Annotated in this window: 55 protein-coding genes (2 of these 55 only partly in view); 36 read left to right on the forward strand and 19 right to left on the reverse strand. The window is 71.4% G+C overall.

All coding sequences use genetic code 11. The annotated features are described in order from the left end of the window. Positions 1-1102 carry the 3' portion of a GNAT family N-acetyltransferase gene (locus DCW30_RS21950; protein WP_076685489.1) on the forward strand. 161 nt of this gene lie to the left of the window's left edge, so 1102 of the gene's 1263 nt are visible here — the last part of the coding sequence; the start codon falls outside the window, past its left edge; it ends in the stop codon at positions 1100-1102. 175 nt (positions 1103-1277) lie between these two features. Here the strand turns inward: DCW30_RS21950 and DCW30_RS21955 are convergent, their stop codons facing one another. Then, positions 1278-1463: a hypothetical protein gene (locus DCW30_RS21955; protein WP_062773167.1), complete on the reverse strand. Its 186-nt coding sequence runs from the start codon at positions 1461-1463 to the stop codon at positions 1278-1280. A 234-nt stretch (positions 1464-1697) separates the two neighbouring features. Between DCW30_RS21955 and DCW30_RS21960 the strand changes: the two genes are divergently transcribed. After that, the gene (locus DCW30_RS21960) at positions 1698-2600 is read left to right on the forward strand and encodes a FadR/GntR family transcriptional regulator (RefSeq protein ID WP_076685490.1); all 903 of its coding nucleotides are present in this window, start codon (positions 1698-1700) and stop codon (positions 2598-2600) included. 75 nt (positions 2601-2675) lie between these two features. Here DCW30_RS21960 and DCW30_RS21965 read toward each other — a convergent pair whose 3' ends face one another. Next, positions 2676-2864 (reverse strand): hypothetical protein, encoded by a 189-nt coding sequence (locus DCW30_RS21965; protein ID WP_076685491.1) that lies wholly within the window; start codon positions 2862-2864, stop codon positions 2676-2678. Positions 2865-2989: 125 nt separating this feature from the next. Here DCW30_RS21965 and DCW30_RS21970 point away from each other — a divergent pair, with 125 nt between their 5' ends. From DCW30_RS21970 to DCW30_RS21980, 3 genes are all read left to right on the forward strand, one after another. Beyond that, positions 2990-3892: a GntR family transcriptional regulator gene (locus DCW30_RS21970; RefSeq protein WP_062773158.1), complete on the forward strand. Its 903-nt coding sequence runs from the start codon at positions 2990-2992 to the stop codon at positions 3890-3892. A 216-nt stretch (positions 3893-4108) separates the two neighbouring features. Next, positions 4109-4825, forward strand: coding sequence for an HAD family hydrolase (locus DCW30_RS21975; RefSeq protein ID WP_079250067.1), 717 nt, complete (start codon positions 4109-4111; stop codon positions 4823-4825). Between the two features lie 773 nt (positions 4826-5598). After that, positions 5599-6729, forward strand: coding sequence for a hypothetical protein (locus DCW30_RS21980; RefSeq protein WP_123985614.1), 1131 nt, complete (start codon positions 5599-5601; stop codon positions 6727-6729). Between the two features lie 72 nt (positions 6730-6801). Here the strand turns inward: DCW30_RS21980 and DCW30_RS37945 are convergent, their stop codons facing one another. Continuing rightward, positions 6802-7869, reverse strand: a complete 1068-nt coding sequence (locus DCW30_RS37945; RefSeq protein WP_269466691.1) for a C40 family peptidase — start codon at positions 7867-7869, stop codon at positions 6802-6804. Between the two features lie 329 nt (positions 7870-8198). On the opposite strand from DCW30_RS37945, the gene DCW30_RS21990 reads away from it, so the two are divergent. Genes DCW30_RS21990 through DCW30_RS22025 form a run of 8 tightly spaced genes read left to right on the forward strand, consistent with a single transcriptional unit; the run spans position 8199 to position 16559 of the window. Further along, positions 8199-8594 (forward strand): hypothetical protein, encoded by a 396-nt coding sequence (locus DCW30_RS21990; protein WP_076685492.1) that lies wholly within the window; start codon positions 8199-8201, stop codon positions 8592-8594. Then, positions 8595-8861 (forward strand): hypothetical protein, encoded by a 267-nt coding sequence (locus tag DCW30_RS21995; RefSeq protein WP_076685493.1) that lies wholly within the window; start codon positions 8595-8597, stop codon positions 8859-8861. It abuts the gene before it with no gap. Next, a complete protein-coding gene (locus tag DCW30_RS22000) occupies positions 8858-9655 on the forward strand; it encodes a DUF8175 domain-containg protein (RefSeq protein ID WP_237283413.1) in 798 nt (265 codons plus the stop codon). The genes DCW30_RS21995 and DCW30_RS22000 overlap by 4 nt, the downstream gene beginning before the upstream one ends. Beyond that, positions 9628-11190, forward strand: a complete 1563-nt coding sequence (locus DCW30_RS22005; RefSeq protein WP_123985615.1) for a hypothetical protein — start codon at positions 9628-9630, stop codon at positions 11188-11190. Before DCW30_RS22000 ends, DCW30_RS22005 begins: the two co-directional genes overlap by 28 nt. Next, the gene (locus DCW30_RS22010; protein WP_237283414.1) at positions 11187-12641 is read left to right on the forward strand and encodes an SCO6880 family protein; all 1455 of its coding nucleotides are present in this window, start codon (positions 11187-11189) and stop codon (positions 12639-12641) included. Before DCW30_RS22005 ends, DCW30_RS22010 begins: the two co-directional genes overlap by 4 nt. Before the next feature lie 2 nt (positions 12642-12643). Then, complete coding sequence (locus DCW30_RS22015; RefSeq protein WP_076685495.1) at positions 12644-14167, forward strand: ATP-binding protein; 1524 nt, start codon at positions 12644-12646, stop codon at positions 14165-14167. A 33-nt stretch (positions 14168-14200) separates the two neighbouring features. Further along, positions 14201-15940 carry a type IV secretory system conjugative DNA transfer family protein gene (locus DCW30_RS22020; RefSeq protein ID WP_076685496.1) on the forward strand — a complete coding sequence of 580 codons (1740 nt, stop codon included), beginning with the start codon at positions 14201-14203 and terminating at the stop codon, positions 15938-15940. After that, entirely contained in the window at positions 15930-16559 is a 630-nt protein-coding gene (locus tag DCW30_RS22025) for a DUF4913 domain-containing protein (RefSeq protein WP_076685497.1), read from the forward strand. Before DCW30_RS22020 ends, DCW30_RS22025 begins: the two co-directional genes overlap by 11 nt. 457 nt (positions 16560-17016) lie before the next feature. Here DCW30_RS22025 and DCW30_RS22030 read toward each other — a convergent pair whose 3' ends face one another. Together DCW30_RS22030 and DCW30_RS22035 are read right to left on the reverse strand one after the other, a co-directional pair. Then, complete coding sequence (locus DCW30_RS22030) at positions 17017-18057, reverse strand: zeta toxin family protein (RefSeq protein ID WP_076685498.1); 1041 nt, start codon at positions 18055-18057, stop codon at positions 17017-17019. Continuing rightward, positions 18054-18356: a hypothetical protein gene (locus tag DCW30_RS22035; RefSeq protein ID WP_076685499.1), complete on the reverse strand. Its 303-nt coding sequence runs from the start codon at positions 18354-18356 to the stop codon at positions 18054-18056. The genes DCW30_RS22030 and DCW30_RS22035 overlap by 4 nt, the downstream gene beginning before the upstream one ends. A gap of 618 nt (positions 18357-18974) precedes the next feature. On the opposite strand from DCW30_RS22035, the gene DCW30_RS22040 reads away from it, so the two are divergent. Beyond that, positions 18975-20120: a phosphotransferase gene (locus DCW30_RS22040; protein WP_076685500.1), complete on the forward strand. Its 1146-nt coding sequence runs from the start codon at positions 18975-18977 to the stop codon at positions 20118-20120. Here the strand turns inward: DCW30_RS22040 and DCW30_RS22045 are convergent. Then, positions 20111-20806 carry a TetR/AcrR family transcriptional regulator gene (locus DCW30_RS22045; RefSeq protein ID WP_079250069.1) on the reverse strand — a complete coding sequence of 232 codons (696 nt, stop codon included), beginning with the start codon at positions 20804-20806 and terminating at the stop codon, positions 20111-20113. The two genes, DCW30_RS22040 and DCW30_RS22045, sit on opposite strands and share 10 nt — an antisense overlap. Before the next feature lie 119 nt (positions 20807-20925). Between DCW30_RS22045 and DCW30_RS22050 the strand changes: the two genes are divergently transcribed. Further along, a complete protein-coding gene (locus tag DCW30_RS22050) occupies positions 20926-23016 on the forward strand; it encodes a HelD family protein (RefSeq protein WP_076685501.1) in 2091 nt (696 codons plus the stop codon). Positions 23017-23029: 13 nt separating this feature from the next. On the opposite strand, the gene DCW30_RS22055 is transcribed toward DCW30_RS22050, so the two are convergent. Together DCW30_RS22055 and DCW30_RS22060 are read right to left on the reverse strand one after the other, a co-directional pair. Next, positions 23030-24511, reverse strand: a complete 1482-nt coding sequence (locus tag DCW30_RS22055; protein WP_076685502.1) for a peptidoglycan D,D-transpeptidase FtsI family protein — start codon at positions 24509-24511, stop codon at positions 23030-23032. A gap of 96 nt (positions 24512-24607) precedes the next feature. Continuing rightward, positions 24608-25552 (reverse strand): NAD(P)-dependent oxidoreductase, encoded by a 945-nt coding sequence (locus DCW30_RS22060; RefSeq protein ID WP_079250070.1) that lies wholly within the window; start codon positions 25550-25552, stop codon positions 24608-24610. 132 nt (positions 25553-25684) lie between these two features. Between DCW30_RS22060 and DCW30_RS22065 the strand changes: the two genes are divergently transcribed. Continuing rightward, the gene (locus DCW30_RS22065) at positions 25685-26704 is read left to right on the forward strand and encodes a helix-turn-helix domain-containing protein (protein WP_418347332.1); all 1020 of its coding nucleotides are present in this window, start codon (positions 25685-25687) and stop codon (positions 26702-26704) included. Here DCW30_RS22065 and DCW30_RS22070 read toward each other — a convergent pair. After that, entirely contained in the window at positions 26620-27294 is a 675-nt protein-coding gene (locus tag DCW30_RS22070) for a peroxiredoxin-like family protein (protein ID WP_076685503.1), read from the reverse strand. The genes DCW30_RS22065 and DCW30_RS22070 overlap by 85 nt on opposite strands. Positions 27295-27460: 166 nt before the next feature. Between DCW30_RS22070 and DCW30_RS22075 the strand changes: the two genes are divergently transcribed. Then, positions 27461-28063: a TetR/AcrR family transcriptional regulator gene (locus tag DCW30_RS22075; RefSeq protein ID WP_076685504.1), complete on the forward strand. Its 603-nt coding sequence runs from the start codon at positions 27461-27463 to the stop codon at positions 28061-28063. Here the strand turns inward: DCW30_RS22075 and DCW30_RS38265 are convergent. Both DCW30_RS38265 and DCW30_RS22085 read right to left on the reverse strand, forming a co-directional pair. Continuing rightward, complete coding sequence (locus tag DCW30_RS38265) at positions 27977-28351, reverse strand: DUF6228 family protein (protein ID WP_418347135.1); 375 nt, start codon at positions 28349-28351, stop codon at positions 27977-27979. The two genes, DCW30_RS22075 and DCW30_RS38265, sit on opposite strands and share 87 nt — an antisense overlap. Before the next feature lie 22 nt (positions 28352-28373). Continuing rightward, positions 28374-29273 (reverse strand): alpha/beta fold hydrolase, encoded by a 900-nt coding sequence (locus DCW30_RS22085; protein ID WP_076685505.1) that lies wholly within the window; start codon positions 29271-29273, stop codon positions 28374-28376. Positions 29274-29358: 85 nt separating this feature from the next. Between DCW30_RS22085 and DCW30_RS22090 the strand changes: the two genes are divergently transcribed. The 4 genes from DCW30_RS22090 to DCW30_RS22105 all read left to right on the forward strand — a co-directional run bounded on the left by DCW30_RS22090 (position 29359) and on the right by DCW30_RS22105 (position 31703). Then, positions 29359-29952 (forward strand): TetR/AcrR family transcriptional regulator, encoded by a 594-nt coding sequence (locus tag DCW30_RS22090; protein ID WP_076685506.1) that lies wholly within the window; start codon positions 29359-29361, stop codon positions 29950-29952. 67 nt (positions 29953-30019) lie between these two features. Next, positions 30020-30529 carry a helix-turn-helix domain-containing protein gene (locus tag DCW30_RS22095; RefSeq protein ID WP_076685507.1) on the forward strand — a complete coding sequence of 170 codons (510 nt, stop codon included), beginning with the start codon at positions 30020-30022 and terminating at the stop codon, positions 30527-30529. Between the two features lie 53 nt (positions 30530-30582). After that, positions 30583-31236 (forward strand): hypothetical protein, encoded by a 654-nt coding sequence (locus tag DCW30_RS22100; RefSeq protein ID WP_129299906.1) that lies wholly within the window; start codon positions 30583-30585, stop codon positions 31234-31236. A gap of 134 nt (positions 31237-31370) precedes the next feature. Next, positions 31371-31703: a DUF2516 family protein gene (locus DCW30_RS22105; RefSeq protein WP_079107238.1), complete on the forward strand. Its 333-nt coding sequence runs from the start codon at positions 31371-31373 to the stop codon at positions 31701-31703. An 11-nt stretch (positions 31704-31714) separates the two neighbouring features. Here the strand turns inward: DCW30_RS22105 and DCW30_RS22110 are convergent, their stop codons facing one another. The 3 genes from DCW30_RS22110 to DCW30_RS22120 all read right to left on the reverse strand — a co-directional run bounded on the left by DCW30_RS22110 (position 31715) and on the right by DCW30_RS22120 (position 35489). Continuing rightward, the gene (locus tag DCW30_RS22110) at positions 31715-33085 is read right to left on the reverse strand and encodes a PP2C family protein-serine/threonine phosphatase (RefSeq protein ID WP_076685509.1); all 1371 of its coding nucleotides are present in this window, start codon (positions 33083-33085) and stop codon (positions 31715-31717) included. A 354-nt stretch (positions 33086-33439) separates the two neighbouring features. Beyond that, a complete protein-coding gene (locus DCW30_RS22115; protein WP_076685510.1) occupies positions 33440-34519 on the reverse strand; it encodes a C40 family peptidase in 1080 nt (359 codons plus the stop codon). 172 nt (positions 34520-34691) lie between these two features. After that, positions 34692-35489: a class I SAM-dependent methyltransferase gene (locus DCW30_RS22120; protein ID WP_205576607.1), complete on the reverse strand. Its 798-nt coding sequence runs from the start codon at positions 35487-35489 to the stop codon at positions 34692-34694. A 157-nt stretch (positions 35490-35646) separates the two neighbouring features. Between DCW30_RS22120 and mshA the strand changes: the two genes are divergently transcribed. From mshA to DCW30_RS22135, 3 genes are all read left to right on the forward strand, one after another. Beyond that, complete coding sequence (gene mshA, locus DCW30_RS22125) at positions 35647-36993, forward strand: D-inositol-3-phosphate glycosyltransferase (protein WP_076689140.1); 1347 nt, start codon at positions 35647-35649, stop codon at positions 36991-36993. Further along, positions 36986-37528, forward strand: coding sequence for a type III secretion system chaperone family protein (locus DCW30_RS22130; RefSeq protein WP_062773111.1), 543 nt, complete (start codon positions 36986-36988; stop codon positions 37526-37528). The genes mshA and DCW30_RS22130 overlap by 8 nt, the downstream gene beginning before the upstream one ends. A 108-nt stretch (positions 37529-37636) precedes the next feature. Then, a complete protein-coding gene (locus DCW30_RS22135) occupies positions 37637-39319 on the forward strand; it encodes a glycosyl hydrolase family 28-related protein (RefSeq protein ID WP_076685512.1) in 1683 nt (560 codons plus the stop codon). Here DCW30_RS22135 and DCW30_RS22140 read toward each other — a convergent pair. Then, a complete protein-coding gene (locus DCW30_RS22140; protein ID WP_079250071.1) occupies positions 39261-40631 on the reverse strand; it encodes an MDR family MFS transporter in 1371 nt (456 codons plus the stop codon). The two genes, DCW30_RS22135 and DCW30_RS22140, sit on opposite strands and share 59 nt — an antisense overlap. 276 nt (positions 40632-40907) lie before the next feature. Here DCW30_RS22140 and DCW30_RS22145 point away from each other — a divergent pair, with 276 nt between their 5' ends. Together DCW30_RS22145 and DCW30_RS22150 are read left to right on the forward strand one after the other, a co-directional pair. Continuing rightward, a complete protein-coding gene (locus DCW30_RS22145) occupies positions 40908-41669 on the forward strand; it encodes a phosphoglyceromutase (protein WP_062773105.1) in 762 nt (253 codons plus the stop codon). A 340-nt stretch (positions 41670-42009) separates the two neighbouring features. Beyond that, positions 42010-42519, forward strand: coding sequence for a hypothetical protein (locus DCW30_RS22150; RefSeq protein WP_076685513.1), 510 nt, complete (start codon positions 42010-42012; stop codon positions 42517-42519). Here the strand turns inward: DCW30_RS22150 and DCW30_RS22155 are convergent. Beyond that, positions 42497-42712, reverse strand: a complete 216-nt coding sequence (locus DCW30_RS22155) for a hypothetical protein (protein ID WP_076685514.1) — start codon at positions 42710-42712, stop codon at positions 42497-42499. The two genes, DCW30_RS22150 and DCW30_RS22155, sit on opposite strands and share 23 nt — an antisense overlap. A 425-nt stretch (positions 42713-43137) precedes the next feature. Here DCW30_RS22155 and DCW30_RS36770 point away from each other — a divergent pair, with 425 nt between their 5' ends. Continuing rightward, the gene (locus DCW30_RS36770; protein ID WP_162933577.1) at positions 43138-43296 is read left to right on the forward strand and encodes a hypothetical protein; all 159 of its coding nucleotides are present in this window, start codon (positions 43138-43140) and stop codon (positions 43294-43296) included. Between the two features lie 94 nt (positions 43297-43390). Here the strand turns inward: DCW30_RS36770 and phoU are convergent, their stop codons facing one another. Continuing rightward, positions 43391-44071, reverse strand: coding sequence for a phosphate signaling complex protein PhoU (phoU, locus tag DCW30_RS22160; protein ID WP_062773095.1), 681 nt, complete (start codon positions 44069-44071; stop codon positions 43391-43393). Positions 44072-44344: 273 nt separating this feature from the next. Here phoU and phoR point away from each other — a divergent pair, with 273 nt between their 5' ends. Continuing rightward, positions 44345-45610: a two-component system sensor histidine kinase PhoR gene (phoR, locus tag DCW30_RS22165; RefSeq protein WP_062773092.1), complete on the forward strand. Its 1266-nt coding sequence runs from the start codon at positions 44345-44347 to the stop codon at positions 45608-45610. A gap of 5 nt (positions 45611-45615) precedes the next feature. Next, entirely contained in the window at positions 45616-46287 is a 672-nt protein-coding gene (gene phoP / locus DCW30_RS22170) for a two-component system response regulator PhoP (protein WP_467539963.1), read from the forward strand. Positions 46288-46413: 126 nt separating this feature from the next. Here the strand turns inward: phoP and DCW30_RS22175 are convergent, their stop codons facing one another. Beyond that, positions 46414-47142 carry a copper chaperone PCu(A)C domain-containing protein gene (locus tag DCW30_RS22175; protein ID WP_076685515.1) on the reverse strand — a complete coding sequence of 243 codons (729 nt, stop codon included), beginning with the start codon at positions 47140-47142 and terminating at the stop codon, positions 46414-46416. 603 nt (positions 47143-47745) lie between these two features. Here DCW30_RS22175 and DCW30_RS22185 point away from each other — a divergent pair. From DCW30_RS22185 to DCW30_RS22215, 7 genes are all read left to right on the forward strand, one after another. Then, positions 47746-48228, forward strand: a complete 483-nt coding sequence (locus DCW30_RS22185; RefSeq protein ID WP_003953493.1) for a CarD family transcriptional regulator — start codon at positions 47746-47748, stop codon at positions 48226-48228. Positions 48229-48512: 284 nt separating this feature from the next. Continuing rightward, positions 48513-49244: a 2-C-methyl-D-erythritol 4-phosphate cytidylyltransferase gene (ispD, locus tag DCW30_RS22190; RefSeq protein ID WP_076685517.1), complete on the forward strand. Its 732-nt coding sequence runs from the start codon at positions 48513-48515 to the stop codon at positions 49242-49244. Further along, a complete protein-coding gene (ispF, locus tag DCW30_RS22195) occupies positions 49234-49737 on the forward strand; it encodes a 2-C-methyl-D-erythritol 2,4-cyclodiphosphate synthase (RefSeq protein ID WP_076685518.1) in 504 nt (167 codons plus the stop codon). The genes ispD and ispF overlap by 11 nt, the downstream gene beginning before the upstream one ends. 101 nt (positions 49738-49838) lie before the next feature. Then, positions 49839-50243 (forward strand): PPOX class F420-dependent oxidoreductase, encoded by a 405-nt coding sequence (locus DCW30_RS22200; protein WP_062773080.1) that lies wholly within the window; start codon positions 49839-49841, stop codon positions 50241-50243. A 293-nt stretch (positions 50244-50536) separates the two neighbouring features. Continuing rightward, positions 50537-51937 carry a cysteine--tRNA ligase gene (gene cysS, locus DCW30_RS22205; protein WP_076685519.1) on the forward strand — a complete coding sequence of 467 codons (1401 nt, stop codon included), beginning with the start codon at positions 50537-50539 and terminating at the stop codon, positions 51935-51937. 112 nt (positions 51938-52049) lie between these two features. Continuing rightward, positions 52050-52994 carry a 23S rRNA (guanosine(2251)-2'-O)-methyltransferase RlmB gene (rlmB, locus tag DCW30_RS22210; RefSeq protein ID WP_062773076.1) on the forward strand — a complete coding sequence of 315 codons (945 nt, stop codon included), beginning with the start codon at positions 52050-52052 and terminating at the stop codon, positions 52992-52994. Positions 52995-53087: 93 nt separating this feature from the next. Further along, positions 53088-54770 carry a DoxX family protein gene (locus DCW30_RS22215; protein ID WP_076685520.1) on the forward strand — a complete coding sequence of 561 codons (1683 nt, stop codon included), beginning with the start codon at positions 53088-53090 and terminating at the stop codon, positions 54768-54770. An 81-nt stretch (positions 54771-54851) separates the two neighbouring features. On the opposite strand, the gene DCW30_RS22220 is transcribed toward DCW30_RS22215, so the two are convergent. Then, on the reverse strand, positions 54852-55535 hold the 3' portion of the coding sequence (locus DCW30_RS22220) for a nucleotidyltransferase family protein (protein WP_076685521.1). It continues 36 nt past the right edge of the window; 684 of the gene's 720 nt are visible here — the last part of the coding sequence; its start codon lies beyond the right edge, outside the window; the stop codon is at positions 54852-54854.

Genomic DNA, 55535 nt, shown 5'->3' on the forward strand with positions numbered 1-55535 from the left:
CGACCGAGGGCGCTGCGTGGGCACGTACCGCTCCTATCCGCAGGAGCTGACCGCCGTGGGCGGGGCCGCCGTCGACGCCCACGCCGTCACCGCGGTCACGGTGGCGCCCACGCACCGCCGCCGCGGCATCCTCGGCCGCATGATGAGCGCGGACCTCGCGGCGGCGAAGGAGCGCGGCGCCGTGGTCGCCACGCTGATCGCCTCCGAGCACCGGATCTACGGACGGTACGGCTTCGGGCCCGCGACCTCGACCACCGAGTGGACGGTCGACGTGCCGCGTGCGGGGCTCGACCCGCGCTGGTCGGGTCCGGACGAGGCGGGCGCCCGTATCGACCTGGTCGACGGCGAGGACGTGCGCAAGCTGGGCCCCGAGCTGCACGAGCGCTTCCGTGCCCTCCAGCACGGCGCGATCGACCGCGACGAGCGGTGGTGGCTGCGGAACACCGGGCAGGAGGCCACCCCCGAGTTCCCGTGGGAGGAGCCGTTCTACGCGCTCTACCGCTCACCGTCCGGCACGGTCGACGGCCTCATCGTGTACCGCACGACCCACAACCGGTACGACGCCTCCAGGCTGCCGGAGAACTCCGCCTCCGTCCTCGGCACGACCACCGCCACGCCCGCCGCCGAGCGCGCCCTGTGGCACTACGTCTGCTCGATCGACAAGGTCGTCTCGGTCAGGTCCGGCCACCGCGCCCCCGACGACGTGCTCCCCGACCTCCTGCCGGACCCGCGCGCCGCCCGGGTCACCACGCACGCCGACTGGCTCTGGGTGCGCGTCCTCGATGTCGTACGGGCCCTCGAAGCGCGCACGTACGCCGGTACCGGCACGCTCGTCCTCGACGTCGCCGACGACGCAGGGCTCGCGGGCGGCCGGTACCGCCTGGAGGTCGCGGAGGGCGGCCGGGTGGAGTGTGCGCCGACCGGCGACGCCTGCGACATCTCCCTGGGCGTCGGCGAGTTGGGGCGGATGTGGCTAGGTGAGGGCTCCCTGGCGCGGCTGGTGGCGCTGGGCCGGGCGGCGGAGCGGCGGGCGGGCGCGGCGGCGCTGATGGACACGCTGTTCCGCACGTCGCGGCGGCCGTGGTGCCCGGACCTCTTCTGATCCCCGCCGGGACGGCGGCCCGCCGTCACGCGTGAGCGAGCCCCGGCTCCCCGTAGCCGGGAGCCGGGGCTCTTTTCATCGGCGGCCGACCGGACTCCCGGCTCCCCTCCGGATGGGAGCCCGGTCAACCGGGTCTGTGGTGGGACCGGTCGATGGGACCGGTCGGGTCACCCGGTCAGTTCGACTGGGCGAGGAGCAGGATCAGGAGCGCGGCTCCCGCTCCGCTCAGTTTGGTGTTCCTGGCCTTGACCCCCACGGTGAGGAGGACGAAGGCGATGATTCCCAGCGGCCCGTACTTCCACTGGATGAGCTGCTCGAAACCGATGGCGAGGGCGGCGACGACGAGGGCGATGAGCGGCATGGCGTTCCCTCCTTCGGGATCGGGGCGGCGGACCCCGTGCGGCCGGTGACCAACTGGACGCCGCCGACGGGACGTCGCGGCGGTGACCCCCGGGGTGGTGACCAAGCCCGGTGGGACCTGACCATGTCGCCCAAGTTGGCTACCAACTTCTCCTGAGTTATCTCCGTGAGAGTCGACTCATAACCACCTTCCTGACAACTCCCGGAAGATGGCGCGAAGTTGTACCGTTTGGTTGTGACTACGGACCACGTCCCGGTCGACGGGAACAAGAAGCGGCAGCGCTCTCACCGCGAGGTGGCGGAGGTGCTGCGCGAGCGGATCAGGTCCGGGTCCCTGCGGCCGGGTCAGCGCATGCCCACGCAGGCGGAACTGGCCGACGAGTTCGGCGTCGAACGCGGCGCCGTACGGGAGGCGCTGCGGATACTGCACCGTGAGCACCTCCTGTCCAACGTGTCCAAGGGCAGTCCCGCCACGGTCGCCGACGCGTCCGAGCGGGGGCTCGCCGACCCCGGAGCGGTGCGTCCGCAGCCGACGATGGTGGGACTCGCACCCCGTGTCGCGGCGGCGTTCGAGGCGCCGCACGTGGAGATCGACGCGCTCTGCCTGACGTCCGTCTCGCTCACCATGGCGATCGGCGAACCGCTCCGGCAGATCCACGCGGGGCAGCGGAAACCGGCCAAGGTCGACGTCCGGGTTCTGCTGCCGAGCCGCGCCATCGACCTCGCCTTCCCCACCCCGGTCGACGACCGGGACGACGAGGACGGCGAGGTCCACCGCCGGTGGCTCGACCAGCGCAACGCACAGGGCCAGGTCCTGCGCCACAACCTCCGGATGCTGCGCTCGTCGCACGGCATCGATGTGTCGGTGCAGTTCAGGGCGCTGCCGTTCACGCCGCCGGTGAAGCTGTACCTGCTCAACGGCTCGGAGGCGCTCTTCGCGTACTACACGCTGTCCGAGCGGGGCGAGGAGATCGGTGAGGAGTCCCTGCAGATGTACGACGCGCAGGGCACGCAGTCGATGCTCTTCCCCTTCCACCAGGGGGGCGGCCTGCGGGACACGACGTTCGTCGAGCAGTCCCACCTGTGGTTCAACGCGCTGTGGAGCACGATCAGCCAGGACCTGGACCTGGTGGGCTGAGACCCGGTGGGGCTGAGACCTGGTGGGGCTGAGGCCCGGTAGGGCTGAGGCCGACCTCAGCGGGCCGGCCGGTGGTCATAGGGCCGGGCCGGTCACCATCAGGGCGAGGACGCCGGCGCCGACGGAGCTGCAGGCCGGGCTCTTGGCCTTGAGGCCGACGGTCAGCAGGAGGAGACCGGCGATGCCCATGGGGCCGTACTTCCACTGCACGAGCTGTTCGGCGGCGACGGCGGCCACGGCTGCGAGGAGGGCTATGGCGGGCATGGTGGTGCCTCCTTCTGCCATCTTGAGTCAGTTGGCAACCAACTCTGCCTAGGGTGTCCCCACTTGGCGAGCCGGAATAAACAACTCACCCACAACTCCCCTGAGATGGCGGACGGTTGTATCGTTTGGTGGTGACCCAGGAGAACGCTGCAGTGAACGGCAGTAGAAAGCTCTCACCCCAGGACATTGCCGACACCCTGCGTGAGCGCATCCGGGCGGGCGAGCTCAGAGCCGGTGACCGCCTGCCGACCCAGGCCGAGCTGGCCGAGGAGTTCGGCGTGGAGCGCGGCACCGTGCGGCAGGCGATGAAGAAGCTCCAGAGCGAAGGCCTGCTGTCCAACGTCAGCAAGGGCAGCCCGCCACGGGTCGCCGAAGCGGGACCCGCGCCCGCGGCCCAGGGCCCGCAGCCGTCCATGGTCGCGCTGGCCCCACGGCTCGCGGCGGCGTTCGCGGAGCCGCAGGTGCGGATCGACGTCGTGTCGTACACCGCCGAGACCCTGATGATCGCCCTCGGGGAACCGGTCCGCCTCATCCACGAGGGCCGCATCCGCCCGGACTCCATCGCCGTACGCATCCTGCTGCCCAGCAGCGACATCACGCTGGCCTTCCCCGTGCCGGTCGAGGCCGACCCCCGGAGCGCGGACCGCCTCCACCGGCGCTGGCTGTCCCAACGCAACGCCCAGGGCCAGGTGCTCCGCCACAACCTCCGCGCCCTGCGCTCCTCCCACGGCATCGACGTGTCGGTGCAGTTCAGGGCGCTGCCGTTCACGACGCCGGTGAAGCTGTACCTGGTGAACGGCAAGGAGGCGCTGCTGGCGTACTACACGCTCGGGCGCGAACAGGTGCTCCTGGACGACGCGAGCGGCGCCGAGGCCATGGACATGTACGACGTCGGCGGCATCACGGCCCCCCTGTTCTCCTTCGAGAAGACGGGGCCGACCTCACGTGACGCCACGTTCGTCGACGAGTCCCAGAAGTGGTTCGACGCCCTCTGGGCAACCATCACCTCGGACCTGACACTCTCTTAGATGAACTCAGACGCGACGCGATCGGACGCGGCACAAGCGGGACGAGTGAAGCGAGTGACGGCGCAGGCGCGGGCCTCGGTGGGGACGGAGGCGCGAGCCGAGGCGGGGGCCGGGGTGGGGGCGGAGCCGGTGGGGGCGCGGGCCGCAGCGGAGGCCGAGGCGGGGACGCAGCCCGCGGGGACTCGGGGCGGGGTGGCGGCGGAGGCAGGGGCCGTGATGGCGGCGGAGGCGCGGGCCGCGGTGGAGATGATCACCCGGGCGCACTTCGCCCTCCTCGACTTCGACGGCCCCATCTGCGGGCTCTTCGCCGGACACTCCGCGCGCGGCATAGCCCGGGAGCAGATCGGCTGGCTGGCCGAGCGGGGACTGCACGGCCTCCTGACGGACGACGTACGCGGGGAACGGGACCCCTTCCAGGTGCTGCGCGCGGTCGACGCGAGACAGCGCGGCAGTGATCTCGTGACCGAGCTGGAGGAGAGGCTGACCCAGCAGGAGCTGCGGGCGGTGCCGAGCGCCTTTCCGACCCCGTACGCCGACCCGCTCATACGGACCTGGTCGGCCGTCGGCACGCGGCTCGCCATCGCGACGAACAACTCCCCGCGGGCGGTGACCCGCTACCTCGACCTCCGCGGCCTGACGCCCTGCTTCACCCCCCACATCTACGGCCGCACGTCCCGCCTCGACCTCCTCAAGCCGGACCCGCACTGCCTGCGCCGGGCGATGAGCGCGCTGGGCGCGGCGCCCGCCGAGACGGTGATGATCGGCGACGCCCCCTCGGACTGCCGCGCCGCCCGCGAAGCAGGCGTCGGCTTCGTGGGTTTCGCCCGGAACGAGACCAAGGCCGGCCTGCTCCGCGAGGCGGGCGCGAACGCCCTGGTCCCCGACTGGCAGCCGGTGCTCGCCCGGTTGCGGAGCAGGGGCTCAGTGAGGTGAACCGGACGCCGGAGGCGTTTGAGGCGGCTCCCAGACGGGGTTCCGGATCACCGGCGTGGCGGGCTTCACCCGGTCGAGCACGTCCCAGAGGTTTTGGAACCACTCCAAGTGGGACCGCGCGACCTGCCGTGTCGTCTTTGTACCGCTCCGCACGGTCCAGCCGAAATATCGGGCGTCCCCATGCTTGATGCTGAGCCCGGCGGCGTCGAGGAAGTCGTGCACCCTGCCGTCCCTCTCGAAGGTGCTCTCCTCGATCCCGTACCAACCGTGGAAGACACGCGCCTCATTCAGGATGTACAGCTTCGCCTGGGGGCCGTGCGGTGACTCCCGTACCTCGCAGTCGATGACGATGCGGGGGTCGTGCCGCCGAACGCGGTCGAGCAGTGCGCGCAGTTCGCGCCTGGACTTAGCTCTACCGAGCTGACCAGCCTCCCCCGATGCTCCGGCGAGACATATGCATCAGCCGGGCACGGGTGACTTTGGATGCACAAGTCTGCACTCAGCTGCCGTTCCCCCATGCCAGGCGTGACGTGGTCGACCCAGCCGTCCGAAAGTGGTGGCGTAGGCGCGTCGAACGGCTCTTCGGAACCCTCCGCCGTGTCGCGGATGACGACGACGGAACATACAGGTGCGGTGCTCGCCGAACCGGCGTGGCCCGCGCTGCGCACATGGCTGGTGGGGTCAAAGTTCTGGCCGTGTTCGACACCTGCCGTGAGTTCGGTTCAGCGCAGGGCAAGGGCCCGCGACGGGGCCGTTAACGAGGGGAGCGGAGCATGGCAACACCGATGCCAGAGGGTGCCGGAGAGGCGTTCGCAGAGTCTGCCGGCGAGGCGGTCCAGACGGCTGTCATGGCGTTCCGGTTGATGTCGGCCATCGCGGATGCGGTGCGTCGCCAGCAGCAGAGGAAGGCCGGGAGGGGGGAGGAACTTCCCGAGGCCGGGACGGCGGCGGCGGAGGCTTCGGACGTGGTGGAGAAGGCCCTGCCGCCGGATATTGGTGCGGCACTGCTGGGAGCTGCGGACTGGCCCCAGCTCGCGCAGCAGCTCATGGGTTTTCAGCAGGCGGGCGTCGACCTGGAGATGATGCTGCCGCGCGTCGGTGAAGTCGCCGTGGCGGTGCGGGATCAGGTGGCGGCGAATGCGGCGGGGGTGGCCCGTGAGGGTACGGACGAGTGGGTGAAGGCGCTGCGTGAGACGTTGCCGGCGGGGCCGGTGCGTGAGGCGATCCTGGTCTCTTCCGCGTGGCCGGAGATGGCCGCGACGATGGCGAGGCTGGATGCCCGTGGCGTCAACGTGCGGGCGGTCCTCGCGGCCGCGTACGAGGAGGGTGTCGGCGTCGACCGGTCGGTGGCGAAGACGCTTGCGGTGAAGGCACCGGCCATGAGCCGGGATGCGAGGCTGTCGTACGGGCCGCTGACGGTTGGACTGGACGTCCCTGTGGACCTCGACCTGGGGGACCGGGAGAGAGCGCTGCGGCAGTTGGCCATCAGCTCCTCGGAGAACCAGCGCTTCGTGCGTATGGTGCGCGAGGCGATGCCCGGGATGGAGCGGGAGGCGGATGCGCTGGTGGCGGCGCGTCAGTGGCCGCTGGTGGCGGCGCGGATGGCGGATGCGGAGAGGCTGGGCGTGCCGGTGGCGGAGCATCTGGCCGGGCTGGCGAAGGACACGTCCTGGCAGAAGGGCCCGGCGTCGAGGCTGGTGCAGGCCGCCAATGACGTCTTGCGTAATCCGGTGGGTGTGGCGGCGGGGCGGAGGGCTGTGGTGGACACCGTGGCGGCTCGGTCGACGTCGCCGAGCGTGGGCCCTACTAAGGCGGCCGCCAAGGGCGGCGCGACACCAGAGGTGCCGGGAGTGGCCGCGCACAGGGAGGCCGGGCCCGCCGCGAAGGGCGGCAAGACCCGCTAGCTCGCTGATACGTCTCTGAGACGTGCAGGTGCCGCGGGCCGGATTCCGGTCTGCGGCATCTGTCTCGTCGCTTCAGGGGCGGGTGGCGCCGCGGTAGTCGCGGGCGGGCATGGCAGTCTTCAGCGGGACCAGCTCCACGGACTTGCCGGTGCGGGGGGCGTGCAGGACCTTGCCGTCGCCCGCGTACATGGCCACGTGGTAGATGAATCCGGTGCCGTGGCTCCAGAACAGCAGGTCGCCCTGGCGCAGGTTGTCGCGGGCCACGGGGTGGTCGGAGGTGGCGTCGTACTGTGCGTGTGCGGTGCGCGGGAGTTTGATCTTGGGCCAGTAGGCGTACTGCATGAGGCTGGAGCAGTCGAAGCCCTTGGTGCGTGAGGCGGCGCAGACGCCGTTGGCGTATCCGTTGTTGCCGTCGCAGAAGCCGCGCTCGGGGCCGTTGGGGGTGCCGCCGCCGTAGGCGTAGGGCGTGCCGATCTTGCGGGCGGCCTTGCGCAGTGCTTTGGCGGCGGTGGAGTGCCCGGCGACCTTCAGGTCGCCGCCCCCGTCGGGTGCGGAGAAGTCCTTCACGGTGCGCAGGATGATGCTGACGTAGTGCTGGGTTTCCGGGTAGGGGGGAATGCCCTTGTACTTCTGCACGGCGCCCCAGCCCGCGTTGTATCCGGCGAGGGCGAGGGCACGCGGGTCGCCCTTGATGCCGGACTTCTTGGCCTGGCCCAACAGGGAGCACATCAGGCGGCCCTGGGCGATGACGGCGTCGGGCACGTCGTAGGGGTCCGCGCCGTTCTTGCCGTCGATGTCGCGGCCCCAGGTCGCCCAGGTGCCGTCGACGAATTGTGCCGGGCCCTTGGCGAACGCCTTGCTTTTCAGCTTGCGCGAGGTGTTGAAGCCGCTCTCCTGATGGAGCTGGGCAGCGAGCAGGCCCGCCGTTACCTCGCGGTGCTTGCACTCGCGGTCGGCGCGCCGGAGCCAGTGCCGGAACTCCTTGGGGACCTTGGCGGTCATGCCGCCGGCGAGGCCGTCCCCGCTGTCGTCGGGGAGGTCTGCATCGATCTCTGTGGCGATCACCAGCACGAGGCCGAGCACGAGAAAGGAGATCAATCCGACGACGGTGGATATGGTGCCGATCAGGAGTTTCCGCACGCGTCAACTCCCCGATTGCTGGGCCCGGTTGTGCGGGCTGCCCGGAAGGGCGAGGAAAGGGCCGTTGGCGGTTGAACGTTCCATTTCGTGCGGTGAAATCCACAGGCTCGCCGCAATTGCAGCCGCAGTGGCCGCGCCTGCCTCATCGACACCTCTAACCCCCCGGATATACCGCTGACACGTGCGGCTCAGCAGATGCTACGGTCTGTGATCGTAGTCGGCCAAGAAGTAATGACGTGAACGACGGGGTGGCCGGGGGGAGTTCGACCATGACCGTGTATGTATCAGTCCTGAAATACGCCATTGTGCCCGTTCAGGGTGACGGTCTCGTGCCGTCGACCATCGCCGCGATGCTGGACGCGGACGAGCAGTGGGGCCAGGTGGCCCGCTCGCTCCGGCCCGGTGAGGCGATTCCGCTCGGGGCGCTGCCGGTGCTGGTGGCGGACACCACGGTGTACGGCACGCTGCGCGTCGAGCAGATGCTCCAGGCCTGGGATGCCCGGCTGCCGAAACCGTGGCTGGTGTGGACGGCCGATGCCCCGATGCGCCCGGCTCCTGACGCCCGACTGCGCATCCGCGCCCTGCAAGGACGGCTGGCCGGCGTGAGCCCGGTGCCCTACCTGCCCGTGCTGCGGACCGTGGAACGGCCCGACCAAGCTCTGGAGCACCGCTCGGTGCAGGCCGCCGCGGCCAAGCTCCGCGCCTCTCTCGAACGAAAAGGATGAATGATCGTGGAAATCGCTGGCATCATCCCCGACGCCAAGCCGGTTCAGATCCCGGGCATGGGCGGCATCGTCGGTGACATGCTCGGCTGGGGCCTGTGGATCGTGCTGCTCTCCGGAGTGGTCGGTGCCGCCATCGGCGTGGCCAAGCTGGCCCTGTCCGACAAGAATCGGGGTGGCGGCAGTGAGCCCTTCAAGTGGATGGCAGGCGGGGTGGCGGCCGTGATGCTGTCCGGCTCGCTGATCACCATCCTGAACGGCATCGCATGAGCCCCGCCGCCCGCAACCGCCGCGGTGGGAAGGCCATGGTCTGGGGCGCTGCCGTGGCAGGCGCCGCGGTGCTCGCGCTCACCGGTTATGCCGTTCTCACCGGAGACGATGACGACACCCGCAACACCGGCGGCTCCGGCAAGCCGGGGACGAGCGCCAGCGAGCCGGTAAAGACCTATGCGCCGCCGGATGAGTGGACCGAGCCGGGCAAGTGGGCGAGCCTGCCGCGCGGCAAACGCACGGACGATCAGGGCAACCCGGTGGGCTTCCCCCACACCCCGCAGGGTGCGGTCGCGCAGATGTTCGCGGCCCATTTCACCGAGGTCAACAGCGAGCGGTCCCTGTACGAGGAGCAGGTAGGCGCGTACGAGTCGTACATGTCCGAGGCGGACCAGACCCCGTCTACGCGCCGCCAGGTCGAGAAGGACGCGAAGAAGGCCGACGTTTCCGTCCGCCGGGACTTCGGCATGCCGACCAGCGGAGACATTCCGGCGGGCGGCTATATGCGCAGCCGCCCCATCGGCTTCAAGATCATCCAGCAGTCCAAGAACGAGGTCAGCATTTACGCCCTGTCACGCGTCACGAGCAAGGCCTCGGAAACCGCGAAGGAGAAGGGCTCCTATACCCGCATCGTGACGGCGGCCCGCTGGGAGAACGGCGACTGGAAGCTGTCGGGCGAGGCGATCTCGCAGGCGCTGGAAGCCGAAGAGGGCAACGAGGGCCCGGAGATCGCGGCTCCCGGGGACGCGAAGTTCGAAGAGGCCGGGTGGACCGCGATCCGAGAGGCCTCGTAATGAGGCGGGTAATAGCCCTGCTGATTGCCCTTGTTGCGGCGGCCGGACTGCTGACCGCGCCGCCCGCGGCCGCCAACCCCATCGGCGACACCATCGGTGACGGGCTCAACGCGTACGGGCGGGCCTCGTGCAATATGAGTTTCGGCCTGGCGGGCCCTGTTATGCGCTCCATGGGCAAGAAGGTCCCGGACTCCAAGGTGCAGAAGGATCTCTGCAACGCCGTCGGCGACAAGGTCGAGAAGAAGGTGAAGGAGAAGGTCAAGAAGGCCTGGGACGCGGTCTGGGACTCCGTCATCGGTGATGTGCTGCGTTCGGCGCGGGACACGGCCAAGACGGTCCTGAAGGCGACCATCACCTTCGGTCTGGCAGGACCTTCGGTGGATCTGAAGAAGACCGGGCTGTTCGGCGAGGGTGCCGACATGCAAGGGATGATGATCTGGCTCGGCTGGGTGATCGCCGCCTTCGCGCTCATGTGGCAGCTCGGGAAAATGGCCGTGACCGGTCAGGGCAAGCATCTGGGCCGGGCGGTAGCCGGATTCGCCGAGAACGCCTTCATCACCGGTATCGGTGTGAGTGTCATCGGCACGCTGCTTGAGGCGGGCGACGCCATGACCACGGGCGTGATCAACATGACGTTCGGCGACGACGGCGTGGCACTCGACCGGATCGTCACGGTCATGCTGCCTGCCATCGGCAACCCCATGACGATGGCAGGCATCCTGTTCGTGATGCTGGCGGTCGGCCTCATCCAGATGGTGCTGATCTTCCTTCGGCAGTCCGCCATCCCCATCCAGGCCCTGCTGCTGCCGATCGCCGGGGCCGGACGGATGGGCGGGGAGGCCACCCGGCAGTGGGCGCCGAAGCTGATCACCTCCATCTTGGTGGTCATCGCCTACAAGCCGATCCTGGCCATCATCATGTGCGTCGGCTTCGCCGAGGTGGAGAAGTCCAGCAGCCTGGTGGAGTTCCTGCGCGGGCTGGCCACGCTGGTGCTCGCAATCCTGGCACCCGGACCGCTGACGAAGATCTTCGAACCGGTGGGGGCCCGCGTCGGCGGGGCGATGGGCGCCGGGGGCGCGGTCGCGGCCGCCGGAGCCGTCGCCGACCGGTTCCGCGGCCGGGACAAGTCCGGCGGCGACGCAGCGGCCCCGGCGCTGCACTCGGCGGTCGAGCAGCAGAAGTACGTGGAGCAGAGCATGCCGAAGACCTATCGCGGCACCAGCGGCGCGGACGGCGACAGCGGCGAGAACGGCCAGTCCTCGGACGCGGTCGCCCAGGCCGCCCGCAACGCCCGCAAGCAGCCCGGCACGTCCGGGGCCGAGGGCGGCCAGGGCGCATCAGGCACCCCAGGTGCCTCGGGTGGTCTGGACGCTCCCGGAGGGCCGGGCGGCGCCGGCGGGGGTGCCGCGGCACGCGGCGGCGGCCGCGCTGCGGCGGGCGCCGGAGCGGGATTGCAACTCGAAGTCCTTGACGGCGTCCACCAGACCACGCAGCAGGCATCCACCACGATCGGAGACGGGGGCAGCAGCACGTGAGCACGACCGCACATGAGGTGCCGCAGGCCCTGACCGTGGACGGTTTCCGCACCCGCAGGTCCTTCGGGTTCGGCAATCTCTCCAAATCCGCGACGATCATCATCGTGGCGATGCTGGCCGCCGAGGGCATCATCGGCGTCCGGATGCCGCTGTCCCTGCTGGTGACGGTGCCGCTGACGCTGGCCTTCGGCGTACTGGCGGCCTCCCGCCGCCACGGCATGTCCGCGCTGTCCTACTACGTGGCGCTGATCTCCTGGCGGCGTGCCCGCCGGCACGGGGTGACCACCTATCGGCGGCTGCTGCTGCCCCAGCCCTACGCGCTGGATCTGCCCGGGGTCGGCGCCGCCTCCACTCTGATCAAGGTGGCGGACCCGACCAGCGGCACCGCGGTCGGCGTGGTGCACGGCCGGGACACCGACCTGATGTCGGTCACCACCCTGCTCGCGCCCGGCGGCTCCCTGATGGCACCCACCAGCACGGTGCGCGGAGCGGTGCGCACCTGGGGCGACGTGCTGGCCGGCATGTCGACCGACGAGCAGATCAAGGGTGCCAGCGTGACGGTGCAGATCACGCCGGGTGCGGGGGAGGCCCTGGCCGATGACGTGAAGAAGCGCGTCGACCCCTCGGCGCCCCAGCTCGCGAAGTCGACGATCACGGAGCTGGTGGGCACCACGCCGCGCGCCACGGCCAGTGTCGCAGCGTGGATGACGGTCACCGTGGACCCCAACGCCACCGTGAATCCCCCCACCGATCTGGCGGACAAGGTCGGCGAGGCGCTGCGGGTGGTCGACAGCCTGGACCTCTCGGGCACCGGAACGGATGTGCACCGCCGGTGCACGGACGTGGACGTGCGGCGCCTGGTGCGCTCCGCCTACGACCCGTCTGTGTTCCATGAGCACCCCGACCGGTTCGTCGACCTGTCCTGGGGGGAATGCGGGCCGGTGGCCGCCGACGACGGCTGGACGGCGTTCGCCCACGACGGGGCGGTCAGCGTGAGCTACGTGCTGCAGGAGATGCCGCGCCGGGTGATCCCGTACTCGGTGCTGCTGCCGCTGCTGTCCCCGGGCCGCTTCCAGCGCCGCATCACCCTGTCCTACAAGGTGCTGGACCCCGAGCAGGGTGAGGCCGTCCTGGAACGCGAGATCTCCAACGCCGAGAACCGGGCGGATGCGACCGCGCAGGTCAAGGGACGGGCCAAGTACAGCCAGAAGGCCGACTTCGAGCGGGCGAACAAGGCGGCGGCGGCCGCCGCCCAGGGGGCGCAGGTGGTGGACTGGACGCTCACCGCGACCGCGACCGCCACCCGCCCCGAGGATTTGGACGCGGCCCGCCAGGACCTGGAGCGCGCGGTCAAGGCGACCCGGGGCATCCGGCTGCGGCCCGCCTACGGCGCGCAGGGCCCTGCCTTCGCCACCGGGCTCCCTGTCGGCTACAACCCGCTGGTGAGCTGATCATGGGCAAGAAGAAGCAGATCCACACCCCGCAGCGGCTGCTGGAGCCGACCAGGGCCCGCACCACGGCCGCCGAGCGCAAGGCCGAGCGGCAGGCGAAGAAGCAGCGCCGCCGTCTGATCGCGGGACGGCTGGGGTGGGGCGGGGAGTTCGGCGGCCGCGCCGCGGTGGAGGACACCGGCACCGTTTACACCGGGCCGTCCACCCAGGTCGGTGCCGTGTACCCCTTCCTGCTCGGGGCCGGACTGCCGCCGCGCGGTGTGCCGGTGGGCCGCGACGTGCTCACCGGCGAACTCGTCTGTGTGGACCCCAGCGGCTGGACCGGCAGGCTGACCACCAACCCGGGCGTATGGGTCATGAGCCAGCCGGGCGCGGGCAAGTCCGCGTTGGTCAAGCGGATCTGTCTGGTCTATTCCGCCTACGGGCACATGGTCGTGGTGCCCGGCGACGTCAAGGGCGAGTACACCCCGCTCGTCGAGGCCCTGGGCGGCAGCGTGGTGCGGATCGGCGCCGCCGGGCAGCGCCTGAATCCGCTGGACTCCGGCCCGCTCAAGACCCATATCGCCAGCCTGCCCGCCAAGGAGCGGGTCGTGCTGGAAGAGGCGGTGCAGGGCCGCCGCCTGGACGCGCTGGGGGCACTGCTGGCCACCCGGGCCGGGCTGGGCCGACAGCCCTCGGAGGTCGACTGGTCGGCGCTGAACACGGCGGTGTCCCTGGCTGACGGCGCGACCGCGGACGATCCGGTCATCCGCGATGTCATCAACGTGCTGCGCCAGGGCCCGCAGCACCTGCGCGACAAGCTCGCCGCCTCCCACGAGGAGCGCTACACCGACCTAACCCGCAGCCTGATCGCGGGCCTGGAGAACCTCTGCGACGGCCCGCTGAAGGGCCTGTTCGACGGGCCCACCACGGCCGCCATCGACCTGAACGCACCGGCGGTGAGCGTGGACATCTCCGCGCTGCGCAGCCGCGGCAACGACGTCATCTCCGCAGGGATGATCGCCACCTGGGCGTACACGTACGCCGCGGTGGACACCGCCCGCACCATCGGCGTGATGAACCGCCGCCTGGTCCTGCCGATGGACGAGATGTGGCGGGCCCTGCGCTCGGGGCCGGGCCTGGTGGACGCCATGGACAGCATCAGCCGCCTCAACCGCCTCTACGACGACGTGACGATCTTCGTGACGCACTCACTGCTGGACGCCGAGAGCTTGCCGACCGAGGAGGACCGGGTCAAGGCGCGCGGCCTGATGGACCGCTGCGACACCTGGGTGATCGGCGCCTCCACCGGCGAGGAACTTCAGCGGGTGACCGGCAAGCGGGCGCTGACCGAACAGGAACGCCTGATCATCCAGTCGTGGGCGAGCGCCACCTCCACCGGCCTGGACGGCACCGACCAAATCCACCCGGGCCGCGGCAAATACCTCATCAAGATCGGGACCAGGCCGGGCATCGCCGCGGCCACCGAACTCACCGCCGCCGAGAAGCGGCTGTACCAGACGGACGCCAACACCCCCGCCGCGTAGGGCGCGGGGCATGCCGGGGGAGGAGCAGCACCGATGCTGACCGAGAGCGACAAGCTGTGGATCGCGGGCGGCACCGCCGCCGGGGCGGGAGCGCTGCTGGCCGCCGGGGCGTGGGGCGGCGCGGCCGCCGGCGCGGCACTGACCGGCGACCCGGTCGCCCCGCTCTCACCGCTGACCGTGTTCGACATGGCCCGGGACTGGTCGAGCGTCTGGCCCGCCTCGCAGACCGCCTCCGCGATCGGCGCCACCGTCGGCGACCTTGCGCTGCTGGTCTTCGTGGTGTGGGGCGTGCGGTGGGCGCTGAAATGGTTCCGCAACCCCTCCCACCTGGCCACGCTCGCCGATGTGCGGGAGATGACGCCCAAGGCGGCCGCGCGCACCGCGGTCCGGCTGCGGCCCGCCCTGAAGGGCACCAAGCCCACCGACCTCAAGGCCGCCGACAGGGGCGTCCTGCTCGGCGACCACATGCCCAGCGGTGTGGAGCTGCGCGGCAGCGACGAGGACACCTACGTCGCGATCATGGCTCCGCGCGCGGGCAAGTCCACCGCGCTGGCCATCCCCGTCGCCGAGGAGGCTCCCGCCGCGCTGCTGATGACCTCCAACAAGGCCGACGTATACGCCGCCACCTACGCCTCGCGCGGCCGCGCGGGCACCTGCTGGGTGCTGGACACCCAGGGAGTGGCGCAGACCGAGCGCGCCATGTGGTGGGACATGATCGCCCAGGCCGAGACCATCGACGGCGCCGAACGCCTCGCCTCCCACTTCGTCGGCCAGATCAGCAGCGAGTCGGCCGACCCCTTCTGGTCGCAGTCCGCCGCCGACGTCCTGGTGGGCTACTTCCGCGCCGCCTGGCACGACGGCGGCACCGTGCGCGATGTGCTGCGCTGGCTCGCCGACCCCAACGAGAAAGCGCCGCTGTCCATCCTCTACCAGCACGAAGCGGTGCTCGCCGAACAGGTCGACTCCTCCATCAACATCGCCGAGGAGACCCAGTCGGGGATCTTCCAGAACGCCCGCTCGGCGGTCTCGGCGCTGCGCGACGAACGGGTGTTGGCCTGGGTGACGCCCGATCCGCACCGCCCCAAGTTCGACCCGGAGGCGTTCGCGCTCTCCCACGACACGCTCTATCTGCTCAGCAAGAAAGGCGGGCCCGCCTCCGCGGTCGTCGCCGCGCTCGCCGACTCGGTGTTCACCGCAGCATCCGAGGCCGGCGAGCGGCACGGCGGGCGCCTGCCCGACCCGATGCGCGCCGTCCTGGACGAGGCCGCCAACATCTGCAAGATCGCCGACCTGCCGGACCTGTACTCCCACCTCGGCTCGCGCGGCATCACCCCCTACACGATCCTTCAGTCCTACCGCCAGGGCGTAAAAGCCTGGGGCGAGGTGGGCATGGACGCCCTGTGGTCGGCCGCCACGAAGAAGCTGATCGGCGTGGGCGTGGACGACGCCAAGTTCGCCCAGGACGTCGCCAGCATGGTCGGCCCGCACACCGTGCTGCGCGGCTCGCACTCCAAGTCCAAGGACGGGGGCTCCCACTCCGTCAGCGAACAGCGCGAGCAGATCATGGAGGTCGCCGACATCCGCGCCATGCGCAAGGGCACCGCACTGCTGCTGGCCACCGGCGCCCCGGTGGCACAGATCTCCTTGCGCCCCTGGTACGAGGAGAAGGCCATGGCGCACCTGGGCCCGCAGATGGCCGCAGAGGAGGCCGCCATCACCAAGCGAGCGGTCGGCGCCTACGAGCTGCGCAAGAAGGCCCGCGATGTCCGATAGCCGCCCCTTCGGCGAGGACAGCGGGGACGACCTGCCCGTCGAGCGCCTGATGTATGAGGAGATCGAGGACCTCAAGGCGACAGTGCGCCGCCTGGAGGCGCAGATACAACGCCTGGCAGGCGGCACTGGCGACCCGCTCGACCCCTATCCGGTAGGCCACGAAGCCAACGACGTGTCCCCCGGGACCAGCGAGCCCGAGGCGGAGCCTGCCGAGGAGGAAGAGGAGGAGCCGCAGTACCCGCCGTTCATCCTGCTGCTCGACTCGCCCGTCTACGACGAGGAGCTGCGCGCCCTGATCGAGTGGGTCGAGGGCGTCCTCGTCCCCGGCTACCTCGGTGAGGCGTCCGCGGACGCCCGCTGGTGCCCGCAGTGGATGGACCACGACACCGGCGTCATCCCGCACCTGCACGCCCTGTGGCTGGCATGGCAGGAACTCACCGACCCCGCCGTATGCGGCTACACCGGTCCCAGCGTCTGGCACCGCGACCACTACCGGCCGACCATGACCGAGCTGCGCGCCCCCAACGGCCCCTTCCAGGGCTGCACCAAGGGCGAACACCAGGTCAACCACCGTCTCCCGGGCCGCGTGCCGAGCGCCTGGAACCACGAGCCGGGGTGAGTGGAGCAGTCGCATTGATGCCTTCAGCTGCCGCCTCCATCGGTTTTGGCGTCTGCCTCGAACTCCTCGACCAGACAGAGCGGGGCAGGGGCCGAGCGCTGCGGGTCGGCATCGGAAGCAGTGGGCGAGTCAGCGCCTCGCCAGCCTGACGGATGCCCCGCGCCCGCCGAGCACCCGGGCTCATCGCCTGCGGAACAGCGTGTACAGCAGCAAACGCGCATGTGGGCCGTCTGGACGGCGGCACTCCTGGATGGGAGGGAGCAACACGCGGACGGCGAGGGTCTCCGCAGCAACACCAACGGAGGAGACCGCCTGGGATGTGCTCGATCTGGTCACATGGGCCGGCCCCGACCACCCCTCGCAGACGGGCAGTCAGGGCCCGCGCGGTCATGCGACCCCGCTGCTGTGGAGCATTTGATGACGGTGCACGTATGGCAGCGGTCCGAGGCGAGATCGCCTATTTCCGTGGCCCTCGGCGCTGCTCGGGCCCGGACTGATATGCCTCCGGGCGGGACTGGTTCGCTGGCTTTGCTCCGGAAGCGGAGGGCCGCCCGCCCGTAGTGGTACTGCGGGCGCGTGCAGCCGCCGAGGAAGGCCGGGCTGGTCCCAGACCTGCGCGGGCTGCGGGGGGCAATAGCGGCAATGCCTGCGTTTCGATTGCTGCGAGGCGGGCCGGCCAGTCACCACCGAGGCTGCGGCTGGCTTCCCGCAGCCGCAACTGTGTGGTGACGAATCCGCTGCTCTCGGCCTCTGTCCAGGATCGGGTGCGTTCGCTGTCCAGGCTCTGCCGCAGGCTCGTAGGGTTGGCCCATGTCCCTGAGCTGTCCAGAGCGTTGCTGTAGCGAGGTTTGGTCTCGCCGCGTCGGTAGACGCTGGCCAGGTCGACCAGCTTGCCGGCGTCGACACGATCGGCCAGGTCCAGGATGCCACGGTAGGACTCGTCTGCGTTGGCCTGCACAGTGAGCCGTCCCTGGCCCTGGTCGGCTAGTTGCTCGAAGTACCGCGCAATAATCCCTTGGTTGCTCATCGCCCGCGGTACCCCCATGAATAGAGCCTCGATGCGTGCACCGGATTCCCGGTAGGACCGCATCTTGTGCTCGACGGCCTCAGCGTTCTGGGAGGTCTCTTGAATGATCGCGTGCAGGCCGTGGTCGCGGACGTACTGCTCGGCTTGCGCCATCCATGCCCGCCCGTCGGCGCGCGTGTAAGCGGCCATGAGAGTGTCGTCCTGAGCCATCAGCTCCGCATACGCCGGATGGTACGGCTTGTAGAGGTCGCTATCGACATCCACGAATCCGCCGTGCCGGTTGAGTTGCGCGGCCATCATTTCGGTGACCCGGCTCTTACCGGCGCCGGGTTGGCCGATGAGGAAGACGATCGTCGGCGTTTCGTGTGGCGTCCGTCCCTGGAGCAAGTCCGGCACGATGCGCTCACGGAAGATGCGCTCATTCTCTGCCGAGGACAGCTGGTACCGCTCGGCTTCACTCGGGTCTGTCACGCGATGCCTGCCACGACGTCACGGGCGAGCTGCGCGTAGTGAGCGCGGGCTGCTGCGATCTGTTCGTGATCAGACGAGCGCAGGCTTTCGCGTGCGCGGGCCAGCCGGGATTGGGCGGCGCGGGCGTTGTCGATGACGTCCTGCTCTGGAGCGTCCTTGGTCTCTTCGGCAGAGATGACCGCGCTGTAGGCGCCCACCACCCTGTTGATCGCCTCGATCGCCGCCTCATACGCTGCCGTTTCCTCATTGGACCACTCGTACGGGCCCAACTGGTCGCTGACGGAGATGCCGTTCGACATGATCACTCCCTTTGTGTTCGCGTATCCACATTCTCGTCGGACACGGGTGGATGCGGGGCTGCATTCAAGATTCACTTGCCCCGTCGGCTCCGGCGCCGTCCTCAGATACATCCCTGGGTCGGACAGGCCGGGCTCTTGCGTCACGTCGACGGTCTCGATAAGGGCGCCCAAACATCACGGCGTCCAGCGCGTCGGCCAGCTCCGGGTGTATGGCGCGAAGGCGGTCCCGTTCGGCCCACGGGTTCGCGGCGCTGTCGCGCACACCGGTCATCGGTGACGAGAGACAGGCAGCCACTACAACACCCCTCCAGGCAGCCACCGTACGCCGAGCCCCGGGCGGGATGAGGCCGTAGTCGGTCACTCCTCTCTGGCCGAACAGTGGCCGTCCCACTGTCGGCTGGAGAGTCATCCCCGTCAGTGTGGACCACGTCGGATCGCCGGGCCAACGGATCCCTCGTGCGTTCGTCGACGGGCATGCGTCCGGACGTGTGAACGCATTGGTCACCTCTGGGGGTTGTGTGGCCGGACAGTTGGGGGCAACGGCAGTTGAACTGTGGATCACAGTAGTAACCTGCTCCCCTTCCGCACCCTCGGGTCAGTCCTGGCTGAGAGCACGTCATGCCACCATCCGCAGCGCCTACCGCGGCCCGCGAACTCGCCGCTCGGGTCAGTGGCGACGAGAAGTTCCTCATCGGGCCCCTGAAGGGCTACCACCACGAGACCTACGTGTTCCCGCTGCCGCATGAGCCCGGGACGGTCGGAAGCGGCCGCTGGAAGTGCCGTGAGCCCCGCAAGGACCTGCTCTACTTCGACCGGCGCTGCTTCAGGTCGGAGGAGGAACTGCTGCGGGCGCTTGACGGCCGCATCAGCAGGATTCCCGAGGTCATCGATGTCGGTGAGTGCGGCCTTCAGCGGTTCATCGAGGGCGGCACGCTCGGTTCACGCCACACGTTCGACGACGTCATCCCGCGGCACCTGCTCGCCCAGATCGCGGAACTCTTCGGCGAACTGGGCCGGGTCGACCACCAAGAGCTGAAAGCCGAACGCGACTGCGCCGCGGAGGACCGGCCGGCCGACGGGGACACAGCCGGGTTCCTGGAGCGGCTGATCTGCTTCACAGAGGAAAGGGTCTACCTCGGCAACGCGCGGAGATTCGGCGGACTGTTCCACTCGCTCGGCATCAGGCCCGACTGTTTCGGGAAGCTGCGAGAACGCGTCGCGGGCATGAGCAGCCGCCCCTTCTCACTGCTCCACGGAGATCTGCACCGAGAGAACTTCATCGTCGACCCCGAGGGCCGGCTCTGGACCATCGACTGGGAGCTGGCAATGATCGGCGACCCTCTGTACGACCTGGCCACCCACCTGTATCTCATGCGGTACCGGCCGGACCAGGAAGCCGATGTCATCCGTTCCTGGCGCCATGCCGTCGACGACGCGAGGCCGGGGAGCTCCGACAACTGGCGGGACGATCTGCCTCGCCTCCTCGACTACAAAAGAGCGCAGTCTGTTTTCACGGACGCCATCCGCGCCTCACTCACCCTGGATCTACGCCAGGGCTTCGCCGACCGTTCGCTCTTCAGGGCCGCCGAGAAGATCCGTACCGTCCTGGTCGCCGCCGGGCCCGCGCTCGGCATGACGAGTGTGCCCGCCCGGGCCCGCATCGTGGAGGCGCTGAGGAAGTGGGCGCACGCCGATGAGAGCAGGCCCACGCCGACGCGACGCGACGCGGGCGGGGCGGCAGGTTCAGGGTGGCGTCACGCGTAGCGCGCCAGGCCCGACCTGAGTTGGGTGAACGCCCTGTTCGCTGAGGTCACCGCGTCCGGCCAAACCGCCGCCGCGCTCTCGCCCGCCTTGATCCTGCGCATGTTCTCCTCCGCGAGGACGCGCCGCACGGTCACGATCTGGCCGGCGGCGAGGCGGGCTTCGAGGGTGTTGCCGCCGTGTGCGGTGAGCAGTGCCTCGGCCAGGGCGCGCTCGGAGCGGTCCTGGTAGGCGTACAGGCGGGCCACCAGGGCCGGGGTGCCGTAGAGGAGCCGCAGGTAGGCGAGGACTCCGGGGGCGTCGTTGAGGCCGGTCACCGGGTCGTGGCGTTCCAGGCCGTCCAGGAAGTGGCGTTGCAGCGCGTCGAGCGCGGGCCGCTTGGCGGGGCGGTCGGCGACCACGCGGGCGGCCTCGTCCTCGTGGTCGGCGAAGCGGTGGAGGACCAGGTCCTCCTTGGACGCGAAGTAGCGGAACAGGGTCGGCTTCGAGATCTCGGCCGCCGCTGCCACCTCCGCCACGGACACCTTGTCGTAGCCCTTCTCCAGGAAGAGGGCGATCGCCGCCTCGGAGATCGCCTGGTAGCGCTGGGCCTTCTTGCGTTCCCGCAGGCCGGGCAGGCCGGGGGAGGGGGAGGCGAGGGTGCCGGCGCCCGTGCCCGTCTCGGCGCCGTTGTCGTCTTCCGTGGTCATGAGGGGAGTGTAGGCGGCGGGTGAGACCCGGTTACGGATATAGACGTTATCCGGTAACGGCACTGCGTAGAAGCGTTACCTAGTTACAAATATTACCGGGTTGCGTTAGTCTCGCTCCCATGACCCACCCCCGCCCCGCGACGACGACGCCCCCTCACCCTCCGGCCTCCGCGACCGCCCTCACCGAGGAGCGCCGCTACCACGACATCTGCCGCGCCGCCCTCCGCGGCATGGTCGACGGTGCCCAGGAGCGCGTCGTCACCGGCGCCGACGTGTCCGCGTCGGGCGCCGACGCCGAAGTGCTGGGGTACCGGTTCCGCAGTCACGCCAAAGCCCTGCGGGAGCTTCCCGAGGCGCCGCTGTTCTTCGGGCGGCTCGACTTCGGGGACGAGGGGGCCGGGGAGCACCGGCGGCAGCGGTACTACATCGGTCGGCTGCGCATCACCGAGGACCCCGCCGCGCCCCCGCTGGTGGTCGACTGGCGGGCGCCCGTCTCGCGGGCGTTCTACCAGGCAGGCGCCCGCGACCCGCAGGGCGTCGCCGTCCGGCGGCGGTTCGGCTGGGCCCCCGGCAGCAAGGGCGACTCCGCCGACCTCACCGGCATGGAGGACGAACCCCTCGGCGCAGGCCGAGGCGAACGCGTCGCGGCCCACGCCCGCCCGCAGGGCAGCCGCATCGTCGCCCGTGAGATCGAGCGGCCCCGCGTCGGCCCCATGCGGGACATCGCCGCCACCATCCAGCCCGAGCAGGACGACCTCGTACGCGGGGAACTCGCCGCCTCCCTCTGCGTCCAGGGCGCCCCCGGCACCGGCAAGACCGCCGTCGGGCTGCACAGGGCGGCGTATCTGCTCTATACGCACCCCCAGCGCGTACGGCGTTCCGGGATGCTCATCCTCGGGCCCAACCGCACCTTCCTGCGCTACATCGCCGAGGTGCTGCCCTCGCTCGGCGAGAGCGGCGTGCGGCAGTCCACCGTGGCGGACGAGGTCGGGCGGCACCCCGTGCGCGCCCGTGACGACGAGGCCGCCGCGGTAGTCAAGCACGACGCCCGCATGGCCGAGGTGCTGCGCCGCGCGCTCTACGCCCGCGTCGCGCCGCCCACCGGCGACCTCGCGGTGCCCGACGGCTCGTACCGCTGGCGGGTGCCGCTCGCTGACCTCGCGGGCATCGTCGCGGCCGTGCGGGACGAGGAGCCGCCGTACGCCACGGGGCGTGAGCGGGTGCGCAGCAGGGCCGTGCGGCTCGTGCGGGAGCAGGCCGAGCGGCGTTCGGGGCCGCGCGACGGCACCTGGCTGCGGAAGATCTCCGGGGCCCGCGCCGTCAGCGCGTTCGTCGACGGGAGCTGGCCCAGGGTCAGGGCAGACGAGGTCCTCGCGGTGCTGCTCGCCGACCCGGCGGCGCTGGCCGAGGCGGCTGACGGAGTCCTCGACGCGGACGAGCAGCGGGCGATCCGCTGGGCCCACCCGCCGCGCTCGCACAAGTCGGCGAAGTGGACCGCCGCCGACCTCGTGCTGATGGACGAGATCGAGGGGCTGCTCGAACGGCCCGCGGGGTACGCGCACATCGTCGTGGACGAGGCGCAGGACCTCTCGCCGATGGAGTGCAGGGCCATCGCGCGCAGGGCGGACTTCGGCTCGCTGACGGTGCTCGGCGACCTGGCGCAGGCCACGACGCCCTGGGCGGCCCGCGGCTGGCCCGAGCTGCTCGGCCACCTCGGGAAGCCGGAGGCCGAGGTCACCCCGCTGACCACCGGCTTCCGCGTGCCGAGGGCGATCATCGGGCTCGCCAACCGGCTGCTCGGGCAACTGGACGTCGACGTGCCGCCCGCGCGTTCGATGCGCGACGACGGGGAGCTGACCGTCCGCGAGGTGCGGGACGTGGTGCCCGCCGCGGTCGAGGCGGTGCGCGCGGCGCTGGGGCGGGAGGGCTCCATCGGGGTCATCGCCGCCGACCGCTCGGCCGAGCGGCTGCGCGCGGCCCTCACCACCGCCGGCATCGCGACGTCGACCCCCGACGAACCGGAGGCGCGCGTGAGCGTCCTGCCCGCCTCGCTCGCCAAGGGCCTGGAGTACGACCACGTCGTCGCCGTCGAACCCGCCGAGATCGCGGAGGCCGAGCGGCGCGGGCCGCACCGGCTGTACGTCGTGCTGACGCGCGCCGTCTCCCGCCTCGACGTCCTGCACAGCAGGCCGCTCCCCTGGCAGGAGTGAGGCCGCCCCCGGCTCAGCGCTCCAGGACCGCCTCCATGACCGCCTTGGCGATCGGCGCGCCCAGCTTGCCGCCCGCGATCTCCGAGCGGGGGATGTCCATCTGGGACGGGTCGACGAAGACCGCGACGGCGACCGGTGACCCGCCGTCGCCACCGGGGGACTTGGCGTAGGAGACGAACCAGGCGTACGGCCGCTCGTCGTTGACGTCCGCGCCGTGCTGCGCGGTGCCGGTCTTGCCGCCGACCGTGACGCCGTCGATCCTCGCCTTGTTCGCGGTGCCGTTCTCGACGGTGTTCTCCATCATCTCCTGCACCTTCTCCGCGGTGTCCTCGGAGACGGCCTGGTTGAGCTGGTCGGGCTCGGCCTTCTCGATCGTGGAGAGGTCGGGGCCGCGCAGCTCCTCGACCAGGTAGGGCTTCATGACCTTGCCGTCGTTGGCGAGGCCCGCCGTGACCATCGCCATCTGGAGCGGAGTGCTGGTCAGGCTGCCCTGGCCCATGCCGGTCAGCGCGGTCTGCGGCTTGTCGAGGTCCTTCGGGTAACTGCTCGCGACGGCGCGTACGGGGACGTACTGCTGTTCGTTGAAGCCGAACTGCTCCGCCGTCTCGCGCATCTTGTCCTTGCCGACCTTGTCCGCGAGGTCGAGGAAGACGTTGTTGCAGGACCACTGCATGCCGGTCTTCACCGAGACCTTGTCGCAGTTGGAGTCGGGCACGTCGTTGCCGATGCGGGTGGAGCTGAGGGGCAGTTTGTACGGGGTCTCGGCGTCGGTCGGCTCGTCGATGTCCGTCACGACGCCGTGCTCCAGGGCCGCGGCGGCGGTGAGGATCTTGAACGTGGAGCCGGGCGGGTAGATCTCGCGCAGCGCGCGGTTGCTCAGCGGCTTGTCCTTGCGCCGGTCGAGCCGCTTGAACTCGCGCCCCTCGTCCGCCGAGATGCCCGCGAAGACCGAGGGGTCGTACGAAGGGGTGCTGGCCAGGGCGAGCACCTTGCCGCTGCGGGGGTCGAGCGCGACGACGGCGCCCTTGGCGTTCAGCTTCACCAACCCGTCGTACGCGGCCTTCTGGGCCTTGGGGTCGATGGTGGTGACGACGTCGCCGCCCTGCTGCTTCTCGCCGGTCAGCATGTCCAGGGTGCGCTTGATGAAGAGCCGGTCGTCGTTGCCGCTGAGGATGCCGTTGTGGACGCCCTCCAGGAGGGTGGCGCCCTGGGCCTGCGAGAAGTAGCCCGTCACCGGCGCGTACATCGGGCCCTCCTTGAAGGTCCGCTTGTACGCGAAGTCGGTGCCGGACGTCTTCTTCGAACCGGTGATGGACTTGCCGCCGACGATGATGTCGCCGCGCGGGTGGGAGAACGCCTCGATCTGCACGCGGCGGTTCTTCTCGTGGTTCGCCAGATCGTCGTTCCGCGCGAACTGCACCCAGGTCGCCCGCAGCAGCAGGGCCAGCGTGAGGATTCCGCAGAAGACGGCTATGTGCCGCAGCGGACGGTTCATGGTGGCTTCCCCCCGGGTGCCGGCGACGGTCGGACAGTCCTCATTATCCTGGACGTCTCCGCCCCGGCCCGGGGTGGAATTCCCCGATCCGGCGTGTCAGCGGGCGGACGGGCCGCGCAGCACCTCGATCACCCCGGCATAGCTGTCGGACCCGTGGCCCGCGTCGGCGGCGCGCCGCATCGTCGACCTGATCAGCTCCGGCAGGGCGTTGTCGACGCCGCGCGCCTCTGCGGCGTGGATGAGGTGGCCGATCGCCGCGATCTGCACGTCGACGGTGGCGTCGTCCCCCGGATAGCGCCCGGCGTCCACCTGCGGCGCGTACGTCGTGAGGAACAGGGAGACGGCGCCGTTCAGCCAGCGCAGCGCGACCCGCGTGAAGTCCGTGGCGGACGTCCCGTCGGCGGTCACCAGGGCGGTGCCGTGCAGCCAGCCGGTGAAGGCGGCCCACATCAGGCCGAGCAGGGCGGAGTCGTAGAGCGAGGCGAGGCCGGGCGCGGACCCCAGGTGGAGCGGGTCGCCGAGGGCCGCGAGGACCGGGCGGTGGGCCGTGAAGACGTCCTCGGAGCCGCTGTAGAGGAACATCATCTCGGGGTTCCCGACGCCCGGCGGGGTCGTCATGATGCCGCCGTCGAGGTAGCCGGCGCCGTGCTCCTCGGCCCAGGCCGCCATCGCCTCGGCCTGCTCGGGCGCGCCGGACGTGAGGTTGACCAGGGCCTTTCCGGTGAGCGCGCCCGCTTCGGCGAGCGGGTCGAGGACGGTGTGCAGGGCGTCGTAGTCGAGTACGCAGGCGAGGACGAGCCCGCTCGCGGCGACCGCGTCCGCCGGGGTCCCCGCCACCCGTGCGCCCCGGTCGGCCAGCGGCTTCGCCTTCTCCGGCGAGCGGTTCCAGACGGTGACGGGGTGCCCGCGGTCGAGCAGGGCCGAGGCGAGGGCGGAACCCATGAGGCCCAGGCCGATGACGGTGACGGGGGTGCGGGCGGGGGTGGCCGCAGGGCTGTTGTTGTCGGCGTTCACGGGACGGCTGTTGCTGTCGGCGTTCATGGGGATCACGCTCGCAGGGCGTGGCGACGCCGAACAGTGACAGTGATGACGGTGCTCACCAAATTCCTGCCACCGGGGCGCCGGGTGACCACGGCCTCGTACGCTCACGGCATGAGCGCTGGTTCCGTGGCGGTGGTGGTGGCCGACGAGATCGGGTTCCCGTCCTGGGACCTGTACGAACTGAGCATCCCGATCACGGTGTTCGGCAAGCCGCAGCCCGACCTCTGCGACCCCTGGTACGACCTGCGGCTCTGCTCGACCGGCCGACCCGACCCTGCCGACGCCGACTTCGGCCTGGCGCTGCGCACCCCATACGGCCTCGAAGGGCTGGCCGGCGTCGGCACCGTCGTGGTGGCCTCGGTGCCGGACGCCTGCGTCGACGAGGGCGCGCCGCTGCCGGCCGGGCTGGCCGAGGCCCTGCGCGCGGCCCACGCGCGGGGCGCCCGCATGGTCTCCCTCTGCACCGGCGCCTTCGCGCTCGCCGAGGCGGGCCTCCTGGACGGCCGCAGGGCCACCGCGCACTGGATGCACACCGCCCAACTGGCCGCCAGATACCCGAAGGTGGAGGTCGACGACTCCGTCCTCTACGTGGACGACGGCTCCGTCCTGACCAGCGCGGGCATGACGGCGGGCCTGGACCTCTGCCTGCATCTGGTCCGCCGCGACCTCGGCGCGCACGTGGCGAACCAGCTGGCCCGGCGCATGGTGGTCCCCGCCCACCGCACCGGCGGCCAGGCCCAGTTCATCGACCTGGCGGTGCCGGAGACGGACGACGCGGGGCTCGGCCCCGTACTGGAGTGGGCCCGCGGCCGTCTGGACCGCCCGCTGACGGTCGACGACCTGGCGCGCAGGGCGGCGATGAGCCCGCGCACCTTCTACCGCAGGCTTCAGGCGGCCACGGGCACCACCCCGCTGCAATGGCTGCTCAACCAGCGTGTCGCCCGCGCGCAGAGCCTCCTGGAGTCGACGGACCTGCCGGTCGAGAAGGTGGGCGAGCTGAGTGGCCTCGGCACCGCCAACAACCTCCGCCACCACTTCCTCAAGCAGGTCGGGGTGGCGCCGGGCGACTACCGGCGGTCCTTCTTCGGCTCGGGCCCCGTGAGGGAGTCGAGTGCGGCCAGGATGTCGGAGGGCTCGGCCCGTACGGAGTAGTCGGCGTCGACGAACGCCCAGCGGATGACGCCCGCACGGTCGATGACGTAGGTGGCGGGCAGCGGCAGGGTGCGGGCGTGGCCGGCGTTCACGCGGTGCAGTTCGAAGCCGAGGCGGTCGTAGAGGGCGCCGAGTTCATCGGAGAGGTCGAACGCGATCCCGTACTGCTTGGCGACGTCGGAGCCGAGGTCGCTGAGGACGTCGAAGCCGAGCCGCTCCTTCTCGGTGAGGGTCAGGCTCTCGTCGGGGATCTGCGGGGAGACGGCCACGAGGCGGGCGCCGCGGGCGGTGAGGGCGTCGTGGTGCTGCTGGAGGGCGCGCAGGGCGAGGTTGCAGTAGGGGCACCAGGCGCCGCGGTAGAAGGTCAGGACGACGGGCCCTTCGGCCAGGAGGGCGTCGAGGGAGACCTCGTCGCCGGTGGCCGAGGGGAGGGTGAAGCGGGGCGCCCGGTCGCCGGTGGTGAGGGCGTTCTCGGCGATGCGGGTGGCGAGCAGTTCGGCGGCGCCGCGGTCCATGACCTCCAGGACGTCGGCGGGCAGCTTGCGGTGGCCGTTCTCGTACAGGTCTCGGAGTTCGTCCCTGAGCGTCATGGCGGTGGGCCTTCCGTGTGTGGGCGCCCGCTGGGAAAGGGGCGCGCACCGGGTGCACGCCGAACTTGGAACGCCCGTTTCAGGATCTTCAGCATGGTGAGGTCCCGGGAGGCCGTCAAGGGGTATCTTGAAATCAACGTTCCAAGAACGCGGGAGCCCCGAACTCATGCCCGACATCAAGCACTTCGACCCGGACGAGGCGCTGGACCGCGTCGTCCGGCTCTTCTGGGAGCACGGCGCCGCCACGACGTCCATCCAGGCCGTGGCGACGGCGACGGGCCTCAACCGCTCCAGCCTGTACGCCACCTTCGGCGGCAAGCGGGAGCTGTACCTCGCCGCCCTGCGCCGCTACCTGCGGGACCACTCCCACCGGGCGTTCGCCTTCGTGGCCGAGGACGGCCGGGGGCTCCCCGCGATCCGCGAGTTCTTCGCCGGGCTCATCGAACTGCGCTGCACGGGCCCTTACGCGGGCTGGGGCTGCATGGCCGTCAACGCCCACGCGGGCGGCGAACGGGACGACCCCGAGGTGCGGGGCCTGCTCGACGACCACCACGAGCGGCTGCGGGGGGCGATGTGCACGGCACTGCTGACGGCGCGTTCGCAGGGGGACCTGTCCCCGGGGGCGGACGTCGACGCCGCCGCCGAGACCCTCGCGCTCCTCGCCTACGGGGTGAACCTGCGCTCACGCGCGGGGGCGGAGGCGGCGGGGCTGCGCAGGACGGTGGACGTGGCGCTGGGGGCGGTCGGGGCCATGGGGGCGTCGGGATGAGGGCGTCACCGGTGCCCTTCGGCGAGGAGGGCCCGGACGCCGACCGCGAGGGCGGTCATCTGCTCGCCGGCCTCCAGCCAGGTCGTCACCGAGGCTCCCCGGCCGCCCGCGTCCCGCGTCCCGCGGCCACGGCCGCACGGCCCAGGTCGGCCCGACCTGGCCACCGGGCCGGAAGGCCGCTGACACGGCCGGATCGCGGTCGTGGTTCCACCAGCTCCGTCCGCCGTCCCACCCCCCGGTGGTCGGCGGCGGGTTCGCCGCCCTCTCGACCTGGCCCCCCACGGCCACGGGGCTCGCCCCGGCCGGAGCGCTAACGGCCGCCGAAGAAGTCGGTGAGGGCGGTGGCGACGGCCTCGGGCTGCTCCTCGGGGATGTAGTGGCCGGCGTCGGGCACGATGACGCCGGTCACGTTCTCGGCCCACGGGCCGATGGAGGCCGCCATGTCCGGGATCGAGCCGTGGCTGCTGGAGATTCCGAGGACGGGCACGGCCAGGCGCCGTCGTTCGAGTGCCGCGCGGTTCCGGCGCGTGGACTCGGCGGCGTCGCGGTAGTAGGCGAGGCCGGCGCGCAGGCCGCCCTCGGCGGCGAGGGCCGCGCCGTAGTGCGTGAGCTCCGCGTCCTCGAACGCGTCGGGCGCCAGGGACTTGGTCTTCAGGAACCAGCTGACGTACTCCCGTTCCCGGCCGCCTATCAGCGTCTCGGGAAGGCCGGGCACCACGTGGAACGCGAAGTGCCAGGTCTTGAACGCCAGAGCCGGGTCGAGGGGGATCGCATCCGGCAGGGTGACACCGGGAATGCCGGCGTCGAGCAGCGCGACCCCGTGCAACCGGCTCTCGTGGTTCAGGGCGAGGGAGAAGGCGACCCAGGCGCCGATGTCGTGCCCGGCGAGCCAGTAGTCCCGCACGCCGAGGGCGTTCACGGCGGCCTGGACGTGCGCGGCGACCGTGTGCGTGTCGTAGCCGCGCTCCGGACGCTCGGAACTGCCCTGGCCCGGCATGTCGATCGCCATGACCCGGAACCGTTCGGCGAGAGCGGGCATGACCTTCCGCCAGGCCCACCACGTCTGCGGGAACCCGGTGAGCAGCACGACGGCCGGCCCGTCCGCCCGGCCGCCTTCGACGACGTGCAGGCGGACGCCGTCGGCGTCGACCCAGCGGTGCCTGAACCCGGCCAGGTCGTGCAGGGGCAGGGCGGGGACGGGGTTGGTCATGTCAATCCTCCATCGAGGCGGGTGGACCGTGGTGCGACGCTAACACGTCTTGAACTGATCAGTTCAAGATGGGAGGATGGGCCGCATGGCAGGCAAGAAGCAGTTCGACATGGACACGGTGCTCGACGTCGCGATGATCCAGTTCTGGCGCTCCGGCTACGCCGGCACCTCGCTCGACGACCTGTCCCGCGCGACCGGCCTGAACCGCAGCTCGATCTACTCCTCGCTCGGCGGCAAGGACGGGCTCTTCCTTCGCTGCCTGGATCGCTATGCCGCGCGCTACGGCGACAAGTTCGACGCCGCCCTCTCGCGCGCGGCCGATGACCCCGTCGCCGCCGTCCGTGCCTTCTTCGACGTCACTTTGGGGCGCATCGCCGACCCCGCCGTGCCCGACGGGTGCCTGATGGCCCAGTCGGTCATGGCGGGCCCGACGCTGAGCCCGAGCGTCGCGGAGCACGTCAAAGAGCTGTTCGGCCTCCAACGCCCGCGCCTGCGCGCCGCGCTGAAGGCCGGCGGAATGTCCGACGAGGACGCCGAGGACTTCGCCGTGCACGTAGCGGCCGTGAACCAGTCCCTCGCGGTGATGGGCAGGGGAGGGGCGAGCCCGGAGGAACTCCGGGCGATCGTCGACGTGACGGTCGACGCGGTCGCGCGTCGTGCTCGGCCGCACGGGAGTTGACGTGGTGTAGCGCACTTTTGCAAGCAGGTGCTTGCAAGAGTTAGCAGGGATGGTGCACCATCGAGGCATGGCATCACTCAACGTCGGCAATCTCGGCGAGTACCTGCGCGAGCAGCGGCGCACCGCGCAGCTGTCGTTGCGGCAGCTCGCCGACGCCGCCGGGGTGTCCAATCCGTATCTGAGCCAGATCGAGCGCGGCCTCCGCAAGCCGAGCGCCGAGGTGTTGCAGCAGGTCGCCAAGGCCCTGCGGATCTCCGCCGAGACGCTGTACGTGCGTGCGGGGATCCTCGACGAGAAGGAGCGGGACGAGCTGGAGACGCGCGCCGTCATCCTCGCCGACCCCTCCATCAACGAGCGCCAGAAGCAGGTGCTGCTGCAGATCTACGAGTCGTTCCGCAAGGAGAACGGCTTCGAGACGGCCGCGTACACGGACGCGCCCGTGGACGCGGACGCGGATTCAGACGCGTACGCGGATGCGCACGCGGACACGGACACGGATGTGGACACCGAGACCGTCGAAGGCGCCCGTACGGCCGACGGCAGTGCTGCCCGACCGAAGCAGAAACCCACAGGCTGAGGCGAGCCGAACCAGGCTGGACCAGCTGACGCGAATCCGGGAGGACCATCGTCATGGCCATCACCGATGACCTGCGCAAGACCCTCACCACGACCACCCCCGCCTACTTCGTCGCCGGGTCCGCGGACCTCGCCTTCCAGCAGGCGAAGAAGGTGCCCGCCATCGTCGAGCAGCTCATCGCCGAGGCCCCGTCCCGCTTCGAGGCGGTCCGCAACGCCGACACCAAGGCCGTGCAGGACAAGGCCGCCGCCCGCGCCAAGGAGGCGCAGGAGACCATCCAGGCCAAGGTCACCGAGGTGCTCGGCAGCATCGACACCGACCTGAAGAAGCTCGGCGAGACCGCGCAGGACCTCGCGCTGCGCGGCGTCGGCGTGGCCGCCGAGCTCGCGGTCAGGGCGCGCGAGAAGTACGACGAGGTGGCCGAGCACGGCGAGCAGACCGTGAAGACCTGGCGCGGCGAGGCGGCCGAGGAGATCCTCGACCTGGCCGAGACGGTCGAGCCCGACCCCGAGCCGGCGCCCGCGGCCACCGCCGCGACCACGGGCGCGACGCCCGCCGCCGGACCCAGGAACACGGTCACCGCGACGGCGAAGAAGCCCGCCGCGAAGAAGACCGCCACGGCCAAGCCCCCGGCGGCCAAGTCGACGACCGCCAAGTCCGCGGCCGACAAGGCGGCCGACAAGAAGAGCACCCCGCCCGCCGAGTAGCGCGAGCCGACGGGAGCGGAAACGGAAACGGGCGGCTGGGCCGGGCACTCGTGGAGTGCCCGGCCCGTTGACCGGGTAGCGGGTACCGTGGCCGCGTAATCGATGCGCCGAGACTGGTGGTGGACGTTGTGCTGATGCAGGGGTTCGCGAACTTCATGTGGCTGCTTTCGCTGGCCCTGATCGTGTTCAGCGGATTCGCGCTCGTCGACGCCGCCGTCCGGCGCGAGGACGCCTATCGGGCCGCCGACAAGAAGACCAAGCCGTTCTGGCTGATCATCCTCGGGCTCGCCTTCGTGGTGAACCTGATCTTCGACATCCTGTCGTTCCTGCCCATCATCGGCCTGATCGCCACGATCGTGTACATGGTGGACGTGCGGCCCGCGCTCCGGCAGATCACCGGCCGTGGTGGCCGGCGCGGCGGCTCCAGCAGCGACGGACCGTACGGCCCGTACAACGGCGGTCGCTGACCCCGGCCGCCTCAGCGACCGTGGCCGCCGGTCGCCCGGTCGAGGAGCAGCACGGCGACGTCGTCCGTCAGGTCGCCCCCGTTGAGGTCGCGGACCTCGTTCACGGCGGCCTCCAGGAGCGCCTCGCCGCGCAGCCCGGCGGCGATCTGGCGGCGGACCATCTCCACCATGCCGTCCTGGCCCAGGCGCTGGTTGCCCTGGCCGATACGGCCCTCTATCAGCCCGTCCGTGTAGAGCATCAGGCTCCACGTCCCGCCCAGCTCCACCTGCCGCCGAGGCCAGCGGGCGCGCGGCAGGAGACCGAGGGCGGGGCCCCCGTCCTCGTACGGAAGGAGCTCGGCGAGGCGGCCGTCGCGGGCGATCAGCGGCGCCGGGTGTCCGGCGAGGCAGAGCCCGGCGCGGCGGCCGTCGGGGGCGATGTCGACGGTGCAGAGCGTCGCGAAGATCTCGTCGTCGGCGCGCTCGTGCTCCAGGACCTTCTGCAGCGTGGACAGCAGCTCGTCGCCGCAGAGCCCGGCGAAGGTCAGGGCGCGCCACGCTATCCGCAGCTCCACGCCGAGCGCCGCCTCGTCGGGGCCGTGGCCGCAGACGTCACCGATCATCACGTGCACCGAGCCGTCGGGGGTGCGCACGGTGTCGTAGAAGTCGCCGCCGAGCAGCGCGCGGGAGCGGCCGGGGCGGTAGTGGGCGGCGAAGCGCAGCGGTGAGCCGTCGAGGAGCGGCGTCGGCAGGAGGCCCCGCTCCAGGCGGGCGTTCTCCTGGGCGCGCAGCCGGGACTCGGTGAGCTGGCGCTGGGCGGCGTCGGCGCGCTTGCGCTCCACCGCGTACCGGACGGTGCGGCTGAGCAGCCGGCCGTCCAGCTCGTCGCGGAAGAGGTAGTCCTGGGCGCCGACCCGCACGGCCTCGGCGCCGCGCTCGGCGTCGCCGTTGGCGGTGAGGGCGAGGACCGCGTGCCGGGGCGCGAGCCGCAGCACGTGCTGGAGCGCGACGAGCTCGTCGTCCGCCTCGGGGTCGTCGGGGCCTCCGGAGCCGCCGGGGCCACCGGGGCCGCCAGGAGCGACGGCGGGCGCGGGCAGGGCGAGGTCGAGCAGGATGCAGTGCACGTCGTCGGTGAGCAGCCGCTCGGCCTCGGTGAGGTTGCGGGCGGTGCGTACGCGGATGGGGTTGCCCGCCGAGTCGAGGAGCGCGGGCACGCTCAGGGAGCCGCCGGGATCGTCCTCGATCACCAGCAGGGTGAGCGGTGAGCCGTGGGGGCCGCCGTCGGTCTGACCGGCCGTGCCGGACGGGTTCAGGGCGAGCGCCCCGGCGTCCTGGCGGGGTGCGTGCGCCTGACCGCCTTCCGCGGCCGGGATCGCTCTCTGCCGCGGTATGGGTGCGGGCATCGCTTGGTTTCCTTCCCTCCCCCCGAGGGCATGGTGCGACGCAGGTCGACGCAGCACCGACGACGGACCATAGCGGTAGCGGGGCCCCGAGTGGAATGGCGCGGGGCAATCGGCCACCGTCATATGCCGCATCCTGGAACGCAATTGGGCATGACGCGGTCCGCTTCCAATGACGAACATCACGCCCTTGGAGCCGAGCGGGACCCCGGCCCGTGCACTGGGTCACACCCGGCGGACGGCCACGTCACACCCCCCGCGCGCGGGCCACGACCCACCCCCACGCGCGGGCCACGCCACACCCCCACGCGGGCCACGTCACACCCCCGTGCCGCGCGGCCCCGGCGCGCCGCCCGGCTACTTGTCGGGCCGGACCACGCCCAGGATCCGCATGGAGCCCGCCCCCGCGGTCGTGACGTCGCGGCCCGGCCGCGGGGCGTGCACGATCGTGCCGTCGCCCACGTACATCCCGACGTGGCTGGCGTCCGCGTGGTAGATGATCAGGTCGCCGGGGCGCATGTTCTTGATGTCGACGCGCGGCAGCCGCTTCCACTGCTCCTGCGAGGTCCGCGGAATGCCCTGCCCGGCCGCCGCCCACGCCTTCGAGGTGAGCCCGGAGCAGTCGTACGAACCCGGGCCCTCGGCGCCCCACACATAGGGCTTGCCGATCTGGGCCGTGGCGAACGCGATGGCCTTCTTGCCCTGCGGGGTGGCCTTGGCGCCGATGTCCTTCAGGACGCCCGAGTCCACCCACGCGGACTGCTTCTCGCGGGCCGCCGCCTTCTCCAGCTCGCGCAGCCGCTCCCGCTCCTTCTTCTCCAGCCGCGACTCAAGCTTTTCCGCGTCCGCGATCTTCTTCTTGATCTTCCTCTTCGACGCGGCCTTCGCCTTGCGGTTGGCTTCCAGCTTCTTCCAGCGGGCCGTGGCGTCCTCGGCGTAGATCCGCAGGTCCTCCTGCGTGCGGGACAGCTCGGTCAGCATGCTCTTGGTGGCCTTGTGGCCCTGCCGCACGCGTCCGGCGCCGTCGAGGAACTCGCCGGGGTCGTCGCTCAGCATCAGCTGGGCCTCGTCCGGCATGCCACCGCCGCGGTACTGCGAGCGGGCCGCGGCGCCGGCGCGCGCCTTGAGCTTCTTCAGCTTCGCCCGGCCGTCGGCGATGTCCTCGGACAGCTTCACGATCTGCTCGGACTGCTTGTCGGCCTTCTCCTCGGCCGCGTTGTACGCGTCCGTCGCCACGCCCGCGTCGTGATAGAGCCTCTCGATCTCCTTGCGGACCTCTTCGAGGGACTCGTCCGACCGGGGCGTCGGAGCCGTCGGTCTCGTCGGGGACGAAGGGCTCGCGTGTGCCGCTCCCGGTGCGGTCACCACCACAGCCGTCGCGCAGATCAGCGCCACGGTCGCCGCCGTCGAGCATCGCTTGCCGGTCACGCCCTGCACCCCCAAAAGAACCTGATTTACCGTCAGTAACTTGCGGTCGCTTCCGGGATGGTGCCATGTCGGCGCCCTTTTGCGACAGAGTGCTACGGCAACTCTGATCTCCCACCCGCCTCATGTGACGAACGGCACGCCGAGTTCGTTCCCCGCAGGTCACGGCCTTGGCCGGACGGATTCACCCGGTCAGCGGCGCCAGCGCCTCCCACCGCACCGTCAGTTCCCCCTGCCGCCACCGCGAAGCCCCGTCGAGGACCGGCCAGTCGCCGCGGAGGTCGCGCGCCGCCCTGATCCAGCGCTGCCGCGCGCCGTAGGAGGCGTACGGGGCCGCCGCCGCCCAGGCCCGGTCGAAGTCCCGCAGGAACGCGTGGACCGGCTCGCCCGGCACGTTCCGGTGGATCAGCGCCTTCGGCAGCCGCTCGGCGAGATCGGAGGGGCGCTCCAGCGAGCCGAGCCGGGCCGCGAACGTCACCGAACGCGGCCCCTCGGGACCCAGCGCCACCCAGACGTGCCGCCGACCGATCTCGTCGCAGGTGCCCTCGACGAGCAGCCCGCCGGGTGCGAGGCGCGCGCGGAGCCGCTCCCAGACGGCGGCGACCTGGTCCTCGTCGTACTGGCGCAGGACGTTCGCGGCCCTGATCAGGGCGGGGCTGCCGGACAGGGGCACCTCGAAGCCGCCGTGGCGGAACGTGAGGCCTTCCCGCTCGTACGGCTTCGCGGCCGCGACCCGGGCCGGTTCGATCTCGACGCCCACGACACGCGTGCGTGGAGCGGCGGCCCGCAACCGCAGGAGGAGTTCGACGGCGGTCCAGGGGGCGGCGCCGTAGCCGAGGTCGACGGCCACGGGGTCGGGGGAGCGGCGCAGCGCCGCGCCGTGCGTGGCGGCGATCCAGCGGTCCATGCGGCGCAGGCGGTTCGGGTTCGTGGTCCCGCGCGTCACCGTTCCCACGGGGCGGGAAGGGGTACGCGGGGCCATGGGGAAAGGGTATGCGGCAGCGACGGTTGAGACGGCCGGGTAATGCTTTGGCAAAAAGGCCCCCGGAGGAAATGGAGCAGAAACCTCCGGTGTTCAGTCCTCTGGAGGTACGTACGCCCTCCCCGTCGTCATGCCCGTACGCAAGGAGGACCGCCACGTGAGCCAATACGTGTCCAGGCTCGGGCGTCGCTCCCCATCGGCCCCCTCACGGCTCCGCATGCCAGGCACCCCGCGGCGGCCCCGGCGCGTGGCCGTGCTGAGCGTGCACACGTCGCCCCTGCACCAGCCCGGCACGGGCGACGCGGGCGGCATGAACGTCTACATCGTCGAGCTGGCCAAGCGCCTCGCGGCGATCAACATCGAGGTGGAGATCTTCACCCGCGCCACCACCGGCGCGCTCCCGCCCGCCGTGGAACTCGCGCCCGGAGTCCTGGTCAGACACGTCGACGCGGGCCCCTACGAAGGCCTCGCCAAGGAGGAGCTGCCGGCCCAGCTCTGCGCCTTCACGCACGGCGTCATGCAGGCCTGGGCGGGCCACCGGCCCGGCTACTACGACCTCGTCCACTCCCACTACTGGCTCTCCGGCCACGTCGGCTGGCTCGCCGCCGAGCGCTGGGGCGTGCCCCTGGTGCACGCCATGCACACCATGGCCAAGGTCAAGAACGCCGCGCTCGCCGAGGGCGACACCCCCGAGCCCGCGGCCCGCGTCATCGGCGAGACGCAGATCGTGCGCGCCGCCGACCGGCTCATCGCCAACACCTCCGAAGAGGCCGGCGAACTCGTCCGCCACTACGAGGCCGATCCCGGCAAGGTCGCCGTCGTCCACCCCGGCGTCAACCTCGACCGCTTCCGCCCCGCCGACGGCCGCGCCGCCGCACGCCACCGCCTCAGCCTGCCGCAGAACGCGCTCGTCCCGCTCTTCGCGGGCCGCATCCAGCCCCTGAAGGCCCCCGACGTGCTGCTGCGCGCGGTCGCCGTCCTCCTGGACGAGCGGCCCGCCCTGCGCTCCAACATCGTCGTGCCCATCGTCGGCGGGCCCAGCGGCAGCGGCCTCGCCAAGCCGGAGGGCCTGCAGAAGCTGGCCGCGAAGCTGGGCATCGCCGATGTGGTCCGCTTCCAGCCGCCGGTGGGCCAGGACCAGCTCGCGGACTGGTTCCGCGCGGCCTCGGTCCTCGTGATGCCGTCCTACAGCGAGTCCTTCGGCCTCGTCGCCATAGAGGCGCAGGCGGCGGGCACGCCGGTCCTCGCGGCCTCGGTGGGCGGCCTCCCGGTGGCCGTGCGGGACGGCGTGACGGGCTTCCTGGTGTCCGGCCATGAACCCGCCCGCTACGCGCGCGTGCTCCGCGACTTCGCCGACCAGCCGCACCTCGCCGACAGCATGGGCCAGGCCGCGGCCCGCCACGCGCAGTCCTTCGGCTGGGACACCGCGGCGTCCGTCACGGCGGACGTCTACACCGCGGCCATGCATGACTTCCGCCGTCACGTACGCTCGCACCATGGCTGAGCGGACGGGTGTTTCGGCAGGCGGGAACGGTTCTTCGGGCGCGGGTCGCGCCGCCGCGGGTGAGGTCGTCGAGCGGACCCTCGACGACGCCGGCCTTGAGTGGGAGAGCCCCGAACCGGGCTCCTACGTGGTGAAGCTTCCGGGCACCAGGAAGCTCTCGACCACCCTGTCGATGATCGTCGGCAACCACTCGCTCTCCCTGAACGCCTTCGTCATCCGCCATCCGGACGAGAACCACGCGGCGGTGCACCGGTGGCTCCTGGAGCGGAACCTGCGCCTGTACGGCGTGAGTTACGCGATCGACTCCCTCGGCGACATCTACCTGGCCGGCAAACTCCCGCTGGCCGCGGTCACCCCGGAGGAGCTGGACCGGCTCCTCGGATCGGTGCTCTCCGCCGCGGACGACTCCTTCAACACGCTCCTTGAGCTGGGTTTCGCCTCGGCGATCCGCAAGGAGTACGAGTGGCGGGTCTCGCGCGGTGAATCCACGCGGAACCTGGACGCGTTCACGCATCTGACCCGCCGCGAGGACTGAGCGCCCCACCCCTTCCCCGCTCCACCCCGGCCGTGGCATGCTCCCGCCATCGCACATCTGAACCCCGTTCATGGACGTGGACGAGGTGGAGCGGAAGGCGGCGGCAGCATGGCGGACCACCCCAGCAGACGACGCGTGCTCGGCGGCGCGATGGCCGTGGCGGCGGCCACGACCGGCGCCGGCGCGGTCCGCGCCGCCGCCGCCGGGCCCGGCGAGGGCCCTGCCCAAACCCTGCCCATCTGGCGGGAGTTCGCCCGCGCCCCCTACACGCACCCCCAGATCCCCTACATCGGCCACGCCGGCTACCGCACCGGCCGCCACCCCTTCCCCCGCCCCCGGCGCGTCTTCGACACCCGCCACTACGGCCTGCGGCCCGGCGGCGCGGCGGACGCGGCCCCCGCGATCAACCGGGCCCTCGCCGACGCCGGGCGGCACGGCGGCGGCACGGTGCTCGTGCCGCCGGGCACGCACCGCGTCGACGACGTCATCCGCGTGGCCCACGACCACGTCACCCTGCGCGGCGCGGGCAGCGACCGCACCACCCTCCTCGCCACCAAGAGCCTCACCGAGCTGATCGGCCCCTACGGCTCCCGCTACGGCGGCGACAAGTCGAGCTGGTCCTGGGCCGGCGGCCTCATCTGGCTCTGCCCGCAGGCCCGTTACGACGAACTCACCACCGCCATCAAGGCCACGGCGTGGCCCTTCGAGGGCTGGACCGGCAACACGCGCGACGCATGGCGCACACTGACGCCGCTGGGCGCGGTGCGGCGCGGCTCCTGGGGCGCACGGGTGGCGGACGCGTCCCGACTCCGTGCGGGAGACCTCGTACTCCTGCGTCTGTCGGACGACCCCGGGCACACCCTTCTGGAGCACATGGCGGGCGGCGGACCCGGCCCCGAGGCGTACACCTGGGACGACAAGACGAAGCTCACCTCGTACGTCCCGTACGAGTGGCCCGTGAGGATCGCCTCCGTCGACCGCCGCAGGCGCACAGTCACCTTCGAGCGCCCCCTGCCCCTCGACGTGCGCCCGGAGTGGGACCCGCGACTCACCACCCATGCGCGGGCCCTGACGGGCTCCGGCGTGGCAGGGCTCACCCTGGAGGCCGTCGAGACCCCGCAGGCCCCGCACCTCCTCGACAAGGGGTTCAACGGCGTCACGTTCCAGTGCGCGTACGACTGCTGGGCCGAGGACGTCGTCGTGCGCCACGTCGACAACGGCTTCGGCCTGGTCGCCGCCTCCGCCTGCACGCTGCGCCACACGCGCGTGACCGGCCGCGGCTCACACCACCCGTACTTCTGCCGCGAGGGCTCGCACGACAACCTGATCGAGGACTTCCGGATCGACGCCCGTACGGCCCCGGCCCCACCCGGCACACAACTGCACGGCATCAACGTCGAGGGCCTCTCGTCACACAACGTCTGGTCGCGCGGCCTCATGGAGATGGGCACCTTCGACAGCCACCGCGGGATGCCCTTCGCGAACGTACGCACCGACATCACCGTCGAGAACGACGGCCGGCACGGCGGCGACGCGAGCGCGGGCCCCCTCTTCGGCGCGCGCTTCACGCACTGGAACATCCGCGTCACCAACGGCCGCGCGGGCCTCATGAAGATCGACGGCCTGGCGCCCTACAGCGCCACGGTCGGCCTCAACACCGTCCGCGAGTTCGACCAGATCGACCTACCGGACTTCACCGGCGACCTCCACGCGCGGCTGGAGCTGTACGGCACTACGGGTGTGGTGCGGCCACGGAATCTGCACGAGGGGCAGCGGGGGGTGCGGGGATGACCTCGGCGGCTCCGGCGATGACCCCGGTCGCTCCGGCGGCGGCTTCGGCGGTGGTTTCTGTGGGGCCGGTGGGGCCGGCGGGGCCGGGGGCTTCGGTGAGGGGCGGCGTCTCCTCGGGGAGCTTGCGCATCAGCCCCCAGTAGCCGAGCGCGGCCGCGGTGCCGAGCAGCGCGCACGTCCCCCACAGCCACTCCGCCCCGAACCGATCGATCATGAAGCCGGACATCAGCGGGGCGACGAGCGCGGCCACGGACCACGACGTCGTGTACATGCCCTGGTAGCGGCCGCGCCCGTGGACGGGGGAGAGCCGCACGACCAGGCTCGTCTGCGTCGGCGCGTTGACGATCTCGGCGAGCGTCCACACGCACACCGTCAGCGCGAAGACGCCGAGGGAGCCCGCGAAGGCGGTGAGCCCGAAGCCGTACCCGGCGACGACCGAGGAGATCACCAGCAGCCGCCGCGGGTCCCGGTGCTCGATGAAACGGGTGACCGGGATCTGCAGGACGACGATCAGCACGCCGTTCACGGCGATGGCCAAGCCGTAGTCGGCGGGCGTGAACCCGGCCTCGCCCATGGCGACCGGCAGCCCCAGCGACCCCTGCTGGAAGATGAGGGCCACGAGGAACGACAGCCCGACGACCCCCATGAACCGCCCGTCCCGCAGCACGGTCCCGAGCCCGACCTCCGGCTCCGCGGCCTTCTCGAGCGCGGTGCGCACGGGCCGCGACTCCGGCAGTTTGATGAAGACGAGGATCGCGCACGCCATCGTCATGGCGGCCTCGATGAGGAACCCGGCCCGGTAGCTGTACGCGGCGATGAACCCGGCTCCCGCGGAGGAGATGGCGAAGCCGAGGTTGATGGCCCAGTAGTTGAGCGAGAAGGCCCTCACGCGGTCCTCGGGCCGCACGATGTCCGCCATCATCGCCTGCACGGCGGGCCGCGAGGCGTTGCTCGCCATCCCGACGAGGAAGGCGACCCCGGCGATGGCCGCCGGGTGCTCGACGAAGGCGAGCACGGCCACGGTCACGGCCGTCGAGGCCTGCGCGACCAGCAGCGTGGGCCGCCGCCCGAGCCGGTCGGTCATCACCCCGGCCCCCAGGGAGGAGACGACCCCACCGAGCCCGTGCAACGCGACGACGAGCCCCGCGTACGAGGCGGAGTACCCGCGTTCCAGCGTCAGGTACAGCGCCATGAACGTGGCGACGAACGCCCCGAGCCGGTTGACCAGCGTGCTCGTCCACAGCCACCAGAAGGCGCGCGGCAACCCCGACACGCTCTCCGTGACGGCACGTCTCATGGCGGTGACAGGCATGGTGGTCCCCCGGGGCGGTGTGAACGTCTCGCACGTGTGAACGACGCCTCGCATGCGCGAAGGTTCTCGCACGTGCGAATGGCTCTGGCGTGCGTGTGAGTGTCTCTAGCTGTGAGTGCCTCTGCTGTGAGTGCCTCTAGCTGTAAGTGTCTCTAGCGGCATGGAAACATTACGAGCAGCCGCTTTCGCCCCGCCAGTCAATTGACGGAACCCGTCAACCGATGAGCCCGCGCCCGCGCGCGCGAGGCCCACGGGGGTTCGATTACGCTCAGGGGCATGGCCGACGCACCGTACAAGCTGATCCTCCTCCGCCACGGCGAGAGCGAATGGAACGCGAAGAACCTGTTCACCGGCTGGGTGGACGTCAACCTCAACGAGAAGGGCGAGAAGGAGGCGGTCCGCGGCGGTGAGCTGCTCAAGGACGCCGGCCTGCTCCCCGACGTGGTCCACACGTCGCTCCAGAAGCGCGCGATCCGCACGGCGCAGCTCGCGCTGGAGTCGGCCGACCGCCACTGGATCCCGGTCCACCGCTCCTGGCGTCTGAACGAGCGCCACTACGGCGCCCTCCAGGGCAAGGACAAGGCCCAGACGCTCGCCGAGTTCGGCGAGGAGCAGTTCATGCTGTGGCGCCGCTCGTACGACACCCCGCCGCCGGCGCTGGACCGCGACGCCGAGTACTCCCAGTTCTCCGACCCGCGCTACGCCACGCTCCCCCCGGAGCTGCGCCCGCAGACGGAGTGCCTGAAGGACGTCGTCGTCCGCATGCTCCCGTACTGGTTCGACGGCATCGTCCCCGACCTCCTGACCGGCCGCACGGTCCTGGTGGCGGCGCACGGCAACTCGCTGCGCGCCCTGGTCAAGCACCTGGACGGCATCTCCGACGCCGACATCGCGGGCCTGAACATCCCCACCGGCATCCCGCTCTCCTACGAACTGGACGCCGACTTCAAGCCCCTCAACCCGGGCGGCACCTACCTCGACCCGGAAGCCGCGAAGGCGGCGATCGAGGCGGTCAAGAACCAGGGCAAGAAGAAGTAGCCCTGCCTCAGCCTCACGCCCCCTGCCCGCGGATTTCCGCGAGCAGGGGGCTTGTCGTCGTACCGGGGTCGTCGGGCAGCGACGCCATGACGAAGCTCTGCGGAAACGAGGTCCGCGTCGTCCCTCTCTGACCTGTCGGCCCGTCGGCTCCAGCCCGTCGTAACGCCGCTCCTGCTCACCGTCCGCCGCGCCTCCGCCGACGCACCGACCGGCCCGCCGCCGGCCCCCCGGCAGCGTGGGGGAACCGACCGGCACGACATGACGTCTGGCACAGGACGGCCAGGACGGCCAGGACGGCCAAGACGGCGACGGCGACGAGGAACGCCCGGAAGGCGGCGGCATGTTCATCCTGCTGATGTACGGCGCCCTGCTCGCCGTGCCGCTCTGGGCCATCGCGGTCGTGGTGAAGCTGATATCGGTCGTCGCCCCCGGGCGCCGGCCGGACTGGGCCCGTGACCTGCTGCGGTGGAGCGTGGGCGCGGCGGCTGCCGCAGCCGTCATCGTGTACGTGATCGGGCTCGGCCTGGTCCAGTGGGACGCGAGCGAAGCCGAGTCCGGCGCGGGGTCCTCGCCCGCGGTTCCCTGCCGGTCCCTGCCGCCCGGCACGCTCGACCGACTCGCCGGGCATGAACCGTCGTACGTCCCCCTGGGCTTCGACTGCCTGCTGGACGGCGGTCGCACCGTGGCGGCGAGCGGCCCCTACGGCACGCTGAACGCCCTGACCGCCGCCTTCGGCCTGACGGCGGTGCTGTCGCTGATCGCCGTGGGGTTCCTGGACGAGTACCGGGCGCGGGCACAGAGGAAGCCCGGGCGGACGGGCGAGGGCCTCAAGGCGTCCCCGACCGAGTGATCCCCTCCGCCATGCTGCCCACGACGTCCCGGATCCACTGGCCGAACGCCGTCGGGGCGATCAGGACGCCGAAGACCAGGACGATCACCACCGTCAGTTGCTCGTCGCTCCGCTTGCGGGCCTCGGTGCGCCTGCGCAGACGCAGGACGATGATGACCGCCAGCAGGACCGCCACGTTGATCGTCAGAACCATCGGTCAGGCCCCCCTCGGACGACGGGTGTCCCGGACCTTCCTGTCTAGCTCGAACGTCCGTACGTGGCTGCCCCGTCACGCCCGGTTGGCGACAAAGCGCCCCATCACGACCGGATCGACACGTGCGGGACGGGTATGACAGGGGAGGGTGACCCGGCTCCGCCGGCCGCCGCGTGAGGTGTGGGGACTCCACGCCTCCGTACGTCATCGGGGCGACGGTGGTACGCCTATCCCTTGCTGTGACAGTCGGGGAGGGTGTTTCACCTGGGGCGTTGCGCCGGGTGCGACGCGGGTGCGCGGCGGGTGCGGCGCCGGTGCGCGGAGGCCCGGCCACGCGCGTGTGCGCCGTTGATGCGCCCGCCCTGCCGGGCATGCAATGGGGGTGCGCGCTTGCCGTACTCCCCATGCTTTCGAGGAGGACCCCCATGGCCGAGTCCCTCAAGAACCGAGCAGCCCCCGAGCCGTCGGCCGACACCCCGGACCTGCCGAGGCTCGTGCTGCTCGGCGCCTGCGGCTGCGGCTCGGGCTGCAGCTGCGGCTGCCAGTCCGGCGGCAGCTGCCAGTGCGGCGGCAGCTGCGGCTGACCGCGCGAGACGGTGCCCCGCACGGACCTGACCCCGTGCGGGGCACCGCTGTGCCGGTGAGCCGCCGACCTGCCGCGAGGAGCCGCCGACCGGGTTACGCCCCCTCCACCGGCGTCCCCGTGGGCTGGATCTCGTCCGCGTGCTCCCCCGTGACCAGGTACACGACGCGCTTCGCCACCGACACCGCGTGATCCGCGAACCGCTCGTAGTAGCGGCCGAGGAGGGTCACGTCGACGGCCGTCTCGATGCCGTGCTTCCAGCGGTCGTCCATCAGGTGCTGGAAGAGCGTGCGGTGGAGCTGGTCCATCTCGTCGTCGTCCTGCTCCAGCTGGAGCGCGAGGTCGACGTCCTTGGTGATGATGACCTCCGCCGCCTTCGCCATCAGGCGCTGCGCGAGCTGGCCCATCTCCAGGATGGTGGCGTGCAGGTCGTGCGGCACCGCCGAGTCGGGGAAGCGCAGCCGGGCGAGCTTCGCCACGTGCTGGGCCAGGTCCCCCGAACGCTCCAGGTCGGCGCTCATCCGCAGCGAGGTGACGACGATGCGCAGATCGGTGGCGACCGGCTGCTGCCGCGCCAGCAGGGCTATCGCGCGCGCCTCCAGGTCGTGCTGGAGATCGTCGACCTTCTGGTCGGCGGCGATGACGCTCTCGGCCATCTTCAGGTCGGCGTCGAGCATGGCCGTCGTGGCGCGCCCGATCGCGGACCCGACCAGGCGGGCCATCTCCACCAGGCCTTCGCCGATCGAGTCAAGTTCCTCGTGGTACGCGTCCCGCATGTGACTGTCCCTCTCTCGTACGTCCCAGGGGGCTGGCCCCCACGCTCCCACGGTGCGGCCCGCACGCGTCCCTTTCCCGGACCCCGCGTGAACCGCCTCCATCATCAAGGTGAACTGTGGGAGACGCGTGGCGGCACTTCCGATCGGCCCCCGGCCGGGACGTCCGGGGGAAGTGAACCGGTGCGGTCCCCACGGTGAACTCTGGGCGACGAGTGTTCGAGGCGGCCCCGGTATGGCTGTGGCCGACACGCAACCGGCGCATAACCTGGTCACATGGACGTGAACGCGGCGGTCGCCGCAGTGGCAGCGATCGCCGGAGTGTGTACCGGTGTCATCGCCATGCTGGCGTTCCGCTGGAGCGAGCGCGACCAGAAACGCCCCACCCGGACCTCCCTGCACACCGATCCCGTGCTGCCCCCGGGGGTCGACACGGTCCTGTCCGTGCTGCGCTCCTCCGCCGTCGTCCTCGACGAGGGCGACAGCGTGGTCAAGGCCAGCTCGGCGGCGTACGCACTGGGGCTCGTGCGCGGCGGCAAGCTCGCCGTCGACCCGATGCTCCAGATGGCCCGCGACACCCGCCGCGACGGGGAGATACGCCAGGTCGAACTGGACCTGCCCCGGCGCGGCACCGGCCGCGGCGAGGCCCTGGCGGTCTCCGCCCGGGTGGCGCCGCTCGGCTCCCGGCTCGTGCTGCTGCTGGTCGAGGACCTCACGGAGGCCCGCCGCATCGAGGCGGTGCGCCGCGACTTCGTCGCCAACGTGAGCCATGAGCTGAAGACCCCGGTGGGCGCGCTCTCCCTGCTCTCCGAAGCGGTCATGGACGCCTCCGACGACCCCGAGGCCGTCGAGCGCTTCGCGGGCCGCATGCAGATCGAGGCGACCCGCCTGACCAACCTCGTGCAGGAGCTGATCGACCTCTCCCGGGTGCAGAACGACGACCCCCTGGAGGACGCGGAGCCCGTCCGCGTCGACGAACTGGTGGCGGAGGCGATGGACCGCAGCCGGCACCAGGCCTCGCACAAGCAGATCACCATGGCGGCGGGCGGCACCGCCGAGCTGCAGATCTGGGGCAACCGCGGCCAGCTCGCCGCGGCCCTCGGCAACCTCGTCGAGAACGCGGTGAACTACAGCCCCGCCCGCACCCGCGTGGGCATAGCCGCCCGCCGGGTCACCGCACCCGGCGGCGACTTCATCGAGGTGGCCGTCACCGACCAGGGCATCGGCATCTCCGACAAGGACAAGGAGCGCATCTTCGAGCGCTTCTACCGCGTCGACCCGGCCCGCTCGCGGGCCACCGGCGGTACGGGCCTCGGCCTCGCCATCGTCAAGCACGTGGCCGCCTCGCACGGCGGGGAGGTCACGGTGTGGAGCTCGGAGGGACAGGGCTCCACGTTCACCCTGCGGCTGCCGGAGGCGGCCGCGCACCGCGACCGCGGAACCGGTCACGGCGGCGGACTCGACGACGAGACCACCCCACCCGACGCGACCACTGCGACCACTACGTACGAACCCATTCCTGCCCCGGAGGTCCTTCCGTGACCCGAGTGCTCGTCGTCGAGGACGAGGAATCCTTCAGCGACGCTCTGTCCTACATGCTCCGCAAGGAGGGCTTCGAAGTCGCCATCGCGGCGACAGGCCCGGACGGACTCGACGAATTCGAGCGCAACGGCGCCGACCTCGTCCTGCTCGACCTCATGCTGCCCGGCCTGCCCGGCACCGAGGTGTGCCGACAGCTGCGCGGCCGATCCAACGTCCCGGTGATCATGGTCACCGCCAAGGACAGCGAGATCGACAAGGTGGTCGGCCTGGAGATAGGGGCCGACGACTACGTCACCAAGCCGTTCTCCTCGCGGGAGCTGGTCGCCCGCATCCGCGCGGTCCTGCGCCGCCGCGGTGAGCCCGAGGAGGTCGCCCCGCAGGCCCTGGAGGCGGGCCCGGTCCGCATGGACGTGGACCGCCATGTGGTGACGGTCTCCGGCTCCAAGGTCGACCTGCCGCTCAAGGAGTTCGACCTCCTGGAGATGCTGCTGCGCAACGCGGGCCGCGTCCTGACCCGTATGCAGCTCATCGACCGCGTCTGGGGTGCGGACTACGTGGGGGACACCAAGACCCTCGACGTCCACGTCAAGCGCCTGCGCGCCAAGATCGAGCCGGACCCGGGCGCCCCGCGCTACCTGGTGACGGTGCGCGGTCTCGGCTACAAGTTCGAGCCGTAGGCCGAAGGACCGATAGGCCGGTAGGCCACCGAGGACGGCGGCCGGGAACGGCGAGAAGGGCGGGACCCGACCGGGTCCCGCCCTTCCGTGTGTCCGAGCCTCCGTACGCGGGTGCGCGTACGGGAATCAGTGCTGGGTGCCGGTGCCGGCTTCCGCCGAGGCCTGGCCGCCGTCGGCCGGAGCGGACGGGTCGGCGCCGGCCTCGCCCTCGTGGCCCTCGGCCTGGCCGCCGTTCTCGCCCGCGGGCTTGTCGCTCGCGCCGGCGTCCGGCTCGCCGGAGGCGTCGGCGGGGGCGGACGGCTGGGTCTCCGGCGCCTTCGGGACCTCGGTCGGGCCCCACTCGGTGAAGTAGCTCTCGGCGGGCACGACGAACGCCTGGAGCCGCACGTCGCCCGTCTTGCTGAACGAGAACGTGATCCGCTGCGCGTTGCCGTCCTTGACGGAGTCGCGGCTGCTGGGCAGCACGGCGGAGGCGTTGCCCTTGCCGCCGATCACGACGGACTCGCCGGCGGGGATGGTCAGCGGGCCCTTCGCCTTGGTCTTCGCGTCGCCCTTGGCGGGGGTGATCTCGGCCTTCTTGCCGGTGCCGTTGACCGTGATCGAGTCGAGGGTCTGGTCCGAGGAGCCGGAGTTGAAGACCGTCGCGGAGATCACGGCGGGACCCTTGGACTTCAGGTCGGGCTGCGTGATGACCAGGGCGTTCTGGATCTTGATGTCACCGACGGAGATCGCCGCGTTGTCCGGCTTGACCTCCAGCGTCTCGGCGTTGTTGCCCGCGCCGCACGCGGCGAGCGAGGCAAGCGAGAACGCGATGGCGGTGGCGGCGATGGCGCCGCGTCGAAGGCTGCGGCTCACGGCGGCGGCAACTCCTTGGGCGAGAGAGGTACGGGCGGTTCGGGCGGCCGTAAAGCCGCCCTAAGAGTGTGTCAGCGCGCTCAGGTTACCGAGCCGCCGGCGCACCGCCGCACCCGACCCGCCCCTACGGGTCACCAGCCTCGACGGGGCTCGTCCGAACCGCCCGCCCCAATGGCCGCGCGTCTCCCATTCGTATAAGCGCCGTCACGTGCTCCGGGCGTCGGTCCCGCGGATTTCCGGCGACGAATGCGTGGACGTACGGAGAATTGATCTTCCGCGGCTTGATCAATTCCGGCAAACGCGCGGCGCGGAGTGTGACACAGTCCTTCGCTCGCCGAACGGAGTAGCGAAAGTTCACCGCTTGGAACCGCGCAAATCGGGACGTTCGGCCTCTTCGGGCGCCCTCCGGGGGCGCGTAACGCCCACGTTTCTCCCGTCCCGGAGAGCCGCTCCGACCTGCGAATACCCCCTTCCGGGAGGCCTCCGCAGCACGTTCCTGTTGCTGTTGTCAAGCCCCGAGATATGCCCTGACCTGCGAAAACGCCATTCAGAAGAGGCAGTTCTCGTGTTAGGATGGATAGCCACGGAAGGGGTACCTGTCACATGACGTTCAAGGTTGGCGACACCGTGGTCTATCCCCATCACGGGGCCGCGCTGATCGAGGCTATCGAAACTCGCCAGATCAAAGGCGTGGACAAGACCTACTTGGTGCTGAAGGTCGCCCAGGGCGATCTGACGGTACGTGTGCCAGCGGACAATGCGGAGTTCGTCGGCGTGCGTGATGTGGTCGGTCAGGACGGGCTGGACCGGGTCTTCGAAGTACTGCGCGCGCCGTACGCCGAAGAGCCCACGAACTGGTCGCGTCGTTACAAGGCAAATCTCGAGAAGCTCGCCTCGGGCGACGTCATCAAGGTCGCGGAAGTCGTGCGTGACCTGTGGCGCCGGGAGCGCGAGCGTGGACTGTCCGCAGGTGAGAAGCGCATGCTCGCCAAGGCGCGCCAGATCCTGGTGAGCGAGCTCGCCCTCGCGGAGAACACGAACGAGGACAAGGCCGAGGCCCTGCTCGACGAGGTCCTCGCGTCCTGACGCGCACGGCCTGACGGCAGTGCCCAGGCCGTCCACGCGCATCCATGCCGCGGTGCCCGCTGACCCTTCGAGGAGTCGCCGGGCACTGCGGCATGTCCGTACCCGAAGTGGGCGGCATGTCGCGGTGTGGCGTGCCGGGCTCCGGCAGTCGGCTCGACCAGATGTCACGGAAGGGTCCGGTCAAGGGCGTCGGCCCGGCACTCCCCCGGCTCTCGACCTGTTCGAGCGGGGGCACGCCCAGGCCATACCCACGTCGGCCGAGCACACAAACCTGAACGGAACCGATGTCTAGCGAATCCCGCACCGCGGTGGTCATTCCCGCGGCCGGCCGGGGCGTGCGCCTCGGCCCTGGCGCCCCCAAAGCGCTCCGCGCGCTGAACGGCACCCCGATGCTCATCCACGCGGTCCGCGCCATGGCGGAGTCCCGCGCCGTCTCCCTCGTCGTCGTGGTGGCACCGCCCGACGGCGCCCAGGAGGTCAAGACCCTCCTCGACGACCACGCGCTGCCCGACCGCACCGACTTCGTCGTCGTGCCCGGCGGCGACTCCCGCCAGGAGTCCGTCAGGGCCGGCCTCGACGCCCTGCCGCCCGGCATCGACATCGTGCTCGTGCACGACGCGGCCCGCCCCCTGGTGCCCGTCGACACGGTCGACGGCGTCATCGAGGCCGTACGCGACGGGGCCCCCGCCGTGGTGCCCGCGCTGCCGCTCGCCGACACCGTCAAGCAGGTCGGCCCCGCGGAGGCGCCCGACGCCCCCGAGCCCGTCGTCGCCACGCCCGAGCGGGCCACCCTGCGCGCGGTGCAGACCCCGCAGGGCTTCGACCACGCCACGCTCCGGCGCGCCCACGACACCGTCACGGAGGCCGTCACGGACGACGCCGGCATGGTGGAGCGGCTCGGCCTGCCCGTCGTCGTCGTGCCGGGCCACGAGGAGGCCTTCAAGGTGACGCGCCCCCTCGACCTCGTCCTCGCCGAGGCCGTGCTCGCCCGCAGGAGGGCCAACGATGGCTTCTGAGACACCGCGGGTCGTGCTGCCGCAGGTCGGCGTCGGCACCGACATCCACGCCTTCGAGGAGGGCCGCGACCTCTGGTGCGCGGGCCTGAAGTGGGACGACGAGGGCCCCGGCCTCGCCGGGCACTCCGACGCCGACGTCGTCGCCCACGCGGCGTGCAACGCGCTGTTCTCGGCCGCGGGCCTCGGGGACCTCGGCGCCCACTTCGGCACCGGCCGCCCCGAGTGGTCCGGCGCCTCGGGGCTCACCCTGCTCGCCGAGGCCGCCCGCGTCGTCCGCGACGCCGGCTTCACCATCGGCAACGTGGCGGTGCAGGTCATCGGTCCCAGGCCCAAGATCGGCAAGCGGCGCGACGAGGCGCAGAAGGTCCTCTCCGAGGCCGCCGGCGCGCCGGTGTCGGTCTCCGGCGCCACCACCGACGGCCTCGGCTTCCCCGGCCGGGGCGACGGACTGGCGGCGGTCGCCACGGCACTGGTCGTCCGTACGACGGCATGAGGCCGATATCGGGTAGACGTATGGCTCGTACAGGCGATGACGGCAGCGGCGCGTCCTGACGACGATGGACGTCGCCGGCCGTCCACGAAGGAGTGAAGCCCATGTCCGCGGAACTGTCCGACGACCTCAAGGCCCTGCTCGACACCCCCGTCTTCATCATGGTGGCCACGATCCAGCCGGACGGCAGTCCGCAGGTGTCACCGGTGTGGGTGAAGCGGGACGGTGACGACGTGCTGTTCTCGACGACGGTCGGGCGCCGCAAGGAGAGGAACCTCCGCCGGGACCCGCGGGTGACGGTGGTGGTCCAGCCGGCCGACGCCCCGTACACGTACGCGGAGATCCGCGGCACCGCGGAGATGACGACGGAGGGCGGCCAGGAGCTGATCGACGAGCTGTCGGTGAAGTACACGGGGAAGAAGTACGCGGAGTTCAACCCGTCCGCGGGCGAGGACGGCGAACGCGTGGTCGTGCGCGTCTCCGCGCGGAAGGTCGTCGGCCGGGTCTGAAGGCCGCTGGACGCTGCTCCGTCTGCCCTGACGGGCGGAGTGCCCCCGCCGCCCGCGGGACCCTGCTGAGGGACGCGGGGTCACGATGGCCACGATCCAGCCGGGCGGCAGTCCCGTACCCGTACGCGGAGATCCTGCGGCACCGCGGAGATGACGGCCGAGGGCAGCGCGGCGGGCGCGTCTCGGCGCGGAAGGTCGTCGGACGGGTCCGAGGGGGCGGTCGTGCGGGGCGGTTCGTGTTCTGTGGGGGAAGGGGGCGTGGGGCACTGCCTCGCGCCCACTACCCTGGAGTGGTGACGATTCGCCTGTACGACACCAGCGCCCGGCAGATCCGTGACTTCAGCCCGCTCCAGGACGGCTGTGTCTCGATCTACCTCTGTGGTGCCACGGTGCAGGCGGCCCCGCACATCGGCCACATCAGGTCGGGCCTGAACTTCGACATCATGCGCCGCTGGTTCACCTACCGCGGCTATGACGTGACGTTCGTGCGCAACGTGACGGACATCGACGACAAGATCATCAAGAAGTCGGCCGAGCAGGGCCGCCCCTGGTGGTCGATCGGGTACGAGAACGAGCGCGCGTTCAACAGCGGTTACGACGCCCTCGGCTGCCTGCCGCCCACCTACGAGCCGCGCGCCACCGGGCACGTGACCGAGATGGTCGAGATGATGCGCGGGCTCATCGAGCGCGGCCACGCCTACGAGGCGGACGGCAGCGTCTACTTCGACGTGCGCTCCTGGCCGCAGTACCTGGAGCTCTCCAACCAGGACATCGACGACCTGCGCCAGCCCGACGAGGGCGTCCCCGGCAAGCGCGACCCGCGCGACTTCGCCATGTGGAAGGCCGTCAAGCCGGGCGAGCCCGCCTGGGAGACGCCCTTCGGCCGCGGCCGGCCCGGCTGGCACCTGGAGTGCTCGGCGATGGCCCACAAGTACCTGGGCGCCGAGTTCGACATCCACGGCGGCGGGATCGACCTGATCTTCCCCCACCACGAGAACGAGATCGCCCAGGCCAAGGCCTTCGGCGACGCCTTCGCGCGGTACTGGGTGCACAACGGCTGGGTCACCATGAGCGGCGAGAAGATGTCCAAGTCGCTGGGCAATTCGGTGCTCGTCTCCGAGATGGTCAAGCAGTGGCGCCCCATCGTGCTGCGCTACTACCTCGGCACCCCGCACTACCGCTCGATGATCGAGTACAGCGAAGAGGCCCTGCGCGAGGCGGAGTCAGCCTTCGCCCGCGTCGAGGGCTTCGTGCAGCGCGTCGTGGAGATGGCGGGCGGCGTCGTCGAGCCCGCCGCCCAGGTGCCGCCGGCCTTCGCCGACGCCATGGACGACGACATGGGCGTCCCGCAGGCGCTCGCCATCGTCCACACCACGGTCCGGCAGGGCAACAGCGCCCTGGCCGCCGACGACAAGGAAGCCGCCGTGGCGCGGCTCGCCGAGGTGCGGGCCATGCTCGGCGTCCTCGGCCTCGACCCGCTCGACCCCCAGTGGGCCGACGGCGAGAGCGAGCGGGGCGAGGACCTGCGCGGCGTGGTCGACAGCCTCGTGCGCATGGTCCTCGACCAGCGTGAGGCCGCCCGCGGCCGCAAGGACTGGGCCACCGCCGACGCCATCCGCGACCAGCTCGGCCGGTCGGGCCTCGTCATCGAGGACAGCCCGACGGGACCCCGCTGGACGCTCGGTCCGCGCTGAATCGAACACCGCTGATGTGCCGCCCGGCCCCCCGGGCGGCACACTGCATAGACGTACACCTCCGGGCGCGTACGCACGTACGAGCCCACGCAACACGACAGACAGGTAGGTCATGGCCGCTAACAACCGCCGCATGTCCGGCAAGAAGGGCGCGCAGGTCGGCAGCGGCGGCAATCGGCGCCGCGGCCTTGAGGGCAAGGGTCCGACGCCGCCCGCCGAGGCGCGCAAGGGGCATGTGAAGAACCGGATCGCCACCGCCAAGGCCAAGAAGGCGGCGGGACGCCGTCCCGCGGCCAAGAACCGCGGCGGCAAGGGCACCTCCGAGATGGTCGTCGGCCGCAACCCGGTCTTCGAGGCGCTCCGCGACGGCGTGCCCGCCACCACGCTCTACGTCCAGCAGTTCATCGACAACGACGAGCGGGTGCGCGAGGCGCTCCAGCTCGCGGCCGAGCGCGGCGGCATCCACCTCATGGAGGCCCCCCGCCCCGAGCTCGACCGCATGACGAACGGCCTGAACCACCAGGGCCTCGTCCTCCAGGTCCCGCCGTACGAGTACGCGCACCCCGAGGACCTCGCCGCCGCCGCGTACGACGCCGGTGAGGACCCGCTGATCGTCGCGCTCGACGGGGTGACGGACCCGCGCAACCTCGGTGCGGTCGTCCGCTCCGTCTCCGCCTTCGGCGGGCACGGCGTCCTCGTGCCGGAGCGGCGTGCCGCGGGCATGACGGCCGGCGCCTGGAAGACGTCGGCGGGCGCGGCGGCGCGCACGCCGGTCGCGCGCGCCACGAACCTGACGCGCGCCCTGGAGCAGTACAAGAAGGCGGGCGTCGCCGTCGTCGGCCTCGCGGCGGACGGCGAGCACGAGGTCGGCGACCTCCAGGCGCTCGGCGGCCCCGTCGTCATCGTCGTCGGCAGCGAGGGCAAGGGCCTGTCCCGCCTGGTCGGCGAGACGTGCGACTACCGCGTCCGCATCCCGATGCCCGGCGGCACCGAGTCGCTGAACGCGGGTGTCGCGGCGGGTGTCGTGCTCTACGAGGCCTCGCGTCGCCGCAGCTGAGACCCGCCTGTCCGGGCCGCGTTGATCACTTGACGCGGTCCGGACATTTCTCCGTGGTCAAGGCAGTGTCCTAAACACACATCACTCGGTTAGATGAGTGTGGACACCAGAACATCCCGCACTCCCACGGGGGGAAGCTCGTCAGGCTTCGACGAGGCTCCCGCGCTGAGCATGGTGAAGGTGCCGAGCGACCCGGCGCAGGTCATCGTCAATCACGCGAGCTTCCGCGTGCAGCTCCCTGCCGCTGGGCAGACTCAATCCCCGCGTATCTCCCGGCACTTGGACGCCGTCGGCCCGACGGTGCGCATCCCCGCCGCGGGCGCCGCCGCCAAGCGGCGCACGCCCGTCGTCTGGAGCGGCAGGTCCGAGCCGGACGACACGGGCGCCATCAGACTCCTGCAGGCCGTGCGCGGCAACAGCGTGCGCCGCTCGGCCGAGGACACGGGCCCCTTCGAGGACGCGGGCGCCACCCAGGTCATCCCCCGCGTCGGCTACGACGAGGGCCCCGACACCGTCGCGACGCCCGGCATCCCCGGCGGCCGCACCCCCGAGACCCAGCTGCTGCCGCAGATGCGGATGCCCAGCAGCGACTACGACGAGCGGATCGCCGAGCGCGAGCGCCTCGACGCCCACGAGGACTCGTACGAGGACGACGACGCGTACGAGACCGGGTACGACGACGGGGACGAGGGCGAGGACGACAGGCGGCGGCACGGCGCCGACCCGGTCCGCCACGCCTACTACCCCGGGCGCCGGATGAACCTCGGCGTCGTCCTCCTGCCGCTCCGCGTCTTCCTCGGCCTCATCTCGGTCTACGCGGGCATGGGCAAGCTCTGCGACCCCGTCTACTTCGACGGCGGCGAGCGCGGCTCCATGGTCAAGTGGCTCACGTCCCTGCACCCCTGGGCCCTCGCCGAGCCGCTGCGCGACTTCGCGCTCCAGCACCCGGTGGGCGCCGGCCTCACCGTCGCCTTCCTCCAGGTCATCGTCGGCGTCCTGACGATCCTGGGACTCTGGCAGCGGGTCGCGGCCACGGTCGGTGTGCTGCTCTCCGCCGCGCTCCTGGTCACCGTGAGCTGGAGGACCGTCCCCGCCTACGACGCGCCGGACATCATCTACCTCGCCGCCTGGTCCCCGCTGATCATCGCGGGCGCCCCCTTCTACTCCGTGGACGGCCGCCTCGCGGGCGAGGCCTGGCGCACGCTCGGGCCGCGCGTCGACATCTGGGACCTGCGGCGGCGCGTGCTGCGGCGCGGCGGTCTCATCGGCGGTGTGGCGATCGGCCTGACGCTGCTCATCGGCTCACTCCTGGGCAGCGCGGTGCGCGACGCGGACCGGGTCACCGTGCCGGGTCCCGGCGAGGCCCCGCGCAACGAACAGCCGGGCTCCCCGCTGCCGGGCGACCCGGCGAAGAAGCAGCGGCGCCAGGCGCAGAGCCCCTCCGCCACCACCGGCTCGCCCACGCAGGGCGGCAGCTCCGCGGGGCCGACGCAGGGCGCCACGGCCCCCGGCGCCGCCCGCGAGACGGGCACGGCGGGCACCGCCGGGCAGCCCAGCCAGACGCAGGGCAGCACCGGCGCCGCGGGCCAGGCTCCGCCGCAGCAGACGACGCCGCAGGAACAGCAGCAGCAGGCCCCGGCCACGACCGCGGGGCCGACGTCCGGCGGCACGAGCGGCGGCTCCACCACTACCGGTGGCGGCACGGGCGGCAGCGGCGGCACCGGCGGCTCCGAGGGCCGGCGGCCCGGTCTCCTCGGCGGTGTCCTCGGCAACTGACCGGGTGGTACGACGACGGTGGGGCCCCGCACGGATGGCGTGCGGGGCCCCACTGGCGTGGCGTATGCGCCGGGATGCGGGTCAGCTCCTCTGGGCGGCCAGTTCCTTGGCGGCTTCGGTGAGGTCCTTGGCCGTGTCGATGGCGCGCCAGTAGGCGCCCTGGGGGAGCGGGAAGCCGGCGAGGCGCTTCTCCCTGGCCAGGCGGGGGAACGTGGTGCGCTCGTGATCGCCGAGGTCGGGCAGGAGCGCGGTGAAGGCGGCGGAGAAGACGTAGACGCCCGCGTTGATGAGGTAGGGCGACGGCGGCGCCTCGATGAAGTCCGTGATGTGGCCGAACGCGTCCGTCTCGACGGCGCCCCACGGGATGCGGGGGCGGGCCAGGGCGAGCGTCGCGGTGGCGTCCCGCTCGGCGTGGAAGGCCGCCATGTCGCGCAGCGAGAAACGGGTCCAGATGTCACCGTTCGTCGCGTACCAGGGGCGGTCCGCGTGCGGGAGGTGGCGGGCGGCGTACTTGAGGCCGCCGCCGCGGCCGAGCGGCTCCTTCTCGACGACCGTGGTGACGTTCAGCGGGAGGTCGGCGGAGTCGAGCCACTCCTGGAGGACCTCGGCGAGGTGACCGCAGGAGATGACGGCGTCCGTCACGCCCTCGGCGGCCAGCCAGGCGAGCTGATGGCCGATGATCGGAGTCCCGGTGCCGGGGATCTCGACCATCGGCTTGGGCCGGTCGTCGGTGTACGGCCGGAGGCGGGAGCCTTGGCCTCCGGC

This window comes from Streptomyces alfalfae (assembly GCF_004127445.1).
GTDB classification, from domain to species: Bacteria; Actinomycetota; Actinomycetes; order Streptomycetales; family Streptomycetaceae; genus Streptomyces; species Streptomyces alfalfae.

Excerpts from the sequence above, each read along its gene's own strand:
- DCW30_RS22130 (WP_062773111.1), top strand. The coding sequence starts at position 36,986 with ATGGCTGAGCGGACGGGTGTTTCGGCAGGCGGGAACGGTTCTTCGGGC.
- DCW30_RS22025 (WP_076685497.1), top strand. The coding sequence starts at position 15,930 with ATGTCCGATAGCCGCCCCTTCGGCGAGGACAGCGGGGACGACCTGCCC.
- DCW30_RS22060 (WP_079250070.1), bottom strand. The coding sequence starts at position 25,552 with ATGAACGCCGACAGCAACAGCCGTCCCGTGAACGCCGACAACAACAGC.
- DCW30_RS22035 (WP_076685499.1), bottom strand. The coding sequence starts at position 18,356 with ATGTCGAACGGCATCTCCGTCAGCGACCAGTTGGGCCCGTACGAGTGG.
- DCW30_RS21965 (WP_076685491.1), bottom strand. The coding sequence starts at position 2,864 with ATGCCCGCCATAGCCCTCCTCGCAGCCGTGGCCGCCGTCGCCGCCGAA.
- DCW30_RS22050 (WP_076685501.1), top strand. The coding sequence starts at position 20,926 with ATGACCCACCCCCGCCCCGCGACGACGACGCCCCCTCACCCTCCGGCC.
- phoU (WP_062773095.1), bottom strand. The coding sequence starts at position 44,071 with ATGCGGGACGCGTACCACGAGGAACTTGACTCGATCGGCGAAGGCCTG.
- DCW30_RS21980 (WP_123985614.1), top strand. The coding sequence starts at position 5,599 with ATGGCAACACCGATGCCAGAGGGTGCCGGAGAGGCGTTCGCAGAGTCT.
- DCW30_RS22095 (WP_076685507.1), top strand. The coding sequence starts at position 30,020 with ATGGCATCACTCAACGTCGGCAATCTCGGCGAGTACCTGCGCGAGCAG.
- phoR (WP_062773092.1), top strand. The coding sequence starts at position 44,345 with ATGGACGTGAACGCGGCGGTCGCCGCAGTGGCAGCGATCGCCGGAGTG.
- DCW30_RS22120 (WP_205576607.1), bottom strand. The coding sequence starts at position 35,489 with ATGGCCCCGCGTACCCCTTCCCGCCCCGTGGGAACGGTGACGCGCGGG.
- DCW30_RS22200 (WP_062773080.1), top strand. The coding sequence starts at position 49,839 with ATGTCCGCGGAACTGTCCGACGACCTCAAGGCCCTGCTCGACACCCCC.
- rlmB (WP_062773076.1), top strand. The coding sequence starts at position 52,050 with ATGGCCGCTAACAACCGCCGCATGTCCGGCAAGAAGGGCGCGCAGGTC.
- DCW30_RS21955 (WP_062773167.1), bottom strand. The coding sequence starts at position 1,463 with ATGCCGCTCATCGCCCTCGTCGTCGCCGCCCTCGCCATCGGTTTCGAG.
- DCW30_RS22110 (WP_076685509.1), bottom strand. The coding sequence starts at position 33,085 with ATGCCCGCACCCATACCGCGGCAGAGAGCGATCCCGGCCGCGGAAGGC.
- DCW30_RS22040 (WP_076685500.1), top strand. The coding sequence starts at position 18,975 with ATGCCACCATCCGCAGCGCCTACCGCGGCCCGCGAACTCGCCGCTCGG.
- DCW30_RS22070 (WP_076685503.1), bottom strand. The coding sequence starts at position 27,294 with ATGACGCTCAGGGACGAACTCCGAGACCTGTACGAGAACGGCCACCGC.
- DCW30_RS21975 (WP_079250067.1), top strand. The coding sequence starts at position 4,109 with ATGGCGGCGGAGGCGCGGGCCGCGGTGGAGATGATCACCCGGGCGCAC.
- DCW30_RS22075 (WP_076685504.1), top strand. The coding sequence starts at position 27,461 with ATGCCCGACATCAAGCACTTCGACCCGGACGAGGCGCTGGACCGCGTC.
- DCW30_RS22145 (WP_062773105.1), top strand. The coding sequence starts at position 40,908 with ATGGCCGACGCACCGTACAAGCTGATCCTCCTCCGCCACGGCGAGAGC.
- DCW30_RS22015 (WP_076685495.1), top strand. The coding sequence starts at position 12,644 with ATGGGCAAGAAGAAGCAGATCCACACCCCGCAGCGGCTGCTGGAGCCG.
- DCW30_RS22150 (WP_076685513.1), top strand. The coding sequence starts at position 42,010 with ATGTTCATCCTGCTGATGTACGGCGCCCTGCTCGCCGTGCCGCTCTGG.
- DCW30_RS22090 (WP_076685506.1), top strand. The coding sequence starts at position 29,359 with ATGGCAGGCAAGAAGCAGTTCGACATGGACACGGTGCTCGACGTCGCG.
- DCW30_RS22000 (WP_237283413.1), top strand. The coding sequence starts at position 8,858 with ATGAGCCCCGCCGCCCGCAACCGCCGCGGTGGGAAGGCCATGGTCTGG.
- DCW30_RS22085 (WP_076685505.1), bottom strand. The coding sequence starts at position 29,273 with ATGACCAACCCCGTCCCCGCCCTGCCCCTGCACGACCTGGCCGGGTTC.
- DCW30_RS22155 (WP_076685514.1), bottom strand. The coding sequence starts at position 42,712 with ATGGTTCTGACGATCAACGTGGCGGTCCTGCTGGCGGTCATCATCGTC.
- DCW30_RS36770 (WP_162933577.1), top strand. The coding sequence starts at position 43,138 with ATGGCCGAGTCCCTCAAGAACCGAGCAGCCCCCGAGCCGTCGGCCGAC.
- DCW30_RS22140 (WP_079250071.1), bottom strand. The coding sequence starts at position 40,631 with ATGCCTGTCACCGCCATGAGACGTGCCGTCACGGAGAGCGTGTCGGGG.
- DCW30_RS22020 (WP_076685496.1), top strand. The coding sequence starts at position 14,201 with ATGCTGACCGAGAGCGACAAGCTGTGGATCGCGGGCGGCACCGCCGCC.
- DCW30_RS22135 (WP_076685512.1), top strand. The coding sequence starts at position 37,637 with ATGGCGGACCACCCCAGCAGACGACGCGTGCTCGGCGGCGCGATGGCC.
- DCW30_RS22215 (WP_076685520.1), top strand. The coding sequence starts at position 53,088 with ATGAGTGTGGACACCAGAACATCCCGCACTCCCACGGGGGGAAGCTCG.
- DCW30_RS22185 (WP_003953493.1), top strand. The coding sequence starts at position 47,746 with ATGACGTTCAAGGTTGGCGACACCGTGGTCTATCCCCATCACGGGGCC.
- DCW30_RS22045 (WP_079250069.1), bottom strand. The coding sequence starts at position 20,806 with ATGACCACGGAAGACGACAACGGCGCCGAGACGGGCACGGGCGCCGGC.
- DCW30_RS22105 (WP_079107238.1), top strand. The coding sequence starts at position 31,371 with ATGCAGGGGTTCGCGAACTTCATGTGGCTGCTTTCGCTGGCCCTGATC.
- ispF (WP_076685518.1), top strand. The coding sequence starts at position 49,234 with ATGGCTTCTGAGACACCGCGGGTCGTGCTGCCGCAGGTCGGCGTCGGC.
- DCW30_RS22055 (WP_076685502.1), bottom strand. The coding sequence starts at position 24,511 with ATGAACCGTCCGCTGCGGCACATAGCCGTCTTCTGCGGAATCCTCACG.
- DCW30_RS21995 (WP_076685493.1), top strand. The coding sequence starts at position 8,595 with ATGATCGTGGAAATCGCTGGCATCATCCCCGACGCCAAGCCGGTTCAG.
- DCW30_RS22100 (WP_129299906.1), top strand. The coding sequence starts at position 30,583 with ATGGCCATCACCGATGACCTGCGCAAGACCCTCACCACGACCACCCCC.
- ispD (WP_076685517.1), top strand. The coding sequence starts at position 48,513 with ATGTCTAGCGAATCCCGCACCGCGGTGGTCATTCCCGCGGCCGGCCGG.